This is a genomic window from Micromonospora rubida (assembly GCF_009908295.1).
Lineage (GTDB): Bacteria > Actinomycetota > Actinomycetes > Mycobacteriales > Micromonosporaceae > Micromonospora > Micromonospora rubida.
In genome coordinates, this window is record NZ_JAAALO010000004.1 from 1 (window position 1) to 56364 (window position 56364).

The following is a 56364-nucleotide window of genomic DNA, read 5'->3' on the forward strand; positions in this document are numbered from 1 at the left end:
GGAGCTGCGTCGCAGGAACAAGGTGTTGGAGCAGGAGAACGAGATCCTGCGTCGGGCGGCGGCGTACTTCGCCAAGGAGATTTCCCCAAAATGATGTACCCGCTGGTCGGTGACCTGGCCGCGGACGGGATCCCCGTCGCGGTGACCTGCCGGGTGCTGGGATTCAGCAAGCAGGCCTACTACGCGTGGAAGAAGACCCCGGTCACCCGCCGGGACCTCGACGACGCGCATCTGATCAACGCTGCCCTCGACATCCACGCTGACGATCCAGCGTTCGGGTACCGGTTCATCGCCGATGAACTGCCCGCCCACGGCATCACCGCCGGCCGCAACCGGGTGGCCAGGTTGTGCTCACAGCAGCGCATCTGGTCGGTGTTCGCCAAACGCAGAGGGCTCACGCGGCGGGCCGGGCCGCCGGTGCACGACGACCTGGTGCAACGCCGTTTCACCGCCGACGCCCCGGACCGGGTGTGGCTGACCGACATCACCGAACACCCCACCGCCGAGGGCAAGTTGTACCTGTGCGCGATCAAGGACGTGTACTCCGGCCGGATCGTCGGCTACTCCCTCGACACCCGCATGAAAGCGTCCCTGGCCGTCGCGGCGCTGTCGAACGCCACCCGGCTGCGGAACCCTGCCGCAGCGATCGTGCACTCCGACAGGGGCAGTCAATTTCGTTCCCGGAAATTCGTCAAAGCGTTGCATCGCAACGGGTTGGTCGGCTCGATGGGCCGGGTCGGTGCCTGCGGCGACAACGCGGCGATGGAGTCGTTCTTCGCCCTGCTGCAACGCAACGTCCTAGACCGGCAACGCTGGCACACCCGCCAGGAGCTGCGCCTGGCGATCGTGACCTGGATCGAACGGACCTACCACCGCCGACGCCGGCAACACCGCCTCGGCCGGCTCACCCCGATCGAGTTTGAGACAATCAACCAGCCCACACACGCGACCTGAACCACTCAACCCCGCGAGTCAACCAAACCCGGGGCAGTCCCGTACACGCCGAACTCGCCGCGCGAGAGCGCCTGCGGCACACCGCATCCACGGGCAGGAGCAGCGGCGACTTGATCCATCCACGCAATGGAGCGTCACTGACATCCCGGTCGCCCCAGGCGAACCCGGCAGCGGCATCCCTACACCGTCGCGCCGCCCGCCCGCTGCGGCGTGGGAACGCGGCTCGGCAGTGACGCCCTGATCTGACCGGCTCACAGGCCGACCCCGTCGGCGCTGCCAAGTTCGGGTGACGGCGGAAAGACCAAGCCAGTGCCAGTGGAAATCACGTCTTCCGGATCTGTAGTGATCTTGTTGCGCCGGCAACGCTCTCAGTGGGGCTGCGAGTGGGGCCTCCGCGAGACGCGCAGGTCGTGCCGGTCGCTCGACCATAGGCGATGATGGCGGACATGCGGCTGCTCATACTCGGTGGAACCTGGTTCCTCGGGCGCACTCTCAGTGAACTCGCGCTGCCCTCGGGCTGGTCGGTGACGACCTTCAACCGCGGCGTCTCCGCCGCCGACCTGCCCGGCGTGCAGGCCGTACACGGCGATCGGGAACGACGCGAGGACCTGGAGCGGCTCGCCCAACACGGCCCGTGGGACGCCGTCATCGACACGATCGGCTACGTCCCCAACCAGGTCCTCGCTGCCGCGAAGGCCCTCGCGCCGGTCGTCGGCCGCTACGTGTTCATGTCCTCGGTCAACGTCTACACCGGCTGGCCGAACGAACCCTTGGACGACGGCTCACCGGTCTTCGACTGCCCGCCGGACGCTGACGCGACCTTCGGCGCCGACCTCGGCTACGCCGGCCAGTACGGGGCGCTGAAGGCTGGCTGCGAGAACGCTGTCGTCCACGCCGTCGGGCAACAGCGAGCCGTGCTGCTGCGGCCCGGAGTAATCCTTGGACCTCACGAGTATGTAGGTCGGCTCACCTGGTGGCTGACGCGCGCCGCCCGAGGTGGCCAACTGCTGGCACCCGGGCCTGCGGAGCGGCCCATCCAACCGGTCGACGTACGCGACGCCGCCGCGTTCGCGTTGGCCCGTGCGGCAGGACCCGAGCATGGCTCGTTCAACGTCACCGCGCCGATCGGCCACGCGACGTTCGCGGAGCTTGTCGATGCCTGCGTCTCGGCGACGGGCGCCGGCACCCGGACGGTGTGGACCGACCCCGATTGGCTGATCCCGCAGGGCGTGCAGCAGTGGACGGAGCTCCCGCTGTGGCGCACCCACCCTGGGGTGTGGGCCGTCGACAGTTCCCGTGCCGCTGCAGCAGGACTAACGTGCAGATCTCTGCGGCAGACCGTCAACGAAACCTGGTCGTGGATGACCGCGGGCGGCAGCGCCATCACCGGCGAGGGCGAAGCAGGCCGGGCCGCCGACCACGGCATCCCGGCCGAGCGCGAACGCGAGCTACTGCAGACCTGGCACCAGCGCGGCTGACCCAGCGGTTCATACCGACGGCAAGGCGGGAGGTTCAGGCCGGGCCGTCGCGAAGGAACTCGCCAGCTCGGCGAGCTGACGCGCCTCGGGCACCTGACGCCACCGCAGCGCCGACAGCAGCTCCTGCACCCTGCCCAACCGTCCGAGCAGACCGGTGCGCCGCCACTCGGGCGGTATGGTCCACAGCGGTGCCAGCGTCTCCTGCGCGGCGTTGAGCCGTCCGCCGGCAAGGTGGCAGGTGGCCAGGTCGACTCGGGCCTCGCCCTCGATGGTCGACCACGGGGTGGCGTCCTGCGTCGCAGCCAACCGCAGCGCGGCGGTTGCCGCCTTCGTGGCCTCGTCCAGGTTGTCGACCTGCAGCCAGGCGGTGCTCGCGCAGCGCGCCTGCTGGGAGGCGGTGAAGCCGAACTCCCCGCCGATGGCGTCGTGCAGGACGTCGTCGCCATCGACGGCACGGGCGTCGTCGGCTGCGGCGAGTGCCTCGCGGACCTGGTCGACGGCGCTCCGATGCGCCCAGGCCCGGGCCAACACGCACTGGGCACGCACCTGACCGATGCCGGACGGGGCGGTGTCCACCGCTGCCAGCGCGTACCGCACGGCCTCCTCGTGGCGGCCGGTCCAGTACGCGACGGTGGCCTGCATCCCGCGCGCGTAGGCACGCACACCGGGATGGCCGATGATCTCGCCGTAGGTGTCGGCCGCACGGGCGTACTGCATTGCAGACGTCCACAGACCCAGATCCGCGCTCGCGCTGGCCAGCAACGCCGCCGCCTGCGCGGTGATCAGGTACAACTCGTGCTGCTGACTGGGCCGGTGGGTGCGCCCCAGAGCCTCGACGGCGAGTGCCCGCACCCGCAAGGTCTCGGTGATCGCCACCGTCGGCGTCAACTGCCCGTATCCCTGGGCCATTCGGATCGCGTCGTCGCGTAACTGCTCGACGGTGAGGTCTGACACGGCCCTCGCCCCCGCGTTCATCGCGTGTTCGCTGGTCTCCCGGGCGGCGACCCTGATCGCCTGCCGCATCCCAACGTACGCCCCGTCCACGGCCCCCACAAACGCCGCGTCCGCCGCCACGGCATCGGCCCGGGGCAGGAACGGCGTGTCGTGATGCTGCGCCGCCTCGGCGATCACCCGACGATCCAGCACCGCTCCCCAGCGGGCATGACGGGCCGCCTCGGCCTTCTCCTGCTGATGTCGGACCTCAAGGGACCGGTACTCGTCATAACCGGTGATCAACTCGCCGTCGGCCTGGAGAAGCGACTCGCACTGCGCCCAGAAGACACGGTCCACCACCTGCCGGCCGCTCTCGACGTTGGCGACCGTGCTCCGGGTGCTGTGCACCCGCCGTGCGACATCGTCCTGAGTCAGCCCACGCGTCCGACGCCACCTGCCGAGCCGTCGACCCAGCGCCCTCTTCACGTCACTGAGCTGTTGCGGATCCACGAGGATGCCCCTCCTCCATCACCGCCGTCTGGTCCACTTGGGTGCGCGAATCGTCCATTCCACCTACACCCCTGGGGTAGCGGTTCAACAATCGTCCGCGCTGAGAGATAACGTGTATGCGTGGACGAAGAAGGTTTCGACCTTCGCCCAATGCAGGTGACCAGCGAGCGCCATGTCACCTTCACGACCAAGGACAACGTGCACATGCACCTTGCCATCAACAATCTCGCCAGTACCGCTCAACTCGAATGGCTGGCTATACTCCGTAACGACATCCGACTTTGCGTCACTGGCCGGCATGTTGCTGATTGCGCATGCATCGATCGCGCCGACAAGAGAAATGATCGCGCCGTTGGTGATGCCCGCCTCGGCGGCACGCCTGCTTAGCGTTGCAATGACCTCTTCGCCGGGCTTTACGGCGAGCAGCTTCATTCGGACTCCTAGGTATTGAGAGGACTAGTTCCGGCAAGGACGGCGGCATATGCGCGCAGGTTTTCGCAGCACGCTTCACGCAATACGGCGTTCATGACCGCCTGACGGGTTGTGTCGAATAGAGCGCTGGGCAGTGTTGCGAGGAGGACCGCACTGCACCAACGTGCCGCAGCGTCGCGCGGGTTGATCAGCTCTGCTGTCAGGCGTTCGGTGGCCCACGTCTGACGCGCCGATGCCAGACCCATGGAGGCTCGGTTACCTGATTCGGCGGCCAAAGCGGCGACGCGTGCGGCTTCATCCCATGACATGTCCAGCACACGACACGTGACGGCGGTCAAGTACAGATGTCGGACGTCATCGTCGCCACGAATGGCGGAAATCGCTGCGTCGCCAACCTTGGGCGACCCGACTTTCGCAAGGATGCCAGCCGAGTTCACCCGCAAGACTGCCGTGGGTCCGTGTCGCATCCACGCGACCAACGCTCGTCGAGCGCTCTCGTCATCGGCGGTCAACGCGCCGATGGTCAGATCGGTTGCATGACTGGTCTGCGCGGCGGCAAGCAGGTGCCCGCTACCCCGCGTGATATCGCCGAAGACGCGGTGGGCTACGAACACATCCACAATCGCTGGATCAGTGAGCCGGTATGTGTCCTCTGCTGTCCGAATGATGTCGGGATGCCTGTCAAGCCGACGGCGTACGTGATCAGGAATCTGAGACGAGTGCAGTTCTTCGGCTCGGTGCTGCCAAAGGTGCCATGCGAACCACTCGACCTCTTCCCCGTCGTTGCTCAACGGCCTTGCAGGCGTTGCTTCCCCGAACACCCCGGTCGCCAGCGTCACCCCGGCTACCGCGATCAAGTTGCGCCGCTTCACCTTGTCCTCTTTCTCGGCCGGCCGTTCCGTGACGGCTGGTAGCGCGAACCACAGACGGTCGGCCGGAACCCGCAGCACCTCCGCCCACTGGGACAGCCGATCAAGGTGGGCGATCGCCGGGCCGTTCTCGATCCGACTTAGCTGAGCCTGCGTGAGCCCCACCCACGACGCCACGCGATCTTGGGAGATCGATCGCCGCCCGTGGTGGGGGTGCGTCCGCCAAGCCCGGATAACCCGGCCCATGTGCCGGCTCCGGAGCGCCTCACTGAGCACCACCTCGTCCCAAAAGTCGGCCGGAAGCTCGGGAGCCGCGTAGAGATGATCTCGTTCATGAGCGACGCACGGGGCACAGCGCGTGCCGGGGTTGTCACGGGCCAGACGGGCGCCGCAACGGCAGTACCGCGCCTTGTGAGTCGCAGTCATCGTGGCGTCCTTGTGTGACCACCAGTATTGGATCGTGCGAGGGCATGCTCCAAGGTTCCATATGCCGCCCGGTCGCCGTCATGCGCGAGACGCATATTGATACCCGCCCTCGGTCATGGCGCACCCTTCCTGACGTTGGGCATCGTGTTGGTAACGATAAGCGACAGGCAAGCGATTGACTCGATCGACTCCCTGGTCGTCCGCGACGAAGCCTCCGTCGGCCAGGTGACGGGATGAGGTACGCCTCGACCCGGCGCTGCATGCGGCGCGGGGCGTACCCCATCACGGCATGAGCGGTCGCTACAGGGAGGCGTTCCGACATGACATCTTATCTCGGCGGTGATCAAGTCGAGCATACGCAGACGGTGTTGGAGTCGGGACTTGGCCCGCAGGCAGCGAGGAGATCCAGCTTCCCGCCAACACCGCTGCCAGATAGAAGATGCGTCGTCGTCACGACCTCCTGGGCGTGACTCAGGGTGGAGCAGCAGGCGGACGCCCTGAACTCCGGCCAGATCGCAACTGCCCCTCACGTCCCGATCCGCGCCGAGGCGGACACAGCACACGCATTCCCGGGAGTTCGGCCTCACCCCCGAAGGAGACCTGGTGGTTACTACTCTTTCCGATCTGGAAATTGGTCACACGCTCCTACCCCCGACGGCACCCTCGATCGACCGGAACGCCGCTGAGCTGGCCGTCGGGCAGCTACTGACCGCACTCGGCGTCGATGCGAGCACTGAGGTCGGCGTCAACACCCCGCGCAGGGTCGCTGACGCCTATACACAGATGCTCACCCAAAAGCCCTGGGAGTTCACCAAGTTCCCGAACGAGGACGACCAGCATGACTTGGTCGTGACCGGTGGGATTGAGTTCACTTCGGTGTGCGGGCACCACCTTCTTCCGTTCTTCGGGACTGCGGCCGTCGGCTACCGCCCAGCAGCGTTCATTCCCGGCCTATCAAAGGTCGCGCGGTCCGTACGAATGTTCGCCGCACGCCTGCAGACACAGGAGGGCCTGGGGCAGCAGGTCGCCCGGTTCCTGCAGCAGCAGCTGGAATGCGCTGACGTGGGCGTGTTGCTGCGGGCCGAGCACACCTGCATGACATGTCGCGGTGTCCGGGCGCAAGGATCATTGACAATCACGGTCGCGACGACCGGGGCCCTCCAGACGGACGCCACTGCCCGCGCCGAGTTCCTCCAGCTGGCGTCGATGGCGGGACGTGCCGCATGAGCAACACCATGGCAGGGAGGACGCCGGCTGCCGCCAGGGGCGGGGAGTACCGCATAGGAAAATCCTTCAAGTTCGAGGCTGCGCACCGGCTTGGGGACCTGCCGGAGCACCACAAGTGCGCGCGAGTCCACGGCCACTCGTACGCCGTCGAGGTGACCCTCGTTGCGCAGGTTTTGAGCGGTCCCGGCTTCGTCGTCGACTTCGCGGAACTCGAGCCCGTAAAGCAGTACCTGGCCGATACGTTCGACCATCGGCTGATCAACGACGTTGTCACCGTCGAGCCGACCAGCGAGAACCTAGCCCGGCTGATCTTCGACTGGTGCGCCGAGAAGCTGCCGCTTCCCGACGGTGTGCACGTCGGGGCCGTGAAGGTCAGCGAAACGGCGACCAGCTGGGCGGAGTTCCGGATTCCAGTCTCGGCCGAAAGGAGATGGTCTCGTTGACTACTGCGGCTCACCCTATGGTCCGACGCAAGGCCGACACTGCGCAGGTCGCCGACCTCTTCTACTCGTTCCAAGGCGAAGGGCCCAGCTTCGGCCGCCGGGCACTGTTTGCCCGCCTCATGGCCTGCAACCTCACATGCGGCTACGCGGCGTTGCCGCGCACCAGTGACACGCCGACTGACGGCACGATGATCTGCGATACCGAATACACCTGGAACGTGGCCCGGCACGACCCGGGCACGGCGCGAACGATGACGTCGGCCGAGATTTGGGATGAGCTGCTACGGATCGATCCGGCCACCGCTGACCCGTCGCTGATGCCGGTCGACCTGGTCATCGTGACCGGCGGCGAGCCGTTGCTGCACCGGGATGTGGTCACTCACCTCGCGTGGTCCGCACGTGCGGACGGACGCGCGGTCGAGGTCGAGACGAACGCCACGGTCGCCCCCGGCAGCGACCTGATCGCCGCCGGCGTGTGCTTCAACGCCGGTCTCAAGCTGGAGAGTTCCGCGGTCCCGCGTGGAAGACGGATCAAGCCGCACGTCATCAGGCAGCTGCAGGACACCGGACAAGCCCGGTGGAAGTTCGTGGTGACCTGCCCTGCCGACATTCAGGAAATCGTCGCTCTGCAGCACGAGTTCGGGCTCACACAGGTGTGGCTGTCCCCAGAGGGCACCACCGCGGACGTGGTCGTCGAGCGGATGCGGTGGATGGCGGATGCCGCGCTGACGCACGGATGGAACGTGACCAGCCGCGCCCATGTCCTCATCTGGGGTGACGAACGTGGCCGGTGACCAGACCCCGATCGTCCTCACCTGGCCCGATGTCACCAAGACGGTCGACACGATCGCCGGCCAGGTCCGCGCCGATCGGCTGCCAGACGTGCTGGTGGGCGTGCTCCGCGGCGGCCTCGTCCCGGCCGTCCTGCTTTCGCACCAGCTCGGCGTCCGTGAGGTGCGATCGGTGGAGGTGGTCCATACCCTCGACGACACCGTCAACGCCGACAAGTCCGACACACCCCAGGTCGTGAACCCCGCTACCCTCGGCGACCTCAAGGGCATGGACGTGCTGCTGGTCGACGACATCGCGGGCAGCGGCGACACCCTCGTCTGCACCGTTGGCCTGTTGCACGCCGCCGGGGCCACGCGCGTACGTACCGCCGTGCTGACCGTCAACCGCGCGAACTGGCACAGGCCGCAGAGCCCTACCGACGTCGTGAGGTACCTCGGCCACCAGGTCGACAGCTGGGTGATCTTCCCGTGGGAGGCCCCAGCATGACGGCCGACCTGAGCCCGGTCACCCTGCTGTGGGCGCTACGGTCACCCTGCAACCTCGGCTGCCGGTACTGCTACTTCGGCACGATCGAAGAGCACCGCGAAGCCATGCCGCAGCAATCCGGAGCGATGTCACACCTGGCCCGCACCGACCTGGACCTCACTGCGATCACCGCCTTCGTGCACACCCTGCCCGGGTCCCGGGTGAAGCGAATCTTCATCGCCGGTGGCGAACCGCTCATCTGGCCGCCGGTGATGGAGGTGATCGCCGCGATCAAAGCCGCCGACGTGCAGGTGGTGTTGTGCACCAACGGGATCCCGCTGAACCGGCCCGAACTGGTGGACAGGATCATCACCTTGGGCGTCGACGCCGTGTCCGTGTCCGTCGACTCGCCGGACGCTGGCTACAACGACACGTGGCGTCCGGCCCGCAACGGCAAACACGGGCACCAGGATGTGATCAGCGGCATCCAGGCATTGATCGCCGCCCGGGGCAGCAGCCCATCACCGAAGGTCGGCCTGTACTCCGTGATCACCCGACTCAACATCGACGTCATCAGGGCCGGTGCCGTGCTGGCGTCCGAGCTCGGCTGTGACTACTTCGTGCCGCAGCCGATCGCGCTCGACCGCGGCCATGCCCTGCGCACACAGCTGTCGCTGACCGGCGGCGACGCAGACCCGATGTCGGAGGCATTCACGCAGCTCTACCGCTCCGGCATGCCAGTGCGACTGCCCGACCCGAGTTACCCCGGCAGAGTCGTCGACAGCATCACCCACGAGTCAGGCTTCGTGAGCGGCTGCTTCGGCGGCACGAACCTGTTCTTCATCGAACCGGACGGCAGCCTGTATGACTGCCCGTCGAGTCTGAAGATCACCGCCACCGCCACCGCACCGACCATCCGCGGCGCCGACGCCCGTACGCTGTTCACAGCGGCTGGGCCGTGCATCGACTGCGCGCTGTTCAGTCGCGACTGCGTCAACATGTGGCCACTGATGGGTTTCGACCGGTTCCTGACCGAGCAGGTGCCGACATGACCGCCGGGCCACTCACCGCACGCGGCGGCGCCGTCGAAGACCTGTCGCGGCTGCTAACGCAGATGCCCCGGCCGGCCGGCACCGAGTATGTCGCAGCCCTGGAAGACGAGCTCGCCGCCAGGTTCCAGGTCCGGCACGCCGTCGCGGTGTCGTCGGGCACTGCGGCCTTGCATACCGCCCTGCTCTGCCTCGGTGTCGGGTCTGGTGACGAAGTCTTGGTGCCAGCGCTGTCCGTGGTGATGTCGGTTGCGCCAATCATCTATGCCGGAGCCCGGCCCGTTTTCGTCGACTGCGATCGCCACGGCTGTGGTCTCGACCTGGACGATCTCACCGTTAAGGTGACCAGCGCTACCAAGGCGATCCTGCCTGTTCACCTGTGGGGCCGCCAAGGCGATCCGACACAGTTGGCGCGCGTCGCCGCCGCACACGGCCTGGTGGTGATCGAGGACGCGTGTCAGGCCCAGGGCAGCAGCACCGAGGGGCGAGTTGCCGGAACCAACGGCGACGTGGGCTGCTTCAGCCTCAAGGACGGCAAGATCCTCTGGTGCGGTGAAGGCGGCTACCTGCTAACCGACCGCGACGACATCGCCGGCCGGGCCCGCGCCCTGCGGGCGCACCACCTGCCGCCGTACGGCGGCCAGCCCGAAACGGTCGGCTACAACTACCGCCTCGCCGAACCGCTCGCAGTCCTCGCCCACGCGAATCTGGCCCGGTTCGACGAACTTCTCGACCGTCGTCGGCGGCAGGCCCGCCGGCTCGCCGTCCTGCTCACCGCAACGCCGGGGATCACGGCGACCCCCGCAGCGACCGGTGACAACGGCTACAGCGCTCTGATCAGGGTTGACCTGGACCATCCGCGGGCGTTCTGCGAACACCTCGCCCAGCTCGGGGTGCCCAACAGCGTCGGCACCTTCGGGTTGATGCCCGCCGACCGGCGGTCAGCCTTCGCCCGCTATGCCGGTTCGCCGTGCCGGCAGGCGGCGACGGTCATCGACCGCACCTTGGCCGTTGTCCTGACCGACCACGACACCGAGGAACGCATCAACGGCTACGCACAGACGATCTCGCGAGAGGCGAGCACATGGGCCACACACCGGTGATCTCCGGCGCCGGACACGCCCCCCGGCAAACAGCTGCACGACTGGCGCTGAACTGCACCGGCGTCCGCGCGGCCCTGCATAGCCCCGCGATCCCCCACGACGACGTTCGGCAAGGAGCACCCTGTGCGTGAAGTTCTGCTCTTCTCCGCCGGCTTGGACTCGTTCCCGGCTTGGCATTTCCTCGGCAAGCCACCGGCGCTGTACTTCGACAGCGGCCACTACGGCCGGCAGCAGGAGATCGATACCGTGCGGGCGCTCGCCGCGGCACACGGCATGGATCTGGAGATCAGCGCCGAGCTCGACCTGTCGGCCCGGGCCACGGTGCAGGGCGACCTGATCACGTTCCGCAACGTGCTGTTCGCGATGCTCGCGGCGTTCCGCGCGGACGTCATCTGGTGTATCGGGGTCAAGGGCGATCACACGGCGGACAAGAGCCCGGAGGCGTTCGCGCGGATGAGCGACGTGCTGACCGAGTTCGCCGGACGACCTGTCCGGGTCGACAGCCCGTTCTGGGACAAGACCAAGACCGAGATCGTCGCCTGGTACCTCGCCGCGGGGCTGCCGGTGGACACGCTGCTGCAGACATTCTCGTGCGCCACTCCCGGCGACGCCTTCGCGCACTGCGGGCAGTGCCCCAGCTGCCTGCGACGGTGGATCGCGTTGGTCAACAACGGCATCACCGGCACGTTCGCGCACGACCCATGGACGTGGGAACGAGTCGGCAGCTACTACGTGCCCGCGATGGCGGAAGGGCGCTACCCGCCGCACCGCGCCGAGGAGTTCCAACGGGCGATGTCCACCGTCGCCGCCTGAGCCACGTCGCGGCCCCCTCTGCTCACCGGGCCATCGAGCCCATGGCCGACTTTTGTGAGGAACGATGGATACGGATGGATTGCGGTTCGCCGCCAACATGTCCATGCTCTACGGGCACCTGCCGATGCTGGACAGGCCCGCCGCTGCCGCCGCCGACGGGTTCACCACCGTCGAAACCTGGTGGCCTTTCACCGGCCCCGAACCACACGTCACCGACGTCGACGCATTCACGGCCGCGCTCGCCGACGCCGGCGTACAGCTGGTCGCGATGAACCTCATTGAGGGCGACATGCGCGCCGGCGACCGTGGGCTGTTGTCGAGCCCCGCCCGGCACGGCGAGTTCCTCACCTGCCTGGACGTCGCGACCAGGTTCGCCGACCGGGTCGGCTGCCGCATCCTCATGGCGCTCTACGGCAACCGCGAACCTGGCGTCGACCCGCACCAGCAGGACCTGCTGGCCGTCGAGAACCTCGCCACCGCCGCAGCAGCCGCAGACACAATCGGCGCCTGCGTCGCGTTGGAGGCGATCAGCCTCATGGAGGCCCCGGATTACCCGATCAGCGACGCCGACACCGCCGCGGCGACCACCGACGCGGTCAACGACCTCACCAGGCTGACCAACACCGGGCTGCTGTGCGACCTCTACCACCACGGACGCTCCGGCGAGGACGTGCCCGGCCTGCTGCGTCGCCACGCCCAGCGGCTGCTGCACGTGCAGATCGCCGACGATCCCGGCCGGGGACGGCCCGGCTCCGGAGCACTGGACTACCCGGCGTACTTCGCCGCACTGCGCGACATCGGCTATGCCGGCTGGGTCGGACTGGAGTACGAACCGACCCACGATCCCCGGGTCGACTTCCACTGGCTGCCCACGCTGCGGCCGGCCAGCTAAGAGCAAGGGGATTACAGATGCAGTCGTTGGCGCCATCGCCACCGGCACCAGCCCTCCAGCGGAGCAACCCCGTCGACCCGATGCGCTGGCTGGCGCTGCCGCAAGGCCGCCTGGTCACCATGGAAGGCGTCTGGGGAGCGGGCAAGACCACCGCAGCCCGCCTGGTCAGCACCCGCCTACGGGAAGCCGGCTTCACCACCGCCGTCATCCACTACGGCAGCGAACCGGGCACCATCGGCCGCCTGTCGCAGTTCCTCGAAACTGCTCCTCTACGCTCCCGCACCGGACTCGGCGGATACCAAAGCGCCCACCACAGCACCGTCGACGTGCTGCTTCGGCTGTGCCGCGAAGCCCACCACCACCTCACCTGCTTCGGGCCAGCGCTGGCCACCAACGATGTCGTGCTCGTCGACCACGGTATCTACTCCAAGATCGCCTGGGCGTTGACCGTGCTGACCGAGACCGATCCGCAGGCAGACCCGGCCCAGACCTTGACCCGCATACGAGGCCTGTCTGCGCCTTGGTTCTGCACGCCCGACGTACCCGTCTTTCTCGACACCCCCTGGCCGCTGGCCCGGGAACGGGCGATCAGCAGGGGCCACGGCGGCGGCAATCCGGCAGCTATCGAACGGCTGCTGTTCCTGCCCCGGTACGCCGCGGCGTACCGCCAGGTCCTCACCGACCGGGTGCCCCCGGTGCTGCGCGTACGGGTCGGGCTACGCGACTCCGACGACGTCGCCGACGAGATCACCTCCGAGCTCCTCGGCGTACTGAGGGCCGCACCTCGGGCCGCGGACCAGACCACGGCAGCGCAACCGCACACGCCGGTGCCCCCACACGGGAGGAACTGATAGACCATGACGTCTTTCCTCGACACGCTGCCGACCGACCGGCTCCTGCTTGACGTATCCCTATGGTCCGCCGACCTGTCGGCACTGGGGGCCGAGGCCGCTCGGGTCAGCCCCTACGCCGATCTGCTGCACATCGACGCCTCCGACACCGTGTTCGTCCCGCAGCCGCTGTTCTTCCCCGACTTGGTGAGCGCCGTCCGGGCGCACACCAGCCTGCCGTTGCATGTGCACCTCATGGCGCACCATCCAGCCCAGCTCGCGCAGGCGTTCGTTGACGCCGACGCAGACCTGATCACCGTGCACGCAGAAGCCCGAGAGGCCACCGACGCCATCGACGTCATCCGCGCCGCCGGCCGAGCGGCCGGGGTCGCCCTGACCCTCGACACCCCGCCAAACGACGTGGCCGACATGCTCACGGCAGCGGACGCCGTCGTCCTGATCGGCACGCCGCTGGGCACCAAGGGCACCTCCATGGACCCGGCCGCCGTTGCCCGGATCGCCGACACCCGGCACCTGCTGCACGCGGCGGGCCGATGTGTCCCGATCTTCGCCGACGGCGGGATCCGCCGGGACACCGTGGCACCGCTGGCCGACGCCGGCGCGACGGGCGTGGTCCCCGGATCCTTGCTGTGGAGCAGTGGTGATCTTGCGCAGACCGCCGCGTGGATACGCAGCCAGCGTCCGGGACGGAGCCGATGATGACCGCCGAAGCCCTGCCGGGGTGGACCGTCAGTCTCGACCTGTGGGGAACGCTGATCGACCACACCGACAAAGGCGCGGTCGCCGACTGGCGGGTGGCGGAGTTCGCGCGAGTCTTCGACGCGTTCGGGCACCGCCGTACGCTCGATGAGGTTCGCGCTGCCGTCAGCGCCACAGACCGGGAGGTTCTGCGCCAGCAGCGGCGGCACGGCGTTCAGCCGGTCCTGGATGACATGCTCGCAGCGATCCGGGGGCCGCTCGGCATTCCCGACACGCCACAGATGGCCTCGGTGCTGCGCGTCGTGCACACCCATGCCGCCCTGCGTGGGTGCCCGCAACCACTGGAGGGCGCTGTCGAGGCACTCACCGCGCTGAGCATGAGCGGCGCCCGGCTCGTGCTGACCTCCAACACCCTCGCGACCTCGGCCGAGGTGCACCAGCAGCTCCTCGACGACCTCGGCCTGTCCGTGTACTTCGCAGACATTCTCTTCTCCGGAGAACTCGGTATCGCGAAACCGCACCCCGGCGTGTTCGCCGCGATCACCGCTCGGGCGCAGTGCCCGCCGGAGCGGGTGTGGCATGTCGGCGACGACCGCCTCACCGACGTCAACGGGGCGCTCATGGCCGGGTGCCGAGCCGTGCATTACCGGCCGGACGGCGAGGCCGCCCAAGGCGACGTTCCCGTCATCACCCATCTCGGTCAGCTCATCGACCTGCTGGCGACCGCATGCCAGACGGCTGGCGACGGCATCGTGGAGCCGTCATGACCCCCGCGATGTCCCGCACCGCTTCACTGCTGACGCCGCTGCGACCTGCCGGCCCCGGAACCGAATACCGGCTGTCGGACCTGCTGCAACGGCACCGGGCTGGCGACGCGGTGTTCGTCACCGACGATGTCGTCGGCTACTGCGGCGGCCACGACCCGCTCCTGTATACCGCGCACCGCGACGTGCTCCTACCGCGGACGGCCTGCGATACCGACTGGTTCGCGGACCTGGTCGAGTACCAGCCGGGCCAGCTGCCCGGAGGAGAGCTGATCCGCTCCACCGGGCACTGGAACACCCCGAAGCAGCTCGAAATCTTCCAGACGCTGACCGGGCGGGTCCTGATGCTGGCCGCATGGCGCACCAACTCGGGTGAGCCGGTCCTGACCTGTCAGACGTGTGATGCCGGGGAAATGGCAGTCATTCCCTTCGGTGGCTGGCACCTCACCCTTGTCCTCGACGGCCCCGCTGCGGTGTTCAACTTCTACACCGACCTCCCAGCTGAGACCGCACCACCGCACCAGGCACCGGCGGCCGGCGATCGAGGCAAGTATCGGCGAGCGGCACCGGTCGAGCTCACCGCGGTACGTGCCAGGGAGGGATTCGCAATCACCGGGTCCGCCGACAGTCTGGCCGTCTGGGGTGCCGCACAACCGGTCTCGGAGCCGGCCTGGCTGCGTGGCATCGTCGCCGGCACAAGTCTTCCGGACTTCTACCGCAACGCCGACAGCGCGACGCTCGCCGCCCTGGTCGCACACGCGCGCCACCAAGTACCTGTCTGCCACCGAACGGATCCTCGATGACCACACCGAATCCCACTGCAACGGCCGACACGGCGACGTTCCGGTGCGCTACCGCGTCGGTCACGCTCACCACCGACATCGCGGGCGTCCTGGAGGAGGCCCGGAAGATCCTCTACTCCTACGACGAACTTCCGGGCAGCGGCGGTACCTGGCAGGTACACCTGAACTACGACCCGGACGTCGTCAAGAATCCAGGTGCGCACACCGACGGGGACGAGTTCGACATCGGGCCGCAGACGTACGCGTACCGGCACCACGGTTCCCTCCAGAACGTGTTCTGGGTTCCGGCCCGGCGCACCCTCTTGCACGCTGACCCGGCCGCGAAGGTGATCTGCGCCTGGTGTGACGACGTTTCCGCTGCTCTTGACTGGGCACCGCGGCTGGTTCGGCAAGCCATGACCGCGCAACTGCTGGCAGCCGGAATGGTTTACGCCCACGCCGCCGCCTTCACCTATGCCGAGCGTGGCGTCCTGATTGCGGGCAACCGCGGTCGGGGCAAGACGACGACGCTGCTGGCGAGCCTGCACCATCTCGGCGGCGACTACTCGACCAACGACCGGCTCATGCTCCACGCCACCGGCGAGCGCCTGCACGGCTATCCATGGCCGATGCCGCTGCGGGCCGGGATCGGCACCCTCACCGCCCTGCCGCACCTGCGGCACCTGGTCCCGCCGCAGCAGCAGACGCTGCCGGCCGAGAAACGGTGGACGTTCCCTACCAAGATCGTCGTGGAGCCGCCTGCCTTCCCGGCACTGATGCAGCCCGGAGCGACCGTCGCCCGCGACCTGAGCGTCTCGATGATGCTCTGGCCGCAGCTCGACCCAGCCAGAAGCGAGGTCCAGGTCGAGCGGGTCGACCCGGACGAGGTCACCGACACCTTGAACAGAACCCGCATGTTCATGCACGACCTGCAGCGTGGCGCCAGCGCCCACACCAACCAGTGGCTCGCCGCAGCCCCCAAGGACGCCATCGTCTACCGGAATGTGGAGCAGGCAGCCGCAGTCCTGGCCGAACAGCCCTGTTTCCGCATCCGTGCCGGCGCCGACCCGGTCGCGCTGGCCGCCGCCGTCGGCCGGCTGCTCCACAACGAGGTAGCCGGATGAACGCCACAGAACTCGTCCAGAGCTTCTTTCCCGACACCACCGGCTGTCCGCGCGTGTACCGGCTGTTGCGGGCGGCGAGCGAACCGGCTCACTGGGAACTCGGCGAGATGCCCGGCCCGGACGATATCCATCCCTTGGGCGAGGTGCTGGAGTACGTCATCAACGCCAAGATGACCTGCCTGTTGGCGGACTGGCTCAGCCGACACCACCACACCCAGAGCTTTCCCCGGCCTATGCAGCAGTTCCTGCGTGGGCAACTGCGCCTCAACGCCCACCGATCGCGAAAGCATCACCAGGAAGCCGCAGCGATCATCATCGCGCTGCACGACCACGATGTGCCTGCCGCAGCGATCAACGGCATCGCCCATGCCGCCCTGCTCTACCCCGGCGCAGGCGTCCGGCAGTCCAGCGACGTCGACATCCTCATCCCCGCATCCGCGGCGGCCACCGCCGCGGACGTGCTCACCCGCCGCGGCTACTACAGCACTGGCCGCAGCCCCACGACCTTGCACCGCGACTTCGACGACCCCATCGTGCCTGGGCTCACCCTCGACCTGACCACCCGGCTGGCCCACACCGGCGACGACGCCACTATTCACACGATTCTCGATCGGCGCATACCCGCACCCAGCAGCGGTGAACACCAGGCGCCGCTGCCGGTCCTGCACCGAGACGACGGATTCCGGCACACCCTGGCCCGCGTCGCCTCCCAGCGCCGCTGGCCCGCGCTGGCCGATGCGCTGCACTACGCCCTCGACGACACCGACCCACAACCAGCCACCGCCCTCGACAAACCGTCGCGGGCGGGCTGGAAAGTCATCCGCTCCTGCTGGCCTCAACTCCCGCAGGACACGCCTCTGGCAGGGGGCCACTGATGATCGTGCAACTGACCGGTCTACCCGGCACTGGCAAGACCACGCTCGCCACCAGCCTCGGCCGGCACTTCGGCGGCCGCTGCCTGCTGCTGGACAAAGACCTCGTACGCGCTGCCCTGTACGGCCCGTCCGGGCAGGTCACCTACCAGCGGGAACAGGACGACTTCGTCGTGTCCCTGCTGCATCTGGCCGCCCGGGAACGGCTCACCCGCGACCCGGACGCCGTGGTCGTCCTCGAACGCACCGGCACCCGCGCGTACCAGCTCGCCGACGTCACCCACCTGGCCACCACGCTCGGCCAGCCCTTGGCCGTCATCTCCTGCTGGTGCCCCGACAACGTTGCCCGCGACCGGCTCGACGCCGACCGACGCGGCGGCACCCACCCCGCAGGCAACCGCACCTTCAGCCTGTACCAGCAGTTGCAGCAGTCCGCAGACCCGATCACCGGTCCCGCATTGCGGCTGCGGACCGACACCTCCGCCGATGAACTGCTCGACGCCGCGATCGGCTACCTCGACCAGCTGAACACCACCCGATCGGAGGCAGCCGCCCGATGACGCGCCAGCTCGCCGACCTGCTCGATATCGCCCGCGCTGCCGTGCAACTCGGGACACGAGTCCTAGAGACGGCCGCCGTCCGGAAGGTCACCTCCAAAGGGCCCAAGGACGTGGTTACCGACCTCGACCTGAGCATCGAGCAGCAGATCCTCGCCTTCTTGGAAGAGCGAACCCCCGACATCGACCGGTACAGCGAGGAGGCAGGCGGCGACCCGGCTCGGCCGCGACGACGATGGGTCCTTGACCCGATCGACGGCACCGTCAACCTCGTCCACGGCCTGCCGCTCTATGGTGTCTCCCTCGCCCTCACCGACGGTGTCCGGCCATTGCTCGGCGTGATCAGCCTTCCCACACTCCGCCGTACCTACTGGGGAGCCGCTGAACTCGGCGCTTGGTGCAACAACCAAGCCATCGCACCGTCCGCGACGAGGAACCTTGCCGAGGCCGTGATCGCCATCGGCGACTACGGCACAGGCGACGACGCCGACGAACGCAACGCCGTCGCCATCGCCCTGCACGCCGCCTTGGCCCCGGCCGCCGGGAAGGTCCGCATGCTGGGCTCCGCCGCCGTGGACCTCGCCTTCGTCGCCGACGGAACCCTCGACGCCAGCATCACCCTCGGCAACCGGGACTGGGACATGGCTGCCGGCGTCGCGATCGCCCTAGCAGCTGGCGCGAGCGTCACCGACACCGGCGGCACGCCCCACGACCTCGCCTCTCGCACCACGATCGTCACCGCACCCGGACTGAGCGTCGCGGTACTCGACACACTGCGCCAGGCAACCGCCGGCACCACGTACGCCTGAACAAGGAGATGCGGATGCTCATCGGATTCGAAGGGCTGCCCGGCGCCGGCAAGAGCACCCAGTCCGGCAAGCTCGCCGACTTCCTGACCCGACAGGGCCTGCCCGTCAACTACCTGCCAGACAACCTGACCCGTGACGCCGACCCGCTCGGCCGGGCGCTGCTGACGCTGTTCGACTCCGGTGATCCGTTCTCTCGACACGAGAACGTCGTCACCGACACCCTGCTCGGCGCAGCGATCCGCGCGGACACGTACGCCACCGACATCGCGGGTCCACTCATCGACGGCAGCACCGTCATCGAGGACCGCGGAATCCACACCCTCTACTCCTACAGCCTCGCCCGGCTCCTGCAGCAGCACCACATCGTCCCCACCGACGCGATCGCGTGGCTGCGCAACGTCGGGTCCTTCGCCGGCCCCGCTGCGGTCCGGTCTGTATGGCTATACCTGCCCGCCGACGATGCCATCGCCCGCGCGGAGCTCCGGCAAGGTCACCCGTACACCGCGGAGCAGCGCGCCTTCCTCCGGTTCGTCCACGATGCGTACACCGAACTTGCGCAAGCCGATCCCAGCTTGCATCGAGTCAACGTCACCGGACTCGACGCCCAACAGACACATCACGCGGTGCTCGCCGACCTGTCCACCGTGCCGACCTTCGCCGCGAAACTCGCCACCACGGCGTGACACGACCGGCGGCGTCGCGAGACCCACCGCGTAACCAGCTACTACGGTCGGTGCCGTCCATCAACCCTCGATCACCTTAGGAGCCGAAGACAGCATGACTGCCCGATCCCACGAGGCCCCCCAGGACTTGCTCGCTGCACTCCGGCAGGCACGTACGCGTGGAGGCGAAGCCCTCAGCGACTCCCTGGCCACGCTCGGCGTACGCCCCCTTACCGGAGGCATGCAGAACGATCTCTACCGCTGGACGTCGCCGGATGGCGACGACACCGTGATCAAGTTCTACACCAAGACGGACCGGCGCCGCGCCGAGCGCGAATGGGCAGCACTGAACCTCATCGAGCCGCAGCACCTCGGCACCGTCCCGGTCCCACTGTGGCTCGACCCGGCCGAGGTCGAACCCGCCCTCGGGATGACCGTACTGCACGGCACTCCGCTGCTCGAAGCACCCGACCAGCTCCATGCACTACGCGGCCTCGCCCGCACGACGACGCAACTACAAGCGGTACCGCTGTCCGGGCTGATGGCGGGGCTGCCCCGCATCGACAGCGGCGAACACTACCTGGTCCGGTTGACCCAGGCATGGCCCAAACTGCTCGAGGAACAGGCCGACGACCCACTCGCGCCCGCCATGCAGCAACTGCTTGCCGCCTGGCATAGCAGCGGCGACGCCGACGTGGTCATCGAGCAAGACGAGCCGGTCCTGTCCCGCGGCGACGCGAACCTGCTCAACTGGCTCCAGACCGGCGACGGTGCTGCCTGCGTCGACTTCGAATACGCCGGATTCAGCAACCAGGCGTTCGACGCCGCCGACCACATCGAGCACATCAGCGCGCGCGATGTACCCGACGAGGTGTGGGTGAAGGTACTACCCGATCTCGGCGTCACGGACGCCAACCACAAGCGATTCGCTGCGAATCAGCGCACGTGCGCTCTGCGGTGGCTCGCCGTCCTATGGAAGCAGCGGGTTCGCCGTCGCGACGAGTTCGCCCGGCAGCACGAACGCGTCGACATGCTTTTCGGTCCCTCCAACCCTTACGCCTAGCGACTGCTGGCCCAGCCCTTAACGCGCGAACCTGATTCGAACTCAGATAGGCGGTGACGGCTCCGCAATTCCTACAGAACTCGTCTTCGAATTTCGCGTTCAGGAGCCCCATGAAAATCGACATCGCGCACCCCGGATACCTGACCGTTCAGCCGTCCGACCTGACGACGAAAGGCGTGGGCGGAAATGAGACAGGCATGATCCTGTCTTCCCGCCGACTCGCCGCGCGAGGCCATGAAGTGCGGGTGTACGCCGACTGCCCGCGCGTCGAGGACTTCGGCGTGCAGTGGCTGCCACTCACGGAACTAGCCGAGGATGAGTACCGGGATGTGATTATTTTTTGGGTGCGAACCAAGAGGATCGAGCCGGGTCGATTCAATGCGCCAGTGCGAGCGGCGAAACTTGGACTGAAGACGCCCAACGGCAGCCTTATCAGCCAAGTCGTCGCTGGCGACGTCAACCTCCTGATCGCCTTCTCGGATTTTCAACGCAACCTTTATATCGACGATTTTGGTTACCCACCGGATGCAGAGTGGGTTGTCACAGCCGACGGCCTGAACACGTCGGACTACGCCGAACAGTCGCCCAAGGTAGCAGGCCGGTTTCTGCATGCCGCGAACCCGAGGCGCGGCCTGGAACCACTGCTGGACATGTGGCCCTCCATCCGCGAGGCGCATCGGGACGCCGAGCTGTTCATTGCATCGAGTCACCTACTGCGAGGCATAACAGCCGAGGAAGACCTGCGTCGTGCCGGAGCCCTGTACAAGCGCGCAGAGTCGATGGCATCCGAGGGCGTGCACTACCTGGGTCGCCTAGCCAAACCCGACCTCATCAAGCTCCAACTGACGGCTCAGTTCTACCTGTACCCCACGACGTACCCGGAGACCTGCTGCATTGCAGCCATGGAAGCAGCCGCTGCCGGAGCAGTGATCATCTGCTCGCCGGCCGGGGCCCTACCGGATCGAGTCATCGACGGCGTCACCGGCTGTCTGATCGAGGGGGATCCCGCAGATCCCATCGTGACCCAGGCCTTCGTAGACAGGGTCACCGCATTGCGATCGGACCCGACCCGGCTGACACATATGGCGCAGGCAGCGAGGGAGTTCGCCGCCACTAGCGACTACACGGAGGTGTTGCCCGTTTGGGAACGCGCTTTCAGTCGCATACTCAAGTCTTCCCCTCGCGGCTGACCCCGAGTCCGGCACGTATTCGGAGGGGGTGTGAGTGCACTTGAAGGTAATGATCCTGGATCTCGACGACACTCTGATCGACGACGTCCGGGCCGCGAGAGAAGCAGTCGTCCATACGCTTTCGACTGTCGCCTTGCCCAACGATGTCGAGACGACCGAACTGGCCCTGCGGTTCATACGGAAATTGTGGAAGGCGCACCCTCACCGGCACACCGGCCCGCTTGCCCACGTCAGCGGCTGGGAGGCTCTTTGGCTACCACGCGAGAACACCGGACTTCCTGAACCTGTCATCGAGTCGCTGCGCCAGCATGAGATCCGGGTCTGGCGCGCGATACTCGACTCGCGTCGGGGTGACCTGGACAAGGCGAGCACCGCAGTGCGCGCGTACCGGGTGTTTCGACACGAACACGTCCGTTCGCTGCCGGGCATCCATGCCACGCTGAACCTTCTCCGTCGAAACCATCGACTCTGGCTAGCCACCAACGGCTTGCCGGCCCACCAGCGCCGGAAGCTCTCCGGGGCGGCGCTCACGGGGTTCTTCGATCGGATCCTGGTCTCTGGCGAGGTAGGTGCCGCGAAGTCGAACCCCGTCTTCGCGTCCGTCACCGGGCGAGCTTTGGCCCAGGACGAGCTTGGTGTGTGCCTCGTGGTCGGTGACAGCGTCACTCAGGATCTTGGCCTGGCCAGTAACGGCGGTTGGGCGGCGGCCCACATCTGCCCGGCCGGATGGTGCGATGCCACGGTCGCAAGCCGCGAAGCCGCTGTCACGCATGTTCCTTCTCTGAGCCACGTCGTTTGTGAATGCCCGCCTCCAACGCTTCGCGAACCCTCGCTGTGAGGGCACGCCACACGGATTAGGGCTCGGGTGCCGCCGGTCGGGTTGATTCGGGGTCGATGCCATGGCGACGGGCCGGCAGGTGGCCGAGGTGCTTCGCCTGAGCCTCGCCACCGAGGCGCCGGATCGAACTGTGCGCGCGTTGGACGCCCGCCGTATATTGCGATCACGCCAGCGGGTTGACGGTACACGTGGTTCCCCGAACGCTCCGGCCGCCCACGTAGCAGGTCGGCGGTGCTCCGTGGGTGCTCGGACACTTCCTGTCCTCGCCCTGCTCAGATCCCAAAGTAGATCAGGTGTCTCACATCAGTGTCTGCGGCGTCCGATGACGCCCCGCCTGGGAGTCAGTGCGGGCTGATCGACCAGATCCCGATGGCGGTCACCTGCACCAGGGCTGGGGCCTGCAGCGGGAGGGTTCCGGCGTAACCCCCGATCTCGTTCACCAGCAGGTCATCCACTCCCGTGTCCAGGCTGTAGATCTTCACCACGAAGTTGCTCTGCCCCTTGGAGTGGGTGATCCGGGCGGCATCGGCGTCCCCACCCAGCAAGATCACGTCGTCGCCGCGCCCGGTGGCCTTGCCGAGGGTCGCTTTCGTCGCCATCTTCTCGATGGTGCCGATGGTCAGCGTCCAGTCGCCGCGCGCCTCCACCTCGAACTGGGTGGTCAGCGCGTCGTCCTCCAGGTTGATCCACATTTTGCCCGTGTACGAGCCGATCTCGTTCACCATCAGGGTTTCGGGGCCGTCCGACTTCAGGACGGTGTTGCGGGTGCAGCGTGGGCAACTGAACTTGACGACCAGCAGTTCGGTCAGCTCGCCGACCTTGACCACGTCGTCACCCCGCCCGCTGTAGACCTTCGGCTTCGGTGCGGGAGCCGCGCTGGTCGGTGCCGAGGCGCGGCTCGGACTCACGCTGAAACTCGGACTCACGCTGCCCACGGCAGGCTCGTCCGTATCGCCTATCAGGGTGGGGACGGCACAAATTCCACAGCAGAGCATGACCACGGCCGCGACCCCACCGATGATCCATGGCAGCCGCTTGCGGACGCGCACTTGCGGCGGCTGGTCGGGGAGAGGCGTGGTGGGACTGGTCAGGTCGGCGCCGGCCTGCGCTACCGCCGACGGCAGGCCGGCCGGGGCCGACACCGCCTCCGGCGCGACCAGCGCCTCCGCGGACACCACGGTGACGTGCTGGATGTTGGTCGCGTGGTCACCTGTGGACACGATCCCGGAGACGCTGCCCACCGTGATCGCCCTCCACCCGCCCGACGGGATGGGATCACCTGTCGGCGTCGCCGGCTCAGCGGGCCGGGGTGACCGACCGCGCCGTTTCCACCAGGTCACCGGTGCTGGATGTTCGTCCCGCTGTCGCCGGTCGAGACGATCCCGGTGACGTCACCCGCCACAACAACCGATCCCGAGCCGGCCGGTGGCGTGGGCACAGTCGACGGCGTAGGCGTGGGCGTCCACGCCGGAGACAGCACGACGGCGGTGACGGCAACCAGCAGGCTGGCGACGCCGGCCAACCAACTGGCCACCTCCACCCCTCGCAGACCGAACAGCACCGCAGCCACCACTAACCCGGCGGCGACTCCTCCACCCACTCCGACGATCACCCAGCGTCGCGAACCCATAACCACATCATCAACCACGCAGCCAGCACCACCTCACCCGGGTCGGGCAGGTGACCAGGGCTCCCGGCACGCCCGGCGGGAGCACCACCGCGTACGGGTCGTCGGGCAGCCAGCCCACCGCAAGTGATGCGCAGGGAAGCGCGGACAACCGGCGAACGTGGGCGCGGGTTAGTCAGGGCACCGTGTCGGAGTAGACCTCGACGTCGTAGAGCAGCCGTACTTACGGCGGCCGTTGGTGACGCCGACGAAGACCGGGTCACCGGCCGGGTCCGCCCCTGAGCTAGAGCGAGCGGGTCAGGCCGGCGACTGGCCCCAGGAAGGAGTACGTCGCCAGCCCGACGAGTGCCTGCGCTTCCCAGGCGAGCACGGCATGGGCCAGGGGCGGGTCACCGAAGAGCGCCTCGTTGATCTGACGGATCCGCACGGCGCGGGGCTCGACCTCGGTTCTACCGTAGAACGTGTCCAACTCTTCAAGAAGTGCGGCGATCGCATCGACATGGACGGGTTCGGCGGCCACGACCGTAGTCACGACTGTGTCCTTCCTGTCGGGTCTTCACCTTGAGCATTCGGGACGCTTCTGGTTTGCTACCGCTGCACGCCGCTGCTCACGAAGGTCGTCGCGGCGGCCACCCCGTCGGCGATCGCGTGGGAGAGCGGGAACTGGTGGGCGAGCCGCGCGGCGATAGTGCCGAGGAACGTGTCGCCCGCTCCGCTGGTGTTGATCACGTTGACGTGTGGTGCGGGCACGAGCGCGGTGTCGTAGGCGTCGCTGTAGGCGGCACCGCCCGGGCCGGCGGTCACCACAGCCGCGCCGGGGCCCAGTTCGCGGAGTTCGCGTGCGGCGACCGTCGGGTCGTCGTGGTGGCGACCGAGTATCGCCGCTGCCCCGGCTTCGTTCGCCACGAACAGGTCCAGTGGGGCCAACGCGGCCGCCCCGAGCGTGGAATGCGGTACCAGGTTGCCGATGAGCATCTGCGCACGGCGGTGTCGGAAGACGGCGTCGACGGCGTCGGGTGGGAGATCGAGTTGGGTCACCACGACCGAGACGTGCAGCCCTGCGAGTCTGCTGCTTACCTGCTCGCCGGTGAGTTCGGTGTCCGGGGTCCGCGCGAGGATGATGCGGTTCTCGCCGTCGGGATCGACCTCGATGAGCGCGATTCCGGTCGACGCCGACGGCACGAGGTGGAAGCAGAACACGTCAACGGCCGCGTTGGTGAGGGTTCGGTGCAGGAAGGTGCCCCAGTGGTCGTCGCCGACGTTGGCGATCAGGCTGGCGTGCGCGCCTGCCCGGCTGGCGGCCAAGGCCTGGTTGAGGCTCTTGCCGCCGGCGGTGGTCGTCGCTGGAGACGAGGCGAACGTCGTGCGGCCAGGAACCGGCGGTCCGGGGATCCGCACAGTGATGTCGATGTTGGCGCGGCCCACGACGGCGACATGCGGCACACCCGACACCTGCGCCGGTCCAGGCGAGTGGCTCATCCGGCCGTGGCCAGTTGGTCAAGCAGATGTCGTACATCCCGCTGACTGCGGAAGGGTTCGAGCTGCCGGGCCAGGGCGGCGACGTCGCGGCGGATCCGCGCCGAGCCCGTGGTGGTCGCCACCGTCAACGCTTCAGCGGCTACCGTGGCGGCGTGGCCGGGCTCCGAGGCCGCGAGGTACGCGTGCGCGGTGCGGGAGAGGTACACGCCCCGCTCGCGTCGGTAGCGCTCGGGCCACTCGTTGACGGCCGCCGTGAAACTGCCGATGGCCTTGTCGGGCTGCTGGAGACGCAGCCACCCCTCACCTTCCTGCGCCGCCAGGTAGGGGCGGGTGCAGAACGAGCCGAGAGAGTCATCGCCGCTGGTCGGCGAGGCGTCCGCGACGAGTGAGTGCGCGCGCTCGATCGCGGCCTGGAATGCACCAACGTCTCCCTGGACAACGCTGCCATGCGCCTGCTGGACCGCGGCGAAGGCGCGCACGAGCGCAGGCGTGTCAGACAGGCGGAACGCCGCCCGAGCCAGAGCGGCAACACGGTCCTCATCACTGGTGCGGACCATCCGCTGCGCCTTACGGGCCAGCACGTAAGCCCAGAACTCCTGATCATCGGCCTCCTGCGCCAGGCTTCCCGCACGGTCCAGCCACCGCTCGCCGGCCACACGATCTCCCAGGTCATCGGCGAGCCAACCCGCGAACTCGCTCCACCGCGCCTGTGTACTGACCAGCCGGTCCCGAAGCTCCCCGCGCGCCTGCCGACGCAGAGCGGCGATCAGCGCGATCTGCTGCTCGACGGTAGACAGGACCGTAAGGCCGCCGAGCCGGTCGTCGGCTCGCACGAGGAACGCGCGAAGCTGCGCGAAGTAGTCCACGACGGCGGGATCGACAGCCGACGAGCGAGGAACATCCATGGCGGTGACAGCCGGCAGCGTCATCACCCCGGCGGCGAGTTCCAGCAGAGCCCTTCGACTCACCCGCAACGACACCACCCGCCCATCGGACATGGCCGCAAGGTTAACGACGTCCTCATCACCGACGTCCTTACCGCCAGCCACCACGACGTCGGCGAGCTGCGCGGCTGTAGTCAGACCACTCGGACCGCCAGGCTCGCCCACGGCACCGACGTCGCCTGGCAGCCTCCCCGCCTCAACAGCCGGAACACCACGTACACCAGCCGGGGGCACGCGATCCTCGACTTCGCCCCACCGCGCACGCTGCGCCGCGTCAGCTCTCTCTTGATCAAGCTGCTGCTTGAGACGACGATAGCCGTCATAGCCCGCCAGCAACTCACCGCCAGCTCCCAGGGCCAACTCACAACGCTGCCAGAAGACCCGGTCCGGGCACTGCCGCCCAGTCTCCACGCCAGCGATCGTGGTCCGGGAAACCGGCACCCGCCCCGCCAACGCCAACTGGGTCAACCCACGCGCGTTACGCCACCCCGCGAGCCTCGCACCCAGCGCCCGTCTCGCATCGTCCACCCGCTGCGGATCGATCACCAAGCCCGCCCCTCCACAACGCCACATGGGCACGACAGCCACATTGACGGGAAGCGACGTCACCCTAACCGATCACGACAAACCCGGCCAGTGATCGCCGACAGCCACCACCGCATCCCAGCATTTGAACCCGGAAGCCGACAAGCCACACCATGATCAAAACCCAACCGCACAGGACAATCCTCGGCCGGACGGGCACGGACGCAAGGGATGCTCGTCGCACGAGCACCCACCGAGCACCCAACCGACCACAAGGGACAGAAAAACAAAGGGGCCTGCCTGCCATTCCGGCAGGTCAGACCCCTGGTGATCTTGTGCGCCCGAAGGGATTCGAACCCCTAACCTTCTGATCCGTAGTCAGATGCTCTATCCGTTGAGCTACGGGCGCTTGCTGCTCGACCAGTCTACACACCGGCTTTCGCGCGGAGACTCCGGGATTCGAACCCGGGAGGGGCTTTAAGACCCCAACCGCATTAGCAGTGCGGCGCCATAGACCAGACTAGGCGAAGTCTCCGTGGTGGCCCGTAAGCCACCGCGCCCGAGGATACAGCCCCGAAGCCGTCCGGAGCAAAGCGACTACCCGAGCGCCTCCCGCCCCCGCCCGCGCGGACGACCGGGGGCGGGGGCGACGACGCGTACCGTCCGGGACGCCTTCCCGCTGTGCGGAGTCGAAATCACCGCTACGCTCCATCGATATGGAGGAGCAGCCGCCGAGCGACCCGCCCCGTCCCACGCCTGCTGGGGGCACACCCCGCCGCCGTTCCCCACGCGCGACCTTCACACCGCCTACACCTGCGGAGCCCTCCCCGGTCCCGGCCGAGGAAGCACCCACGGGCGCCCTGAGGCCCCGGCCCCGCCGCACCAAGGCGGCTCCCACGGTGCTCTTCCGACCGCCCGACCCCGAACCGCCGGCGTCGTCGTTGCCGGGCCCGAGGTCCGCTGCGGATCGGCCGATCCCGGCCACCACCGACGCTGCCGAGGTGGCTCAGCCGGCCGGGGCCACGGCCGGAGAAGGTGACCAGTCGCACACCGGCGCCGCAGACGCCACCCAGGCGGCCCGGAAGGCGACCGCTCGGAAGGCGACCCGGCCGCCGGGGGCAGTCGGGACGGCCCCGGCCGAGGAGGTTCCGAGGGCGACGCCGACCAGGAAAGCCGTAGCCACGAGGGCGACGCCGACCAGGAGAGCCGTAGCCGCGAAGAAGGCCACGGGAGGCACCACCGGCACCGCAGCGGCGAAGAAGGCCACTCCCGCCCGGAGGAGGACCGCCGACCCGGCGCAGCCGGCCTCCCCGGAGCCGACCGCCACCGCCCACCCGCCCGCGGCGGGGACCAGCGCCGCGAAGGCCGCCGACACCGGGGCGGGGACGGCGGGGACGGCGGGGTTGGCGGGGTTGGCGGCTTCCGCGCGTACCCCGGAGGGTGGCCTGCGGGCGACGGCCGTGCGGGTGCTCGACCACCCGGGCTTCGCCCCGGAGCTGCTGGCCCTGACGGCGGTCCGGGCGCTGGGGCCGGGGGCGCGTGACTGGGCGGCGTCGCTCCGGGACGTCTACCCCGACGCGACGCCGGACGGGCTGGCCCGGCTCGCGACCCGACGGTTCGTCCGGCTGGCGGCGGCGGGCGGGGCGACGGCGGCGCTCGCGGGCCTGTTCGCGCCGGTCGCGGAGCTGGCGGCGGTGCTCTGGACGCAGGCCAGCCTGGTGCTGCACCTGGCGGCGGCGTACGACCGGGATCCGGCCGACCCGGAACGGGCGGTGGAGCTGCTGGTGCTGACCCGGGTGCATCCGGACGCGGAGAGCGCCCGGGTGGCGTTGGCGGCGGCGGAGGCTGCGGCGACCGACCCGGTCGAGCAGCCGTGGCCCCGGGTGGGTGAGGCCGCCTGGCGGTTGGCCGCGCCGCTGGCCGCGCAGGCCGGGGGGTGGCTGGGGCTGCGGGTGGCGTCCCGGCTGGTGCCGGGCGCGGCGGTGCTGGCCGCCGCGGTGGGCGGCTCGGCCGCCGCCGAGCGGCTGGCCGCCCGGGCGGTCGACGCCTACCGGCCACCGCGCGCCCGCTGACGGCAGCGCCCACCGGGTGGGCGGGGCGGAGCGGAATCGACGTGTGGCGCGGGCGTCGGGTTGCGGGGCGGCCCGTCAGAGCCAGTCGAACCAGGACCTCGGCAGGAGGGCGTAGCCGACGAAGGCGACCACGTCGAGCAGGGTGTGCGCGATGATCAGCGGCAGCACCCGCTTGGTGCGTAGGTAGAAGAAGGAGAACACGACGCCCATCACGGCGTTGCCGACGAACGCGCCGAAGCCCTGGTAGAGGTGGTAGGAGCCGCGCAGGACGGCGCTCGCGGCGATCACCGCGCCGAGCCGCCACCGGAGCTGGCGCAGCCGGGTGACCAGGTAGCCGACCACGATCACCTCCTCCAGCACGGCGTTCTGCACGGCGGCGAGGATCAGCACCGGGACCGCCCACCAGACCGCCGGCAGGCCGGCCGGGACGAGGGTGGCGTTGACGCCGAGCTGCGCGGCCACCCAGAACAGCGCCAGGCCGGGCAGGCCGATGAGCGCCGCGAGGCCCGCGCCCCGGGCCAGGTCGGAGCCGGGCCGGCGCAGGTCCACCCCGAGGGTACGGGCGGGGTCGCCGGGGTCGCGCGCCAGCAGGTGTACGGCGAGCAGCACCGGCAGCAGCGCGAAGACGATGCCGAGGAGCTGGTACGTCAGGTCGAGCCAGGGGCGGGCCGACTGGGAGGTGTTCAGCGCGGCGGTCTGCTTCGACAGCGGCCCGTCGGCGGTCAGCTTCGCGATGATCGACACGAGCGCGTAGACCGCCGACTGCCCGAGCGAGAGCCCGAGCACCAGCAGCGTCTCCGTGCCGAGGACCCGGCGGGACGCCGGCCGGTTGAGCTCTACGGTCACCGCACCACTGTGCCCGACTCCGACGGCCGGCGGGACAACGGGCCGAGGGGCGGTATGAGGGGATCGCACATTCTGTGCGACCGGCACGCACGCTCCGTGGACATTCTATGGGGGCCCGATCCGCCGTCAGGAGGAGGAGCGTCTTGGACAACGTCGCGCGGCTGCTGAAGGAGAGCTGGACCCTGGTCGAGGAGGACCGGGACCGGTTGAGCGGTCATTTCTACGCCCGGCTCTTCCTCCTCGACCCCGCGCTGCGCCCGCTCTTCCCGGCGGAGATGACCGGCCAGGGCGATCGCATCCTGGACGCGATCGTCACGGCGACCCAGGTGGTGGACGACCCGGAGAGCTTCGACGAGTACCTGCGCTCGCTGGGCCGGGACCACCGGAAGTACCACGTCGACTCGGCGCACTACGAGACCATGGGCGTCGCCCTGCTGGACGCGCTGCGCAGCACCGGCGGGGACGGCTGGAACCTGGAGTACGACCAGGCGTGGCGGGACGCGTACGCGGCGATCGTCGAGAAGATGCTGTCCGGAGCGGCGGCGGACGAGAACCCGCCGTACTGGCACGCCGAGGTGCTGACCCACGAGCGGCACGGCCCGGACACGGCGGTGCTGACCGTCCGCGCCCTCCAGCATCCGCTGCCCTGGCGGGCCGGCCAGTACGTCAGCGTCGAGGTCCCCCGGCACCTGCCCCGGGTGTGGCGGACGTACTCGGTGGCGAACGCCCCGAACGACGACAACGTCCTGGAGTTCCACGTCCGGACGCCGGCGGGGGCGGGCTGGGTGTCGGGGGCGCTGGTGCGCCGTACGAGGCCGGGGGACCTGCTCCGCGTCGCCGCGCCGATGGGGTCGATGACCCTGGACCGCTCCTCGGAACGGGACATTCTGTGTGTCGCCGGCGGAGTCGGGTTGGCCCCGATCAAGGCGCTGGTCGAGGAGTTGGCCGGCTGGAACCGGACCCGCTGGGTGCACGTCTTCTACGGTGCCCGGCACGCCGACGACCTGTACGCGCTGGACGGGCTGCGGCAACTGGTGACCACCCACCCCTGGCTCTCGGTAACCCCGGCGTGCAGCGCGGAGCCGGACTTCGACGGGGAGCGGGGCGACATCTCGGAGGTGGTGGCCCGGTACGGCCCGTGGACCGCCCACGACTGCTACGTCTCGGGCTCGGCCCGGATGGTCCGGGCGACCCTGCGGGCGCTCGCCGGGGACGACGTGCCGCCGCCGAACATCCGGTACGACACCTTCGGCGAGCTGTAGCGCAGCGACGTACGCATCCGGCGAGTACGCCGGGCCGCCGAATACGCCGGCCGCCCAATACTCCGGGCCGCCCGGACGAAGACTTTCCTCCCCCCGAAGAGGACCGGGTCGCGTGCCTCCGCCCCCTGGGGCACGCGACCCGGTCCGCCCCCTTACGCGTCTCTCAGTACCGCCAGGGGTTGCCGGTCTCGCGGTACTCCTCCACCGGCACCAGCGGCACGCCGGGCGTCATCCGGTCGACGTACAGCCGGCCCTCCAGGTGGTCGATCTCGTGTGCCACGAGCCGGGCCATGGCGAACTCGAACGAGGTGATGATCCGGCCACCGTCGTAGTGCGCGTGTTCCACGTCGATGTGTAGCGGCCGGGGCACCAGCCCTCGATGGTCGAAGAAGGAGAGGCAACCCTCGTACTGCTCGTCGGTGTCCGGGGACGAGTCGACCACCCGGGGGTTGAGCAGGATCACGGGCTCGGCACCCCGGTCGGGCGGGCGGACCACGGCGGCGGCCCAGGCGAGGCCGAGCTGGGGGGCGGCGATGCCGACGCCCTTGCTGAACGGGTGCAGCTCGTCGAGACGGACCAGCGCCGAGCTGAGCCGGTCGATCATGTCGCGGGCGGTCGCCTCGTCGGCCGGCAGGCCGAACTGGCGGCTGGGCTGGCGCAGCAGGTCCGCGCCGCGCTGCACGATACCGAGCCCTCGCATCCGATCGCTGGCCCGAACCAGGCCGCCGCCGGCCGGTCCTCCGGGGTCCGACTCGGGCGGGCGGCTGCGGAACCGCCACTGCAACCGGTACCGGGCGTTGAGTGGCGGGTCCTCGGTGGCCCAGTCGAAGATCGCCCGGCCGTCGCGCTCGTGCCGGCTGATCGGGCGGCGCAGCGGCCCTTCCTCGGACGAGAGCGAGGTTTCCACCCCCCAGACCTGGGGGTCCAGGTCAGTGGGCAGGTCGAGCCGGACCGCCAGGTGCCGGGTCGGCAGGCGTACGGCGCGTTGGAACCAGGGGCCCCACTTCTCCCGGCCCACGCGGTACGCGTACTCGATGGTGACCCGGTCGCCGGGGTAGAGCGGGAAGCGGCCCTCGTCGTTCTCGAAGAGCAGCCAGATCTCCTTGACCGCGTCCCGGTCGTGCTTGGCCCGCCAGTGCATCGGCTCGGGCTCCCCGCCGTCGTACCGGTAGGACAGCAGTTGCAGTTCGGCGAAGGTGAGCGGGTGTTCCCGGTGGTGCCGGTTCGACCGGCCGGGGTCGTTGGGGTACCGGTCGACGGCGACCCGGACCAGGTAGCGGTTCACCGGTTCGGTGCCGGCGTTGTAGAGCTCCCGGCGGATGACGCACCGGTAGCCCTCGTCGGTGTGGGTGAGGGTGGCCAGCTCGCGCTCCACGATCAGCCCGGTTCCGGGGGGCATCCACTGGCCGGGGGCGGGGTGGTCCCGGTGCGGCGGGGTGGTGCGGCCGTGCCGCAGTTCGTCGTACTCCCGGAAGCGCTGCCAGATCGCGCCGCTGGCCTCCAGGACGGCCTCGGCCCGGCGGGCGAAGTCCTCGGTCGGCCGGTGCCGGCGCCCCTCGACGTGGCTGACGTAGGACGGGTCGAAGCCCATCAGCGTGGCCAGTTGCTTCTTGGACAGCCCCCGCTCGGTCCGCTGCCGGGCGAGTTCGGCCGCGAACGAGCCAGCGGCCCGCTCGATGGGAGAGGTCGTCATCAGCTTCCTCAACGCAGGGGAGTATCAGTTTCACTTTCTGTACGTGAATGCGCACAGGAGTGGCACCTTGTCGACATTCGGCTTGACAATTCACGCATGAACGTCAATGCTTCTGCGATCTGACCCGTCCCGCCGTACCGGCGTTTCCCCCGCTCGTGGCCGGGTAGCTCCTCGACACGCCCCCGTGGTCGGAAGCCGCCGGGGGTGACGGGCGCCTCCCGGCCGCCACCGGTCGAGCACTTCCCTACCCCCGAACCGTTGGTTAGGCTAGCCTTAGTTGGCAGCTCGGAACGTAGGTCGGGAGGAGATGCGGTGACAGCGGTGATGCCCACGCGGGAGACCGCGATGCCCCTCGCCCCGGTGACCGCGACCCTGCGCGCCATGTTCGGCACCGACGACCTGCCCGGGCTCGCGCCGGGCCTGCTGGTGACCGACGACCGGTTCGGCTGGGCCCCGGCCACCACCCTGGTCGACGGGACCCGACTGCCCGAGCTGCTGCACGCTGCCACCCTGCGCTGGGGCGGCACCCCACACGCCTGCGCCGCGTTGGCCTGGAAGTCGTACAGCTACTGGGTCGCCCTGCCGGCCGTGCTCGGCTGGGCGGCGGCCCGCCGGGTGCCGCTGCTCGACCCGGCCGACGTGCTGATCCACTTCGAGGACCACCGCCCCCTGGTCACCCTCGGGCTGCGCCGGTCCACCACCGTCGCGGTGCTCCCCGGCGACCCGCTGGCCCTGGCGGGGCTGCCGGAGGTCCGGGTCGTCGCCGACGAGGCCGCGCTGCTGGCCGTGCTCCGCGCCTCGCTGCTCGACGCCCACCTCGCCCCGCTGGTCACCGCCATCCAGGCGGAGGTCCGCATCGGCACCCGTACGCTGCTCGGCTCCGTCGCCTCCGGCATCGCGCACGGCGTGCTGCGGGCCGCCGACGTGCTGCCCGGCCCCGCGACCCGGCACGTCGAGACGCTGCTGCACGCCCTCGACCTGGCGGATCTGGTCGAGCTGGTGCCCGGCCCTGCTGGCGAGCCGACGGTCCAGCGCCGCACCTGCTGCCTGGCCTTCACCCTGCCCAGGCCGAAGGTCTGCCAGGGCTGCTGCCTCCGCTGACGCCCTGAGCCGGCCGGCTGCGGGCTAGTCCGTCAGCGGGCGGACGTCCCAGACCCAGACCCCGCCCGTGTACGTGGGGCGGATGCCGGTCAGCTCGGTCATCCCTTGGCGTAGCGCGGCGGCGTGCTCGTGCGGGCCGAGCAGCACCACCCCCGCCCGCCAGTACCGCAGGTCCTCCAGCGCCGACGCCCGGGTCGGCGCCGTGACCGGCGGGACCTGGCCGGTGCGCCGGATGGTGATGAAGAAGCTGCTGGTGGGACGCGGCGGGGCGGTGAACAGGGCGATCCGCCCCTCCGGCGCCCGGGGCCGGGTGTCCGGCCCGAGGAAGTAGCCCCGGGCCAGCGGCAGGTCCAGGCGGGTCGCCGCCGACCAGCGCAGCGGATCCGGGTAGTCGGTGTCCGGCAGCGGCAGGGTCACCACGCTGCGCCCGCCGGCCACGTACGGACGCCAGGCGCCGGAGGTGACGAACTCGGGCACCGGGTCGAGGCGCACCGAGGGCAACGGGGTGGGGAACGCGGGGAGCAGCGCCATGGTCAGCATGGTGGCGGTGGCGAAGCGGATCTGCGGGCGGGCGGCCGGGTGCTCCCGGGCCAGCCGGCGGGCCCGCTCCGCGCCGAGCGCGAGCAGCACCCCGACGATCGGGACGGTCGCCAGCGCCCACCGGGTGGGCACCACCGAGTGCAGGATCGGCAGGTTCTCCAGGGCCGCCCAGGGCCCGGCGATCCCGGTCGCGCGGCCCTCGAACTGGATCTCCCGGCCGAGGGAGAGCACCGCGAAGAGCAGGCCGACCGCGGCGAGGCCGAGCACCACGGGGCTGCGCCGCAGCCACCACACCAGGGCGCCCACCAGGACGACCAGCGGCCAGCCGAAGAAGCCGTTCTCCTCGGTGGGGTTCTTGACCAGCCTGAGGTTGGTCTTCGGGTCGCCGGCGATCGACTCCCGGCCGAACGCGGTGAACGAGGCGAGGTCGGTGCGGTAGCCGCGGATCAGCTCGGACAGGCCCTCGTACGCGCCGGGGCCGAAGAACTGCACGTACAGCGGGTACGCCAGCAGCACTGCGGCCAGGGCGGCGGCGACCGCCAGCCCGGCGAGGAACGGCCGGGCCCGCCGGCGCAGCTCGGGCCGGCCCAGGGCCAGCGCGACGACCACCACGCCGAGCCCGATGGCGGTTATCAGCAGGATCTCCAGGTTGATGAAGGCCTGCCAGACGATCACAAGCCCGAGCAGCCCGCCGTTGCGCAGCCACCGCCCGCCGTCGGGCAGCCGCAGGGTGCGCCAGACGATCAGGGGCACCACGAACTGGCTGACGATGTTGGGGTGGGCGTTGGCGTGCGAGACCATCGCCGGGGCGAACGCGCAGAACCCGGCCCCGAGCCAGGCCGGCCCCCGGGAGCCGACCAGCACCCGGGAGAGGACGAAGTACCAGGCGGTCGCGGTGGCGATCATGCCGCCGGTGAGGAACACCAGGAAAGCGGTACGCGGCCCGAACAGGACGGTGACCGGCGTCATTGGCAGAGAAATGGATAATACGGACGTGTTGGCCATGAGATTGACGCTGTCCGGCACATTCATCTGAGCCGAGCCGAACGGGTATGCGAAATCGGTCAGCACCCGCGCGCCGTGCGCCATCATCCACTCGAAGAGCGCCTGGTCGGATCGGTTGTCCCGGACCCCGTGCGCCGGGTTCACCCAGAGCCGGAGAGTCACCCAGAAGGCGATCAGCGCGAAGCTAAGCACGGCGAGGGCGTCCGCCCAGCGCCCCCGCCTGGACGTCGCGCCCCTGTTCACCCCTTCGTCGGACGCGTCCGACACCGGGGGTTCGGCCTCGCCGCCCCCGGGCTCGCCGTCGGGGCGGTCCGATTGAGGAGTAGTCATGACAATTCATAGAGTAGTCAGGGTATGGCACTGACGTGACATGTTTCTGGGGACTGGCGTACTATGTGCCGGGTTCGCCGACCGCCGATCTCGTGCCCACCCCCGACCGCAATTCGGCCACCACGATGCCCCGATTTCCCCACCGTCCGCTTCGGATGGTTCACTCTGTCGGTCCCGGGGCAGGTCGAGTCACACCGTGAGGAATCGACGCATGGCAGAAATCACTGGGGATCAGCGTGTCCAGTCCGAGGTGCTCGAAGGCCTCGCGACGGCGGTCAACCACCGCAGGTGGTTCGTCGAGCTGGCCGTCCCACACCTCGGTGACAACCCGATCGAGATCGGCAGCGGGCTGGGCGACTACGCCCTGGCGTGGGCGGACCACTTCCCCCGGTTCACCGCCACCGAGGCCGACCCGGACCGGCTGGTCGCCCTGAAGGAGCGCCTCGCCGCGCAGCCGAACATCGAGGTCCGGCAGATGCTGCTGCCGCACTCCGAGCGCGGGGACTACAGCGCCGTCGTGTCGTACAACGTGCTGGAGCACATCGAGGACCACGTGGGCGCGCTGGCCAGCATGCGCGACCTGGTCCGGCCGGGCGGTGCCGTGGTGATCATCGTGCCGGCGTTCCAGTTCGCGATGGGCCCCGCCGACATCGCCACCGGCCACGTCCGCCGGTACACGAAGAAGACCCTGTCCGCCGCGATGACCGAGGCCGGCCTGACCGTGGAGAAGATCCACTACGCGAACGCGCTCGGCCTGATCGGCTACTTCATGGCGACCAAGGTCTTCCGGCTGATGCCGAAGGAGGGCCCAATGGTGAAGGTCTACGACACCCTGGTCCTCCCCGCCACCAAGGCAGCGGAACAACTGGTCCGCCCCCCGTTCGGCCAGTCCGTCTTCGCCGTAGCCCGCGTCCCCGCCTAACCCCCCACCCCACCCCCCACCCCACCGGCCCCGCGATCTTGCACTTTGGGCCCGGGCAATCCGGGCATGTGCCGCAAGACGCGGGCCGCAAGTGCAAGATCGCGGGTGGGTGGGTTAGTGCTTGAGCTGGTACGTGGGGCGGATGACCGCGCGGGCCAGGGTGTGGAAGGCGAGGTTGAAGCCGACGTACGCGGGGGTGGCGTCCGGGTCGACGTCGAGGCGCTCGACGTCGACGGCGTGCACGGCGAAGACGTACCGGTGCGGGCGGTCGCCGGCCGGCGGGGCCGCGCCGCCGAAACCGGCCGTGCCGTAGTCGTTGCGAACGCTGAACGCGTCGCCCAGGGCGGCCTCGTCGACGCCCCGGGGCAGCTCGGTCACCGAGGCGGGAAGGTTGACCAGCACCCAGTGCCAGAAGCCGCTGCCGGTCGGCGCGTCCGGGTCGAAACAGGTGACCACGAAGCTCTTCGTCTCGGCGGGAAAGTCCGACCAGGCGAGCTGCGGCGAGACGTTCCCCCCGCCGACGCTGTCGTGGGCGTGCCGGGCGTCCATCGGCTCGCCGTTGTGCACGTCGTCACTGGCCAGGGTGAACGCCGCAACGGTCGGCAGCAGCTCGTACGGGTCCGGGGCGATCGGTCGTTCCAGGGACATCGGGACGGTCCTTCCGGTGGGCGTGGTTTCCTGCCGCCCTTCTTACCCCGCCACGACCCGCAATCGACCACCGGCACATCGGATCAGCACGAGGATTCTCCTGACTCAGGATGCTCTGGCGTGGCCATGCCGACGGACACGGACGGTTCCATCAGCACGTGGTACTGCTCGGCCGTCGAGCGGGCGCGCTTCAGGATGCCGCGCGCGGTGATCACCGTGCCGCTGATCGCGCTCAGCACGGCTCAGGCTGGTGGGCATCGAGTTCCTCCGCGCGCGGCCGGAAGTTCGCAAGCACGGTCACGGATCTCGGAGTTCTGTGCCGCAGAAACCATGGCTGCGTTGCTGGCGTCGCGCCCGCCTGTCGCCACAGCGGCCAATGCCTCACGCGCCCCAGCGAGAACCGATCGCGTTGCGGCGGAGATCGGGTAGATCTTGGAAGATTTCGGCCCCTGGAAGGGCCGTTTGCTTCCAAGATCTCCCAGTTCCGGGGCCGGGCAGCCTCCTGGGGACCGCCGGCGGCCCGGCTGGGCCGGGCAAGATCCGCTCGGTTGTGGCCGCTACGCACGTAGGCAGGCCGCCACTGCTGGTTGCCGCTCGTTTGCCGCCGAGCCCGGCTGGCGGGGGCGATGGCCGTTGGTGCCGCCCCGGTACGGTGCCGCAGCATGGGCGCACTCAAGCCGTGGCACGTCGCCACAGTCTGCTGTCTCGTCACGTCGGTTGTGCTGCTCGCTGGCCTCGCCTGGTTCGTAGTAAGCCGGGCAAACCGCCGTCGCTAGTGCTCGTCACGCAGTCCTCAGCGGGTAATCCGGGTGACGGATCTCGGAGTTCCGGCGACAGGTACGCGAGAAGGCGCCTACTCCCGCTCGACACCGTTCTTGCTGGCACTGACCCTGTGAAACTCCAAGTAAAGTCAACCAGCCGGACCCGGTCGATAGCTACAAGCATGCCCCCTGACTGGCGTTTCCGCTGGTCAGGGGGCTTTTGCGCTGCTCGGGAGGCGGAGGGTGTGGGATTCGAACCCACGAAGACATCGCTGCCTTACCGGTTTTCAAGACCTCGAAGCTCACGGCGCTGACCTGCCGGTATGCCGTCCGCCGCTGACTTCGCGACACACATGCGGTACATCACTACTCAAGCCATGATCCAGCCTGCCGCCCCTCGGGGTATGCCGATGCGTGAACTCCCGGTGGCCGTCCCGGGTGAACGCGACAAGTTGGCAGCACGGACAGGTAACGTCACCGTCCGTAATTAAACCTTAGGGCGGGTAGGCCCAGCACGCTCTCGCGATCAGTCCAACCGCTGACTGTCTCTTCGGAGGGATCCACGCTTCTAGAGCAAGGCGGATGACACACCCCACGACACGCCGGGCGGCGGCAGGGTTTGCAACTCGGTGCGGCACACTGGTAACCATGACGCCAGCGCCGCTTACTCCCCGAAGGCTACCATCCCTTGATGCTGTGCCACATGCAATTCCCTACCAGGGCAGCAAGCGACAGTTGGCTCATGCCATCGTCCCTCTCCTCCCCCTAGACACTGCGCGATTGATAGAGCCCTTCGCCGGCTCGGCGGCTGTTTCGATCGCAGCAGCCTACCTGGCGATACCGAAGGCGACTGTAATCAGTGACGTCAACGAGCCACTTATGGCTCTATGGCAACGCATTATAACGGACCCGGCAACCTTGGCGGATGACTACGAAAGCCTATGGGAGGCGCAACTCTCAGACCCTCGAAGTTACTACGAAGAAATTCGTTCGAAGTTCAATGCAACAAGCGAGCCACACTTCCTTCTCTACCTTCTAGCTCGATGCGTCAAGGCGGCAGTTCGCTACAACCGTCAGGGAGAATTCAACCAGGGTGCCGATAATCGGCGACTTGGCGCAAAGCCGGCTACCATGAGGAAGCGCCTTCAGGCAACAGCAAAAGCCCTTGCTGGCTCAACAGCACTTGCGAGAGACTACACGGCCGCTCTGGAAGCAGCGGACGTCGAGGATGTCGTTTACATGGACCCACCTTATGAGGGGGTGTCGAACACCCGAGATCACCGTTACATGGCTGGCCTTCCTCGCGCAGATTTCGTTACAAACCTGAGAAGTGCAATAGATCGCGGTGTTTCTTTTATCATTTCATACGATGGCTCGACCGGCGTAAAGTCCTATGGAAGGCCATTGACTGAAACACTAGACCTGATGCATCTTCACCTTGACGCAGGAAAATCTTCGCAAGCTACCCTAAACGGGAATACCGCGCATACAGTGGAATCTTTGTATTTGTCTCCAGCGCTCATCACTAGGCTCGGCGGTGCCGAGCAGGTGATAGCCCACCTTCGTCCAGTTGCAGCAGAACCTGTACTACTTTGAGCGTGACCCGGGCTCGGGAAACCGCTAGAGTCTGCGTCCATGTCAAGCCCTTACCCAGAAGACTTCACGGCTTGGGTCCTGAGTCGGCCGTTTAGCTTAAGAGCAAGAAGAGCCGTTGAGCGAATGCTTGACCAAGGTTATGTAACGACAGCAGATCTTAACGAAATGGGTTACGACCACCCTCCACGCGCCATCGGCGACATCAAGGATGCTGGCGTCCAGATAGCAAAGACGATGGTAGTTGCAGACGGCCGCCGCATGGCCAGATACGAGCTAGTTCCGACAATCGGTGACGCAACCATGACTGGCCGTCGACTCCTTCCTAGGGCATTCAGGGAAAGCCTTTATGCACGGTGGAGCTATCGCTGCGCTGTCTGCAACGGCAAGTTCACTTCAAGGGAGCTTCAGACGGACCATCGAATTCCATATCGAGTTTCGGGTGAGTCCCTAGAACACATCTCCAATGACTTCATGCCCCTATGCCCATCCTGCAATAGGGCCAAGTCATGGTCGTGCGAAAACTGCCCAAACTGGGAAAACCGTGTCCCCTCGGAATGCGAAACGTGCCTCTGGGGATCACCTGAAAACTACTCCCATATCGCAACCATTCCGGAAAGGCGATTGCATTTAAGTTGGTCAGGAAATACTGAGGTTGGACATTTTGACCGACTGTCAGACCGCGCCAGAATGGCGGAGGTCACGGTGTCTGAACTTGCAAAGAGAATCATCTCGAAGATACCGACGAGCGAGTAGGGGAAAGCGGCTTGTCTTCCCTTTGCTTCGCAAGTGCCATGTATGCACCGCGGGCTTCCGACAGCGATGTGGCTTCTCGCGCGAGTCTCTTTCGGATAACCTCTTTGTCGTGCTCATCAAGAGGGATGAACCCGGCCCGAAGCCGGAGATGCCAGGCCCCATGAAAGGCGTGCAAATCTGGAACAAGCGGCCCTAGGTTTACCATTTGCGATGGGCGTAGCAGGTGGATCACTTCTATGCTGCACCCCATACCGAAACTATTGCCACCAAAAGCAATAGACTCGTCAAGCTGACTAACAAGGCTCGTTACAGTAACCTCGCCAATGAGGCCGGATTTTTCGCCGTATGGCAGGCCACGAAAACAGCGGCTGGTTACGTAGAGAAAGAGCGGGGAACCCGGGCTCAGATTCGCCAGTGCCCTCCTTCGAAGGTTAGAGAACGCCATACGGCCCTCGCCTAGCACCCAGGCGAGGGCTCGGGCGTCGCTGAGGACGGCAAGATGTGCGGCAGGTGGAGTCGGCACCTCGATAGTCTACGAGGCGGGACTCCGGTTCCCTGCTGCAACTCTGGGTCGACGGCCCGCACACTCCGCGCCACGTCCCCACCACGGGCGGCGGTTTACTCACGTACCGGCACCGTGGCGCTGCGGCTGGAGTGCGTTTCAGCCACTGGTGCACTCGATCAGTACGCCGGCTACCTCGCCCATGCTCGTAATCACCATGTCTGCTCCGGCGGCCTGGAACATCCCGACCTTGGCCGGCCGGTTCGCGTAGCCGATCACCTTCGCTCCAGCCGCCCGTGCTCCGTCGATGTCCGAGAGCGAGTCCCCCACTAGCACGCACCGGCTCGGCGGCTCGCCGACGGTCCGCATGGCCTGCAGGATCGGTTCCGGGTTGGGCTTCATGCGGTCCGGAAGTGCGTATGCCCTGCCGACCACTAGTGAGACATACGCAGCAAGCCGGTGCGCTGTCAGGTACGCGCTCACCGCGCCGGCCGAGTTGTTGCTGACTACTGCTACCGGCATTTCGGCTTGCCGGGCCGCCACGATGACCTCTCGGCCGTACGGGGTTGGTTCGGCAGTCTCGACGGCTCGGCGCTCGGCCGCGCAGAGCGCATCCTCTACCGCTCGTGTGTTGCCCTGGTCGCCGGCCGCGCCGGTACGGCGCAGCACCTCAAGCGGGTCCGGCTCGCTGGCGAGGTCGGGCGGCACGTCGACGCCTCGCCGCCTCAGTACGTCGACCAGCTCGGCGGCAACCTGCGGTGCCGGGTAGCCGGCGAAGATGCTGCATACCGGCCCGTCGAAGTCGAGTAGCACCGCGCCGACCCCGGCGAGCAGCCGGCCAAGGTCGGCGCTCATCCGTCGTACCGGTAGGCGATGGTCGACCACACCGAGTCGAACCACTGGCGGGACGCCTCCACGAACTGCGTGCCGTGCGAAGCGTCGTCGTCGGTCACCGCGTAGTGGAACAGCGGCACGTCCTTGCCCATCAGGTCGTAGATCGCCATCGGCTCACCCTTGATCGAGACGGTGCGCTCAACTACCGGGTAGAAGCCGTAGAAGACCTCTTCGCTGTTCAGGATGTAGAGCTTGAACAGCGGGGACGCCCGGTGCATCCGTACTTCGACGGTGGTTGACCGGATGAGGCCGAGGTCGCCCAGCTCGGTGACCTGATCGATGATGCCGTCCGCCGCCCGGCGGGTGATTCTTGCCGCGCGTTCGCGTACGGCCGGGTCGTCGGCCTGTGTCTCGGCCCGTGCCGGCAGCGCCATCGGCACAGTCATGTCGGAGATCAGGACCCGCACGGCGATCGTCTCCGGCGCAAGCCGGCCGACGCGCACTTTGTCGAGCGCTTCGGCGAGCGCGTCGCGCAGCGTCTCGCCAGAGAACCCGGCGAAGTCGATGGTGACGTGAGGTCGGTCGAACGAGGCTTCAATGTGCGGGCGCAGTTCGACTGCCCGCTGTGTCTGCGCGCGAACGAACGCGCCGCTGCCCTGCCGGGACACGATCAGCCGCTCTGCCCGGAGCAGGTCCAAGGCTCGCTTGACCGTCTCTCGTGCGACGCCGTAGCGGGTGGCTAGCTCGGGCTGCGACGGCAGCTTCTCGCCGGGCGTGAGTCGGCGCGTGAGGATGGCTGCCCGCAGCTTGTTCGCGATCTGCTGCGAGGCCTGTTTGGGGTCGTCGGGATCTAGCTGACCGAGGAAGTCAAGGTTCTCGCTCACCTGCCCACGGTAGCGCTGACTAGCCAAGTTGAGAAAGTTCGCCACGCCCCCTTGACCTGACTAGCCAAGGCGACCTACGTTCATCCCGTCGAACCTGGCTAGCCAGGCACGACAAGCCGAGCGGAAGCCGGGGAAGGTGGCGCTTTGCGCTGCGCGCTCACGGGCCGGTCGTGTGGTCGTTCATTGAGAACTTCACAGCAGAAGCGCCGCGTAGATCCGTCTGCGGCATCCCCGCCTTGAGCCACACGGTGGCCGACCCCGGTAGATCCCGGGCGAGCAGGGCGAGCGGGCCGGATCTTGGCACGCGGTTTGGGCTTCTGCCTCCTGTTCCTGTCTGCCCCAGGGTGCGGCCGATCCGGTCGCACCCCGGACTTTCCCCACTTCATCGACTCCCCCGGAGGTTTCCCGTGCGGAACCGACTTGCCCTCGTCACCGCCGAGCCCACCGCCGCCGACCTGGCCGCGATCCACATGGAGTGGCCGCTGATCGCCGCCGAGCTGGACGTACTCGACGCCGAAATCACCCTGATCTACGCCGAGGACCACGGCGGCCCGACCGACCTGGACTGGCGGCGGCTGCGCCGGGCCGAGGCTCGTGTCACCCGCGCAGCCGCCGAACTGGCCGCCGGCACCCTCGCCGACCCGCACCGCGCGGCCTAATGTCACGCATCCGGGCCGCCTACTGGGACCCGGACGGGACCCGGTACGGCATCCCCACCTACTGGTGGCGGGGTGCCCCGGCCGGCTACGCCACCCGTCGTCAACTGCGGGCCGCCGGCCTGCGCCCCGCCGGGCAGCCGGTCGCCGCGCAGGTGCTCTGGCGCGGCGTCGGCGGCACCCGCGCCGCGCACCTGTACCGGGTCGACCTGGCCCGACCGAAGCGCACCGCCACTCCCGCCCAGCTCCGCGCGGTTCGCGCCGCCCTGACCGCCCGCCGCACCTGCCCCACCTGCGGCGTAACCCGCTCCTACTACATCCCGCGCTCGCTCGGCGAGTGCCTGACCTGCTCCGATGGAGGACATCAGTCATGACCGCCCCGACCATCAACGGCACGAAGTTCCCGCAGCCGGTCGACGTGCTACTTCCAGCCGCCCGCGCCCTGGACCTGCCCGCCGGCCAGCAGCTCCCCTCCCGTAACCGGCTCATGCGAGAGTTCCGCATCGGCGCGGCCAAGGCGGACGACATCCTCGCCCGCCTCAAGGCCGAACACGCCAGCCGCGACCGCGCCGAGACGCTGCGCAAGGCTTTGATCCTGCGCGGATCGCTGGTGACCCCTGAGGCGGACACCGCCGACCCGGCCGCGCCCCGGCTGGACTACCCCGAGCCGATCGGCCCTGACCTGGCCCCGGCCCCGGACGTACCCGAGTCCGCCCCGGTGCTCGACCCGATCCCAGCCGCCCCGGCGAAGATCACGCCCGGCGAGCAGGTCGAGCAGGTCACGCCGGTCAGTCACCCGGACACGCCCACCCCAACCACCCCCAACCCCGTACCGGCCGCGCCGGTCCGCTCGGCGGTCGCCTGGCCGGTGGTGCTGCTCGCCCTACCCGCGTTCGTCGCCATCTGGTCCGGGTGGGTCGGACTCGGCGGACTCACCGGATTCGGGGTGGTCCACCCACTGCCCGGCATCGCCGACGGATTCAGCCTCAACACCGCGATCACCCTCCCGATCGGCGTCGAAACGTACGGCGCTTACGCCCTGTACGTGTGGCTGTCCGGGCGAGTGCCGCCCCGGGCGCTCCGGTTCGCCAAGTGGTCCGCCATCGCGTCCCTGCTGGTCGGCGCGCTCGGCCAGGTCGCCTATCACCTGCTGGTCGCCCCGGCCACGGGTGCCCCGTGGTGGATCACCACCGCCGTATCCGTCCTGCCGGTCGCCGTGCTCGGCATGGGCGCCGCCCTGGCACACCTCGTCCGCGCCCACGACTAGTTCCGCCCGGCAGCGCGGCCAACCGGCTACCAACCTGCGCCGCGCTGCCGGTCCCCACCTCCCGAGGAACATCCCCGAGCTTGGAGGAACCCCCATCATGACGTCCCCCGACGACAACAACCGCTTCGACTGGCAGGCGGCAGAACACGATCTGACCGACCCCAACGGCCCGGATGCCGAGGTGGTCGACCTGGACGCCGCCCGGTCCCGCCGGGGCGCGTCGGTCACCCCCGACGGTGACGGAAGTGACCTGGCCGACGAGCCCGCCGCCCGGCGGTTGGTGGACTCGCTGGCCGCGCAGCGTTCCCCTCGTTTCACGGTGGCGGGGTTGCAGGCCGGGAAGCGCCGGCCGATCGTTCCGGCGTGGCTGCGGTCGCGTGCCGAGCTGCGCGACGCCGCCCGGTGGACGGTCGGGCACCTGTTCCACGCCGGGGCGTATCACCTGACCCGGGTGCCGAAGTACGCCGGGAAGTTGGCGTGGCGGGCGCCGCGCGGGACGGGTCGGGTGCTGACCGGCTGGGGCCGGTGGCTGTTCGACCTGCAAGGCGAGCACGTCCGCCAGATGGTGGCCGACAAGGGCGACGCCGAGTTGTACCTGAAGGTGTCGCGGTTGCGTGACCAGCGCGTCCGGTGGCGGGGGTTCGTCACCGCCGCGGTGGTCCTCGGGGTGCTGCCCGCGTTGGGCATCGCCTACGCCCTCGCGCCGGCCGGTGCCCGTTACGCCACCCTCGCGGGTCTGCTGGTCGCGTTGGGGGTGCTGGGCCGTCCGGCGGATAAGCCGCTGCTCGATACCGCCGTGGTCGTGCCCCGGGTGCAGAAGCTGACCTCGGATGTGGTGGTGCGCGCGTTGGGCAACCTCAGCATCACCGGCATCAACCAGGCGCTGTCCAAGGGTGACCGGGGCAGGGACTGGTTCCCCGCCCCGATCACCCGCGACGGCCCCGGCTGGCGCGCCGACGTGGAGCTGCCCAACGGTGTCACCGCGACGGAGGTCATCGAGAAGCGGGAGAAGTTGGCCGCTGGCCTGTCTCGCCCGCTCGGGTGCGTGTGGCCCGAGGGACAGCCCGAGGTGCACCCCGGCAGGCTCGTGCTGTGGGTCGGCGACCAGGACATGTCCAAGGCCAAAAAGCCGACGTGGCCGCTACTCAAGGCCGGCACGGTGGACCTGTTCCGGCCGCAGCCGTTCGGCACCGACCCGCGCGGCCGGTGGGTTGACCTGACGTTGATGTTCATGGCGATGGTCATCGGTTCCATCCCGCGTATGGGTAAGACGTTCGCGTTGCGGGAGGTGCTGCTGATCGCCGCGCTCGATCCGCGTGCGGAGATCCACGCCTACGACCTCAAGGGCACCGGTGACCTGTCGGCGTTGGAGCAGGTCGCGCACCGCTACCGCGCCGGTGAGGAAGACGAAGACATCGAGTATGCGGTGGCGTCGATGCGGGAGCTGCGCGAGGAGCTGCGGCGCCGGGCGAAGGTGATCCGTGAGCTGCCCCGGGACCTGTGCCCGGAGAACAAGGTCACCCCGGAACTGGCGTCGAAAAAGGTGCTCGGCCTGCACCCCCTGGTCGTCGGGGTGGATGAGTGTCAGAAGTGGTTCGAGCACCCCGAGTTCGGCAAGGAACTGGAAGCGATCAGCACCGACCTCGTGAAGCGCGGGCCGGCGCTCGGGATCATCCCGGTGTTCGCGACTCAGCGGCCGGATGCCAAGAGCTTGCCGACGGGGATCAGCGCGAACGCGTCCACCCGGTTCTGCCTGAAGGTCATGGGGCAGACCGAGAACGACATGGTGCTGGGCACGTCGCAGTACAAGCAGGGCGTCCGGGCGACCATGTTCGCCTGGACCGATAAGGGCACCGGCTACTTCGTCGGTGAGGGAGCCGATGCCCGGATCACCACCACCGTCAACATCGACGGGCCGATGGCCGAGCGGATCGCCGCCCGCGCCCGCACCGCCCGCGAGGCCGCCGGGCGGATCACCGGCCACGCCCTCGGCGAACAGCCCGCCAAGGCTCAAGCCCTGTCGTTCCACCTGCTCGACGACATCACGGTCGTGGTGCCCGCCAGTGAGACCAAGGTGTGGTGCCGCACCGTGGCCGCCCGGCTGATCGAGCTGCGACCCGACGTCTACACGGGGTGGGACGGGGAGCGGGTCACCGTCGCGCTCAAGCCCTTCGGGGTGAAGGTCGGGCAGACGTGGGGCACCGACCCGGACACCGGCAAGGGCGCCAACCGGGGCGGCTTCGAACGCGCCACGATCATCGCCGCAATAGCGGAGCGTAACCGGAAGCGGGACGCGAGCTAACCGCAGATTGGTCCTAGGTCTAGGACCGACGGGTTCCTAGACCTAGGACCGCCCCTAGGACGCCATCCGAACCTTGATCAGGACGCTAGGAATCTAGCGGCCTTCCCCGAACACACCCCGAAACCGGCTCTGGAGGCTGAAATGACCCCCCGCGACCTGCTAGCCGCCGCCCCCTGCCTCACCCTCACCCTGGTCACGCTCGGTTACCTGGCCTTGTGCGTGATCGACCCGTTCGGCCGCTGCCGCACCTGCCACGGCACCGGCCGCAAACGCTCCCCGCTCACCCGTATGCGGCGGGAGTGCCGCCGCTGCGCCGGCACCGGCCTCCGGCTACGCCTCGGCCGGCACGCCATCAACCACATCAAGGACGAGTACAAGGCGGCGAAGTAATGCGCCGCCGCAACAGCCAGCACGGTCACACCGACTGGTGCGGCCGGGACCACCGCTGCAACCTCGGCGAACACCGCTCGGCGGAAATCGTGGTCGACCTGCCCGGCCACGGCCGCGCCGTGTTGGTACGGGTGCGGACCGCCGCCGGCCGCGACCACGCCGAGATTCGGCTACGGGTCGCCCTGGCCCCCGCCGAGCCGGCCGCCCGCCGGCAACTCGCCGGCCTCCTCGCCGACCTGCGCCACGTCGTCACCCGCGCCGCCCTCGCCGCACGGCCCGCACCCCGCCGGGCCGCGTAGTGGAGGCGTGGTTGACCGGCACCCCCGCCGAACTCGACACCGCCATTGCGGCGCTGACCGCCGTCGCCTACGTCGCCCAGGTCAGCGACCGGCACCCGCTCACCGGCACCGACGCCGGCCGGCACCGGGTGTTCCTGCGCCTGGCCCTCACCACCACCGCCGACACCCCGCCCCGCCGGCCCGGCCCGGCCCCCGCCCAGGGCGGGGCGCTGATCGACCTCGACACCGCCCGCGCCACCCGCCGGCCCGCCTGAACAGGAGACACCCATGCCCGACCTGCTCACCGCCGCGCTCGCTCACGCCGAACGAGGCTGGCTCGTCTTCCCGCTGCGTCCCGACGACAAGCGGCCCGCGTTCCCCGACCACCCCGCCGACGACTGCACCGGCCGCGACCCGCGCTGCCGCACCGCCGGCCACCACCTCGGATGGGAACCCCGCGCCACCACCAACCCCGACCGCATCCGCCGCGCGTGGTCGGCCCGCCCCTACGGCATCGGCCTCGCGTGCGGGCCGTCCCGCCTGGTCGTGGTCGACCTGGACACCCCGAAGAACCCCGCCGAGGCGGGCGGGCGTGACGGCCTGGCCGTGCTCGCCGACCTGGCTGCCGCGCACGCCGCCAACATCGAACCGACCTACACCGTCCACACCGGGCGGGGTGGCACCCACCTCTACTACCGGCACCCCGACAACGGGCCGGCGCTGCGCAACACCGCCGGCACCCTCGGCCCACTGGTCGACACCCGCGCCAACGGCGGTTACGTCGTCGCCGCCGGCTCCACCGTCGCCGGCCGCCCCTATGGCGTCGACCTGGACACCGACCCGGCAACGCTGCCCGCATGGCTCGGCGGGCTGCTCGCCCCGGCCCCGCTGCCACCGCAACGGCCGGTGCTGGTGGACCTGCCCACCGACCGCGCCGGGGCGTACGTGCGGGCCGCCGTCACCCGCGAGGTCCAACGGGTGACGGGTGCCGCGCCGGGCGAACGCAACCGGTCGCTGCACATCGCCGCCATCGCCCTCGGCCAGCTCGTAGCCGGCGGCGCGCTGACCGCCGACGACGTGCAAAGCGTGCTGGAACAAGCGGGCGTGACGGCCGGGCTGCCCACCGCCGAGGTGTACCGCACCGTCCGATCCGGGCTCACCGCCGGCTCCCACCGTCCCCGAAAGGTGGCCGCATGACCGCCGCCCGTCTCCACCTCGTCACCGACCCGGCCGACACCACCGGGCAGCCGACCGCGGGCGGCCCGCTGTGGGATGTTCCAGTGCCCTTGACCGGCCCCAACACCGCACCGCCACCATTCCCCGCCGACGTGTTCCCCCGCTGGCTCGGCGACATGGTCACCGGAGTCGCCCGGTTCACCCAAACCGACCCGGCCATGGCCGGCACCCTCGCCGTCGCCGTGCTGTCCGCGTGCGCCGGTGGCCGCCTGGAGGTAGAACCGGTCGCCGGGTGGCGGGAGCCGGTCAACGTGTTCGCCGCCGTCATCGCCGGCCCCGGCGAACGCAAGAGCCCGGTGCATCGGGCCATGACCGCACCGCTGTTCGCCGCACAGTCCACGCTCGGCGACGCGATGCGCCCCAGGATCGCCGAGGCAGCCGCGCTACGGGACATCGCCGACCGGCAGGCCGAGCAAGCCAAAACCCAGGCCGCGAAGGCCACCGACCCGGGCAAGCGCGATGAGGCATCGGCCGAGGCGGTCGCCGCCGCCATCGCCGCCGAGGCCATCACCGTTCCCACCCTGCCGAAACTCATCGTGGACGACGCCACCCCCGAAGCCCTCATCGGGCTGATGGCCGCCAACGGCGGACGGATGGCGATCATCAGCGATGAAGGCGGCATCTTCGACACCCTCGCCGGCCGGTACTCCGGTGCCCCGAACCTTGACCCGTACTTGAAGGGCCACGCGGGGCAGCCGATGAGCAACGAACGGCAGACCCGCGAAGGTGCCAGCGTCGACAAGCCGGCGCTGACAGTGTGCGTGATGGCGCAACCGACCGTGCTGCGCAAGTTCGGCGGAAACGCCAACCTCGCCGGCCGAGGACTACCGGCCCGGTTCCTGTTCGCCCTGCCCCGGTCGCTGGCCGGATATCGGTCCGTGGACACCGACCCGGTGCCCGAGCAGGTCACCGCCGGCTACACCCACCGCGTTCACGACCTGGCCGCCGCGCTCGCCGACTGGACCGACCCGGCCGTGGTCACCCTCACCGACGACGCCGGCCAAGTGCGGCGGGCCGCCGCCGAACAGGTCGAGACCGAACTACGCCCCGGCGGCACCCTCTACGACATGCGCGAATGGGGAAACAAGCTCTCCGGCGCGACACTGCGCCTCGCCGGGCTACTGCACGTCGCCCACCACCCCGCCGACGCGTGGCGCCGCCCCATCGACGCCGACCGGATGGCCGACGCCGTCCGGCTCGCGGAGTTCTTCGCCGCCCACTACCGGGCGGCGCTGACCACGATCGGCAGTGACACCGCGATTGAGAACGCCCGCTACGTGCTCGGCGTGCTCACCACCAAGGGCATGACCACCTTCACCCGCCGAGAGCTACACCGCCGCGTCTCCCGCCGGCTCCCGAAGTCCGAAGAGGTGTCGGCGGTGCTCACCGAACTGGCCGCCCTCGGATGGGTCCGCCACGCGCCGGACGGCCGCTACGAACTGCACCCCCGCGCCGTCGCCGAGGTATCCGAAAGCGTTGACACGCTGACAACCGCCCCATCCGGCGACGTTTCCGCAGCTCAGCTCACCCGCGAGGGTGTCAACGGGCCGCGTTAACAGCCGTTGACAGGCGTTGACAATCCAGCCGCCGGCCCTCCGGTGTCAACGGGTGTCAACGCCTGTCAACGGAGGGCGTTGACACCTCCACACCGGTCCTCACCTGCGAAAACAACCGCTCGCCGGCCGATTGTCAACGTGTCAACGCCTCCCGGCCCCTTCCCGACGCTCGCGGCCACCGGCCGACCGCTCGACGCCCCGGAACCGGCCCGCTGAGAGCCACGGAGACGGTTCCGCCTTACGGCCTATCCCGACCCATCCCGAATCTTGCGCCTACGGCGCTCTCGGCGGGTCGCTCTACGCCCTTCTGCATCGATGCCTCTCTGCTCTTCCGCCAAGAGCCCGCGCCGACCGAAAGGCACTCACCGTACGACTCAGGCTGCTTGGCACACCCCCTGAAACAGCCGCAGCGCTCAACCTCATCGCCCGAGCGCTGTCCATCCGCTCCGGCTCCCGGCCCTACCCCGCCCACCGATCCCCGGTGTTCCAGCACATCTACCTCGACGCCGCCCCGAGGAAGGACACCCGCCCATGACCACCCGCCGCACCCCGACCGGCAACCTGCTCACCCTCGCCGAAGTCCTGGACGAACTGCGCGTACCCCGATCGACCTTCTTCCGCTGGAAGGCCACCGGCCGCGCACCCCGAACCATCAAGTACCCGAACGGCAGCCTCTACGTGCGCCGCCGCGACCTCGACAACTGGCTAAACGATCACGAAGAGGGGGCAGCCGCTTGAGTAGCTACAACGTGCGCATTCACGCCATCCTGACCAACGAACTGTCCGGCAAGAAGAAGTCATATACGGTCCGATGGAGGGTTGCCGATAAGCCGTTCCGGAACACGTTCGCTACTCGGGCGCTAGCCGAGAGCTTCCGGTCGAAACTGGTTGTGGCACAGCGCGAAGGAACGGCGTTCGACGAAAAGACCGGGCTGTCCGAGCCGATGGCCCGCGAATTGAATAACCGGAATTGGTACGACCTGGCCGTTGCTTTCGTCGACATGAAATGGCCGCGCGCCGCAGCGACCCAGCGCAAGAGCATCGCTGACGCACTCACCACGGTTACGCCCGCGCTGCTCGCCACGTCGCGCGGCGCACCGGATCATGCGGAGATCCGTCACGCTCTCTACGCGTGGACCTTCAACAGGTCGCAGCGCGAGCGTGACAACGGCATGCCGCCGGCGCAGCTCGGCCCGGTCGTCCGTTGGCTCAGCGCGAACACGCTCCCGCTGGCCGAGGTGGCGAATCCGGCCACCATCCGGAAGGCGCTCGACCTGCTGACGACTCGGCTTGACGGCCGACCGGCCGCAGCAAACACCGTCGCAAGGAAGCGTGCCGTCTTTTACGGTGCCTTGAAGTACGCCGTAGAGCTTCGCTACCTCGACGCTCATCCGATGGACTTCGTCCAGTGGCGAGCGCCGAAAAACACTGATCAGATCGACCGGAAGGTGGTGGTCAACCCCAACCAGGCCGGGTCACTTCTCATGGCGGTCCGGAAACGCGATCCGCACTTGGAAGGCTTCTTTGCCTGCATGTACTTCGCCGCACTCCGACCCTCCGAGGTGATGCATCTACGCGCCGACGAATGCGAGCTTCCCGAGAACGGATGGGGCTGGCTTCACCTCAGCGGATCCACGCAGCAGGTCGGCGAGGATTGGAGCGACAGCGGCGAATCGTTGGAAGACCGGGAACTCAAGCACCGGGCAAAGAAGGCAACCCGCGACGTGCCGGCCTGCCCTGAATTGGTTCGCATCCTGCGGCGCCACCTACGGGAGCATTGCCGTAGCGCCAACGGCCGGATGTTCAACGCCGCCGGCGCTCGGCCGGCCCCGGTCTCCAAGAGCACCTACCTGCGCGTCTGGCGGCAGGCACGCGAGAACGCGCTGACGCCCGCCCAGCAGCGGTCATCGCTGGCGCACCGGCCGTACGACCTGCGGCACGCCGCCGTGTCGCTCTGGCTCAACGCCGGAGTGCCGGCTACCCAGGTCGCCGAATGGGCCGGGCACAGCGTGCATGTACTGCTGAAGGTCTACGCCTCGTGCATCGACGGCCAGGACGAGGCCGCGCGAAAGCGAATCGAGGGAGCGTTGAGCACCGACGAGCCAGGCACGGCCGAGAGCGAGCCAGGGAACGCCGACACGTAGACGACACGACCAGTGAGACACGACGGCCCCGAGCGAGACGAAGCGAGACCGACTCACGATTCACAGACACACCCCCTGGCCGGCGTTCGCGCTGGTCAGGGGGTGTTTTTGCTGTTCCGAGGGCGGAGGGTGTGGGATTCGAACCCACGAAGACATCGCTGCCTTACCGGTTTTCAAGACCAGCGCCATCGGCCACTAGGCGAACCCTCCCGGACCGCGCCCCGCAGGACGCGACCGCTGCCTAGTCTGCCAGAAGCCGGCCGGGGGGTGAGCCGCTGTCCCACCGTGGCTGAACCGGCGACCGGACGCGGGACACCACCGCCGTCGTGCTGACCAGCGAATCATGGCCGCCATCGGGTCCACAGTGGCCCAACTGCCGGCTCCCCCGCCCGGTGCACCCGCACACCCCGGCGTCGGCGATCACGCCGTGCTCGTGCCACAGCCGCTTGGCGACCTGTTCCGCCGGACGATCGTCGACGAGAGGGACCGAGGCTGGCACCCCGGACCGACGGCGACACCCCGGACCGACGACGACACCCCGGACCGAGGTCGGCACCCCGGACCGACGACGACACCCCGGACCCCCGAGGCGTCCCGGATCAGGCTCCGGCCGGTCGCCCCGGAGCCCGCCCCGCAGGAGACGGTGGACGAGATCCGGTCCGGGGGTGGACGGAGAGCAGGATCGGGTAAGACTGGGCCATGCACGCGATCACGATCCCGGAGCCCGGCGGACCCGACGCACTCGTCTGGGCGGAGGTGCCCGATCCGGAGCCCGGCCCCGGCGAGGTGGTCGTGCACGTGCGGGCCAGCGCGGTGAACCGGGCCGACCTGCTGCAACGGCAGGGGCACTACCCGCCGCCGCCGGGCGCGCCCGCGTACCCCGGGTTGGAATGCTCGGGGGTGATCGGCGCGGTCGGCCCGGACGTTACCGGGTGGGCGGTCGGCCAGGAGGTCTGCGCGCTGCTGGCCGGCGGCGGGTACGCCGAGCGGGTGGTCGTGCCCGCCGGGCAGCTCCTGCCGGTGCCGGCCGGCGTAGGCCTGGTCGACGCGGCGGCGCTGCCGGAGGTGGCCTGCACGGTCTGGTCGAACGTGGTCCGGCTCGCCGGGCTGGCGAAGGGCGAGACGCTGCTGGTGCACGGCGGCGGAAGTGGGATCGGCACCTTCGCCGTCCAGCTCGGTACGGCGCTCGGCGCGACGGTCGTGGTGACCGCCCGGGCTGCCAAGCACGAGCGGCTGCGCGAGTTGGGCGCCACACACACGATCGACTACCGGGAGCAGGACTTCGTCGAGGAGGTCCGGCGGGTCACCGACGGCCGGGGCGCGGACGTCATCCTCGACATCATGGGCGCTTCCTACCTGGCCCGGAACGTGGCCGCGCTGGCCACCGGGGGCCGGCTCGTGGTGATCGGCATGCAGGGCGGCCGGAAGGCGGAGCTGGACCTGGGCGCGCTGCTGGCGAAGCGGGCCTCGGTGGCGGCCACCGCGCTGCGGTCCCGGCCGCTGGCGGAGAAGGCGGCGATCGTCGCGGGCGTGCGGGATCAGGTCTGGCCGCTGGTGGCCACCGGGGCGGTCCGGCCGGTCGTCGACCGGCGGCTGCCGATGCCCGAGGCGGCCGAGGCGCACCGGCTGGTCGAGTCCAACGACCACGTCGGCAAGGTGCTGCTCACCCTCGGGTGACCCCGGGTCAGCAGTCGGCGCAGGCGGGCTGGTCGGCGGGGGGCAGCATGAGCCGGGCGCCGGGGCCCTCGCCCGACAGCTTGTCCTCCAGGTTGGAGAGGGTGCAGCGCTGCAACGACAGGCAGCCGCAGCCGATGCAGCCGTCCAGGTCGTCGCGGAGCTTGGTCATCAGCCGGATCTTCTCGCTCAGCCGGGCCCGCCACGCGGTCGACAGCTCCGCCCAGTCGGCGGCCGTCGGGGTGCGGGAGGCGGGCAGCGAGTCCAGCGCGTCGCGGATCTCCTCCAGCGAGATGCCGACCTGCTGGGAGATCCGGACGAACGCCACCCGGCGCAGCTCGGTGCGGGCGTACCTGCGCTGGTTGCCGCTGGTGCGCTCGGCCCGAACCAGGCCGAGGCGCTCGTAGTAGCGAAGCGCAGACTGCGCGACGCCGCTGCGCGACGCGAGCTGGCCGATGGTCAGGGATTCCTTCATCACGTCGCCTTGAGTTGAAGGGGACTTCAACTTGCAGGCTAGCGGCATGACTGTCATGAGCGCCACCACACGGGCCGCCGAAGGTGGCCCACCCGCACCGCTCGGGCCCCTGCTGGAGCGAATCCGCGCAGGTCGGGAGTTCGGCCCGAACGTGTACTCGACCCTCGACGTCCTCCAGGTGCTCTACGACCGGGTACTGCGGATCACCCCGGCGACCGTCGACGACCCGGACCGGGACCGGTTCCTGCTCTCCAAGGGGCACGCCGTCGCCGGCTACTACGCCGTGCTGGCCGCGAAGGGCTTCGTGCCCGTCGACTGGCTCGACGACCAGGACGGCCCGGACAGCCTGCTCGGCGAGCACCCGGACCGGCTGCTGGTCCCCGGGGTGGAGATCGGCTCCGGCTCGCTCGGCCACGGCCTCGGCCTGGGCGCGGGCACCGCGCTCGGGCTGCGGGCCCAGGGCCTGACGACCCCCCGGGTGTACGTCCTGCTCGGCGACGCCGAACTGGACGAGGGGTCCAACCACGAGGCGATCGCGTACGCGGGCGCGGTCCGGCTGGCGAACCTGACCGCCGTGGTGATCGACAACGACTCGGCCAGCCATGGCTGGGACGGCGGAATCGCGGCCCGGTTCACCGTCAACGGGTGGACCGCCGCGACCGTGGACGGGCGCGACCACGACGCCCTCTACGACGCCCTCACCGGGCAGGACGGGAGCCGGCCGCACGTGGTCGTCGCGGTCGTCCGGGAGGGAAAGTGACCATGATGATGCGGGACGCCTTCGTCGACACGACCACGGCGCTGCTGGCCGAGCAGCCACGCACCGCGCTGGTGCTCGCCGACATCTCGGCCGCGTTGTTCGCCCCGGCCGCCGGGCGGCACCCCGACCGGGTGCTCAACGTAGGCATCCGGGAGCAGTTGATGGTGGGGGTGGCCGGCGGGCTCGCGCTGACCGGGCTGCGGCCGATCGTGCACAGCTACGCCCCGTTCCTCGTCGAGCGGGCGTACGAGCAGATCAAGCTGGACCTGGACCATCAGGGCGTGAGCGCGGTGCTGGTCGGCATCGGCGGGTCGTACGACCGGGCCGCCGCCGGGCAGACCCACCGGTCCCCGGCCGACGTCGCGTTGATCGACACCCTGGCCGGCTGGACCGTGCACGTGCCCGGGCACGCCGGCGAGGTGCCCGCCCTGCTGCGCGCGGCGGTGGCCGGGGACGGTCCGGCGTACCTGCGGCTGTCGACGCTGGGCAACGACCGGCCGCGCGGCACGGACGGGTCGCTCGCGGTGGTGCGGGACGCGGGGCCGGGTGCGCCGCTGCTGGTGGCGGTCGGGCCCATGCTGGACGCGGCGCTGGCGGCGGTGGCCGACCTGAAGGTGACGGTGGCGTACACCCACCGGCCGCGACCGTTCGACGCGGCCGGGCTGCGGGCCCTCGCGGGGGCCGAGGTGATCCTGGTGGAGCCCT

General features: G+C 69.1%; 59 protein-coding genes, 3 tRNA genes and 1 pseudogene (1 of these 63 only partly in view). 42 read left to right on the plus strand and 21 right to left on the minus strand.

Annotated elements, in window-relative coordinates; genetic code table 11:
• Positions 1-954 (plus strand): annotated as a pseudogene (locus GVV04_RS14275) (IS3 family transposase); the annotation flags it as partial.
• Positions 955-1400: 446 nt separating this feature from the next.
• Positions 1401-2432 carry an NAD-dependent epimerase/dehydratase family protein gene (locus GVV04_RS14280; RefSeq protein WP_161688443.1) on the plus strand — a complete coding sequence of 344 codons (1032 nt, stop codon included), beginning with the start codon at positions 1401-1403 and terminating at the stop codon, positions 2430-2432.
• A gap of 9 nt (positions 2433-2441) precedes the next feature.
• On the opposite strand, the gene GVV04_RS14285 is transcribed toward GVV04_RS14280, so the two are convergent.
• The 3 genes from GVV04_RS14285 to GVV04_RS14295 all read right to left on the minus strand — a co-directional run bounded on the left by GVV04_RS14285 (position 2442) and on the right by GVV04_RS14295 (position 5602).
• A complete protein-coding gene (locus GVV04_RS14285; RefSeq protein ID WP_161688445.1) occupies positions 2442-3875 on the minus strand; it encodes a helix-turn-helix domain-containing protein in 1434 nt (477 codons plus the stop codon).
• Positions 3876-3959: 84 nt separating this feature from the next.
• Positions 3960-4307 (minus strand): PPC domain-containing DNA-binding protein, encoded by a 348-nt coding sequence (locus GVV04_RS14290; protein ID WP_161688446.1) that lies wholly within the window; start codon positions 4305-4307, stop codon positions 3960-3962.
• Between the two features lie 8 nt (positions 4308-4315).
• A complete protein-coding gene (locus tag GVV04_RS14295; protein WP_201753552.1) occupies positions 4316-5602 on the minus strand; it encodes a helix-turn-helix domain-containing protein in 1287 nt (428 codons plus the stop codon).
• A 603-nt stretch (positions 5603-6205) separates the two neighbouring features.
• On the opposite strand from GVV04_RS14295, the gene folE reads away from it, so the two are divergent.
• The 20 genes from folE (at position 6206) to GVV04_RS14395 (ending at position 22597) form a co-directional block, all read left to right on the plus strand.
• Entirely contained in the window at positions 6206-6829 is a 624-nt protein-coding gene (folE, locus tag GVV04_RS14300; protein ID WP_161688447.1) for a GTP cyclohydrolase I, read from the plus strand.
• Positions 6826-7272: a 6-carboxytetrahydropterin synthase QueD gene (queD, locus tag GVV04_RS14305; protein WP_235966212.1), complete on the plus strand. Its 447-nt coding sequence runs from the start codon at positions 6826-6828 to the stop codon at positions 7270-7272. Before folE ends, queD begins: the two co-directional genes overlap by 4 nt.
• Positions 7273-7289: 17 nt before the next feature.
• On the plus strand, positions 7290-8066 hold the full coding sequence (locus tag GVV04_RS14310) for a 7-carboxy-7-deazaguanine synthase QueE (RefSeq protein WP_235966214.1): 777 nt from the start codon (positions 7290-7292) through the stop codon (positions 8064-8066).
• Positions 8056-8550: a phosphoribosyltransferase gene (locus GVV04_RS14315; RefSeq protein ID WP_328822386.1), complete on the plus strand. Its 495-nt coding sequence runs from the start codon at positions 8056-8058 to the stop codon at positions 8548-8550. Before GVV04_RS14310 ends, GVV04_RS14315 begins: the two co-directional genes overlap by 11 nt.
• Positions 8547-9581 carry a radical SAM protein gene (locus tag GVV04_RS14320; RefSeq protein WP_161688450.1) on the plus strand — a complete coding sequence of 345 codons (1035 nt, stop codon included), beginning with the start codon at positions 8547-8549 and terminating at the stop codon, positions 9579-9581. The genes GVV04_RS14315 and GVV04_RS14320 overlap by 4 nt, the downstream gene beginning before the upstream one ends.
• On the plus strand, positions 9578-10681 hold the full coding sequence (locus GVV04_RS14325; RefSeq protein WP_161688451.1) for a DegT/DnrJ/EryC1/StrS family aminotransferase: 1104 nt from the start codon (positions 9578-9580) through the stop codon (positions 10679-10681). The genes GVV04_RS14320 and GVV04_RS14325 overlap by 4 nt, the downstream gene beginning before the upstream one ends.
• A gap of 123 nt (positions 10682-10804) precedes the next feature.
• On the plus strand, positions 10805-11494 hold the full coding sequence (locus tag GVV04_RS14330; RefSeq protein WP_161688453.1) for a 7-cyano-7-deazaguanine synthase: 690 nt from the start codon (positions 10805-10807) through the stop codon (positions 11492-11494).
• Positions 11495-11558: 64 nt separating this feature from the next.
• Positions 11559-12386: a hydroxypyruvate isomerase family protein gene (locus tag GVV04_RS14335; RefSeq protein WP_161688455.1), complete on the plus strand. Its 828-nt coding sequence runs from the start codon at positions 11559-11561 to the stop codon at positions 12384-12386.
• Between the two features lie 17 nt (positions 12387-12403).
• On the plus strand, positions 12404-13237 hold the full coding sequence (locus tag GVV04_RS14340) for a dTMP kinase (RefSeq protein ID WP_161688456.1): 834 nt from the start codon (positions 12404-12406) through the stop codon (positions 13235-13237).
• A 6-nt stretch (positions 13238-13243) separates the two neighbouring features.
• Entirely contained in the window at positions 13244-13936 is a 693-nt protein-coding gene (locus tag GVV04_RS14345; RefSeq protein ID WP_161688457.1) for a beta/alpha barrel domain-containing protein, read from the plus strand.
• Entirely contained in the window at positions 13936-14703 is a 768-nt protein-coding gene (locus tag GVV04_RS14350) for an HAD family hydrolase (protein WP_161688458.1), read from the plus strand. Before GVV04_RS14345 ends, GVV04_RS14350 begins: the two co-directional genes overlap by 1 nt.
• On the plus strand, positions 14700-15503 hold the full coding sequence (locus GVV04_RS14355; RefSeq protein WP_161688459.1) for a hypothetical protein: 804 nt from the start codon (positions 14700-14702) through the stop codon (positions 15501-15503). The genes GVV04_RS14350 and GVV04_RS14355 overlap by 4 nt, the downstream gene beginning before the upstream one ends.
• On the plus strand, positions 15500-16606 hold the full coding sequence (locus GVV04_RS14360; protein ID WP_161688460.1) for a hypothetical protein: 1107 nt from the start codon (positions 15500-15502) through the stop codon (positions 16604-16606). Before GVV04_RS14355 ends, GVV04_RS14360 begins: the two co-directional genes overlap by 4 nt.
• On the plus strand, positions 16603-17481 hold the full coding sequence (locus tag GVV04_RS14365) for a nucleotidyltransferase family protein (protein WP_161688461.1): 879 nt from the start codon (positions 16603-16605) through the stop codon (positions 17479-17481). Before GVV04_RS14360 ends, GVV04_RS14365 begins: the two co-directional genes overlap by 4 nt.
• Positions 17481-18038 (plus strand): AAA family ATPase, encoded by a 558-nt coding sequence (locus tag GVV04_RS14370; protein WP_161688462.1) that lies wholly within the window; start codon positions 17481-17483, stop codon positions 18036-18038. The genes GVV04_RS14365 and GVV04_RS14370 overlap by 1 nt, the downstream gene beginning before the upstream one ends.
• Entirely contained in the window at positions 18035-18844 is an 810-nt protein-coding gene (locus tag GVV04_RS14375) for an inositol monophosphatase family protein (protein ID WP_161688464.1), read from the plus strand. Before GVV04_RS14370 ends, GVV04_RS14375 begins: the two co-directional genes overlap by 4 nt.
• A gap of 14 nt (positions 18845-18858) precedes the next feature.
• Positions 18859-19527, plus strand: coding sequence for a dTMP kinase (locus GVV04_RS14380; RefSeq protein ID WP_161688466.1), 669 nt, complete (start codon positions 18859-18861; stop codon positions 19525-19527).
• 94 nt (positions 19528-19621) lie between these two features.
• Entirely contained in the window at positions 19622-20569 is a 948-nt protein-coding gene (locus GVV04_RS14385; protein WP_268926280.1) for a phosphotransferase family protein, read from the plus strand.
• A 110-nt stretch (positions 20570-20679) separates the two neighbouring features.
• Positions 20680-21759, plus strand: coding sequence for a glycosyltransferase (locus tag GVV04_RS14390; RefSeq protein WP_161688468.1), 1080 nt, complete (start codon positions 20680-20682; stop codon positions 21757-21759).
• A gap of 49 nt (positions 21760-21808) precedes the next feature.
• Entirely contained in the window at positions 21809-22597 is a 789-nt protein-coding gene (locus GVV04_RS14395; protein WP_161688470.1) for an HAD family hydrolase, read from the plus strand.
• Between the two features lie 341 nt (positions 22598-22938).
• Here the strand turns inward: GVV04_RS14395 and GVV04_RS14400 are convergent, their stop codons facing one another.
• The 9 genes from GVV04_RS14400 to GVV04_RS14440 all read right to left on the minus strand — a co-directional run bounded on the left by GVV04_RS14400 (position 22939) and on the right by GVV04_RS14440 (position 28547).
• Positions 22939-23775, minus strand: a complete 837-nt coding sequence (locus tag GVV04_RS14400) for a hypothetical protein (RefSeq protein WP_161688472.1) — start codon at positions 23773-23775, stop codon at positions 22939-22941.
• Positions 23776-23933: 158 nt separating this feature from the next.
• A complete protein-coding gene (locus GVV04_RS14405) occupies positions 23934-24245 on the minus strand; it encodes a hypothetical protein (RefSeq protein WP_328822387.1) in 312 nt (103 codons plus the stop codon).
• Entirely contained in the window at positions 24238-24375 is a 138-nt protein-coding gene (locus GVV04_RS14410) for a hypothetical protein (protein ID WP_161688474.1), read from the minus strand. Before GVV04_RS14410 ends, GVV04_RS14405 begins: the two co-directional genes overlap by 8 nt.
• A 132-nt stretch (positions 24376-24507) precedes the next feature.
• Entirely contained in the window at positions 24508-24756 is a 249-nt protein-coding gene (locus tag GVV04_RS14415; RefSeq protein WP_235966218.1) for a hypothetical protein, read from the minus strand.
• Between the two features lie 56 nt (positions 24757-24812).
• A complete protein-coding gene (locus GVV04_RS14420) occupies positions 24813-25667 on the minus strand; it encodes a PfkB family carbohydrate kinase (protein ID WP_161688476.1) in 855 nt (284 codons plus the stop codon).
• A gap of 32 nt (positions 25668-25699) precedes the next feature.
• On the minus strand, positions 25700-27193 hold the full coding sequence (locus GVV04_RS33110) for a helix-turn-helix transcriptional regulator (RefSeq protein WP_328822388.1): 1494 nt from the start codon (positions 27191-27193) through the stop codon (positions 25700-25702).
• A gap of 315 nt (positions 27194-27508) precedes the next feature.
• Positions 27509-27581: transfer RNA gene (locus GVV04_RS14430), tRNA-Arg, on the minus strand.
• Positions 27582-27616: 35 nt separating this feature from the next.
• A tRNA-Ser gene (locus GVV04_RS14435) sits at positions 27617-27707 on the minus strand.
• Positions 27708-28178: 471 nt separating this feature from the next.
• Complete coding sequence (locus tag GVV04_RS14440; protein WP_161688478.1) at positions 28179-28547, minus strand: hypothetical protein; 369 nt, start codon at positions 28545-28547, stop codon at positions 28179-28181.
• 37 nt (positions 28548-28584) lie between these two features.
• Between GVV04_RS14440 and GVV04_RS14445 the strand changes: the two genes are divergently transcribed.
• Complete coding sequence (locus GVV04_RS14445; protein WP_201753554.1) at positions 28585-29244, plus strand: hypothetical protein; 660 nt, start codon at positions 28585-28587, stop codon at positions 29242-29244.
• A 75-nt stretch (positions 29245-29319) separates the two neighbouring features.
• Here the strand turns inward: GVV04_RS14445 and GVV04_RS14450 are convergent, their stop codons facing one another.
• Entirely contained in the window at positions 29320-30090 is a 771-nt protein-coding gene (locus GVV04_RS14450) for a CPBP family intramembrane glutamic endopeptidase (protein ID WP_161688480.1), read from the minus strand.
• A gap of 143 nt (positions 30091-30233) precedes the next feature.
• Between GVV04_RS14450 and GVV04_RS14455 the strand changes: the two genes are divergently transcribed.
• Positions 30234-31352, plus strand: a complete 1119-nt coding sequence (locus tag GVV04_RS14455) for a globin domain-containing protein (RefSeq protein WP_161688481.1) — start codon at positions 30234-30236, stop codon at positions 31350-31352.
• 163 nt (positions 31353-31515) lie between these two features.
• Here GVV04_RS14455 and GVV04_RS14460 read toward each other — a convergent pair whose 3' ends face one another.
• A complete protein-coding gene (locus GVV04_RS14460; protein WP_161688483.1) occupies positions 31516-33045 on the minus strand; it encodes a peptide deformylase in 1530 nt (509 codons plus the stop codon).
• Positions 33046-33369: 324 nt separating this feature from the next.
• Here GVV04_RS14460 and GVV04_RS14465 point away from each other — a divergent pair, with 324 nt between their 5' ends.
• A complete protein-coding gene (locus GVV04_RS14465) occupies positions 33370-34146 on the plus strand; it encodes a ferric iron reductase (RefSeq protein ID WP_161689376.1) in 777 nt (258 codons plus the stop codon).
• A 24-nt stretch (positions 34147-34170) separates the two neighbouring features.
• Here GVV04_RS14465 and GVV04_RS14470 read toward each other — a convergent pair whose 3' ends face one another.
• On the minus strand, positions 34171-36021 hold the full coding sequence (locus GVV04_RS14470) for a hypothetical protein (protein WP_235966222.1): 1851 nt from the start codon (positions 36019-36021) through the stop codon (positions 34171-34173).
• Positions 36022-36232: 211 nt separating this feature from the next.
• On the opposite strand from GVV04_RS14470, the gene GVV04_RS14475 reads away from it, so the two are divergent.
• Entirely contained in the window at positions 36233-36943 is a 711-nt protein-coding gene (locus tag GVV04_RS14475; protein ID WP_161688485.1) for a class I SAM-dependent methyltransferase, read from the plus strand.
• 114 nt (positions 36944-37057) lie between these two features.
• On the opposite strand, the gene GVV04_RS14480 is transcribed toward GVV04_RS14475, so the two are convergent.
• Together GVV04_RS14480 and GVV04_RS14485 are read right to left on the minus strand one after the other, a co-directional pair.
• Positions 37058-37591 (minus strand): YbhB/YbcL family Raf kinase inhibitor-like protein, encoded by a 534-nt coding sequence (locus GVV04_RS14480; RefSeq protein ID WP_161688487.1) that lies wholly within the window; start codon positions 37589-37591, stop codon positions 37058-37060.
• A gap of 83 nt (positions 37592-37674) precedes the next feature.
• A complete protein-coding gene (locus tag GVV04_RS14485) occupies positions 37675-37830 on the minus strand; it encodes a hypothetical protein (RefSeq protein ID WP_161688488.1) in 156 nt (51 codons plus the stop codon).
• A gap of 1170 nt (positions 37831-39000) precedes the next feature.
• Between GVV04_RS14485 and GVV04_RS14490 the strand changes: the two genes are divergently transcribed.
• Positions 39001-39948, plus strand: a complete 948-nt coding sequence (locus tag GVV04_RS14490) for a DNA adenine methylase (RefSeq protein ID WP_161688490.1) — start codon at positions 39001-39003, stop codon at positions 39946-39948.
• 300 nt (positions 39949-40248) lie between these two features.
• Positions 40249-40701 carry an HNH endonuclease gene (locus GVV04_RS34790; RefSeq protein ID WP_407938813.1) on the plus strand — a complete coding sequence of 151 codons (453 nt, stop codon included), beginning with the start codon at positions 40249-40251 and terminating at the stop codon, positions 40699-40701.
• A gap of 661 nt (positions 40702-41362) precedes the next feature.
• Here the strand turns inward: GVV04_RS34790 and GVV04_RS14500 are convergent.
• Positions 41363-42058 carry an HAD family hydrolase gene (locus GVV04_RS14500; protein ID WP_161688494.1) on the minus strand — a complete coding sequence of 232 codons (696 nt, stop codon included), beginning with the start codon at positions 42056-42058 and terminating at the stop codon, positions 41363-41365.
• Positions 42055-42921, minus strand: a complete 867-nt coding sequence (locus tag GVV04_RS14505) for a GntR family transcriptional regulator (protein WP_161688495.1) — start codon at positions 42919-42921, stop codon at positions 42055-42057. Before GVV04_RS14505 ends, GVV04_RS14500 begins: the two co-directional genes overlap by 4 nt.
• Positions 42922-43328: 407 nt before the next feature.
• Here GVV04_RS14505 and GVV04_RS14510 point away from each other — a divergent pair, with 407 nt between their 5' ends.
• The 11 genes from GVV04_RS14510 to GVV04_RS14560 all read left to right on the plus strand — a co-directional run bounded on the left by GVV04_RS14510 (position 43329) and on the right by GVV04_RS14560 (position 52750).
• Entirely contained in the window at positions 43329-43580 is a 252-nt protein-coding gene (locus GVV04_RS14510) for a DUF6284 family protein (RefSeq protein WP_161688497.1), read from the plus strand.
• Positions 43580-43951, plus strand: coding sequence for an RRQRL motif-containing zinc-binding protein (locus tag GVV04_RS14515; RefSeq protein WP_161688499.1), 372 nt, complete (start codon positions 43580-43582; stop codon positions 43949-43951). Before GVV04_RS14510 ends, GVV04_RS14515 begins: the two co-directional genes overlap by 1 nt.
• Positions 43948-44844 carry an ABC transporter permease gene (locus GVV04_RS14520; RefSeq protein WP_161688501.1) on the plus strand — a complete coding sequence of 299 codons (897 nt, stop codon included), beginning with the start codon at positions 43948-43950 and terminating at the stop codon, positions 44842-44844. The genes GVV04_RS14515 and GVV04_RS14520 overlap by 4 nt, the downstream gene beginning before the upstream one ends.
• 97 nt (positions 44845-44941) lie before the next feature.
• Positions 44942-47146 carry a cell division protein FtsK gene (locus tag GVV04_RS14525; protein WP_161688503.1) on the plus strand — a complete coding sequence of 735 codons (2205 nt, stop codon included), beginning with the start codon at positions 44942-44944 and terminating at the stop codon, positions 47144-47146.
• 141 nt (positions 47147-47287) lie between these two features.
• Positions 47288-47536, plus strand: a complete 249-nt coding sequence (locus tag GVV04_RS14530; protein ID WP_161688506.1) for a zinc finger-like domain-containing protein — start codon at positions 47288-47290, stop codon at positions 47534-47536.
• A complete protein-coding gene (locus tag GVV04_RS14535) occupies positions 47536-47835 on the plus strand; it encodes a hypothetical protein (protein WP_161688508.1) in 300 nt (99 codons plus the stop codon). The genes GVV04_RS14530 and GVV04_RS14535 overlap by 1 nt, the downstream gene beginning before the upstream one ends.
• Before the next feature lie 11 nt (positions 47836-47846).
• Entirely contained in the window at positions 47847-48089 is a 243-nt protein-coding gene (locus GVV04_RS14540; protein ID WP_201753555.1) for a hypothetical protein, read from the plus strand.
• 13 nt (positions 48090-48102) lie between these two features.
• On the plus strand, positions 48103-49011 hold the full coding sequence (locus GVV04_RS14545; protein WP_161688512.1) for a bifunctional DNA primase/polymerase: 909 nt from the start codon (positions 48103-48105) through the stop codon (positions 49009-49011).
• Complete coding sequence (locus GVV04_RS14550) at positions 49008-50606, plus strand: YfjI family protein (protein WP_161688514.1); 1599 nt, start codon at positions 49008-49010, stop codon at positions 50604-50606. Before GVV04_RS14545 ends, GVV04_RS14550 begins: the two co-directional genes overlap by 4 nt.
• A 531-nt stretch (positions 50607-51137) precedes the next feature.
• Positions 51138-51344: a helix-turn-helix transcriptional regulator gene (locus GVV04_RS14555; RefSeq protein ID WP_161688516.1), complete on the plus strand. Its 207-nt coding sequence runs from the start codon at positions 51138-51140 to the stop codon at positions 51342-51344.
• Complete coding sequence (locus GVV04_RS14560) at positions 51341-52750, plus strand: tyrosine-type recombinase/integrase (protein WP_161688518.1); 1410 nt, start codon at positions 51341-51343, stop codon at positions 52748-52750. The genes GVV04_RS14555 and GVV04_RS14560 overlap by 4 nt, the downstream gene beginning before the upstream one ends.
• Positions 52751-52873: 123 nt before the next feature.
• On the opposite strand, the gene GVV04_RS14565 is transcribed toward GVV04_RS14560, so the two are convergent.
• A tRNA-Ser gene (locus GVV04_RS14565) sits at positions 52874-52960 on the minus strand.
• Between the two features lie 489 nt (positions 52961-53449).
• Between GVV04_RS14565 and GVV04_RS14570 the strand changes: the two genes are divergently transcribed.
• On the plus strand, positions 53450-54427 hold the full coding sequence (locus tag GVV04_RS14570) for an NAD(P)H-quinone oxidoreductase (RefSeq protein ID WP_161688520.1): 978 nt from the start codon (positions 53450-53452) through the stop codon (positions 54425-54427).
• A 7-nt stretch (positions 54428-54434) separates the two neighbouring features.
• Here the strand turns inward: GVV04_RS14570 and soxR are convergent, their stop codons facing one another.
• Positions 54435-54899, minus strand: coding sequence for a redox-sensitive transcriptional activator SoxR (soxR, locus tag GVV04_RS14575; protein WP_161688522.1), 465 nt, complete (start codon positions 54897-54899; stop codon positions 54435-54437).
• Between the two features lie 46 nt (positions 54900-54945).
• Between soxR and GVV04_RS14580 the strand changes: the two genes are divergently transcribed.
• Both GVV04_RS14580 and GVV04_RS14585 read left to right on the plus strand, forming a co-directional pair.
• Positions 54946-55659, plus strand: a complete 714-nt coding sequence (locus GVV04_RS14580; protein ID WP_161688524.1) for a transketolase — start codon at positions 54946-54948, stop codon at positions 55657-55659.
• 8 nt (positions 55660-55667) lie between these two features.
• Positions 55668-56364 carry the 5' portion of a transketolase family protein gene (locus GVV04_RS14585; protein ID WP_161689378.1) on the plus strand. The gene runs 191 nt beyond the window's last position, so 697 of the gene's 888 nt are visible here — the first part of the coding sequence; its start codon is at positions 55668-55670; the stop codon falls past the right edge of the window.

Bases quoted from the DNA above. Each gene is read 5' to 3' on its own strand.
- GVV04_RS14280 (WP_161688443.1), top strand. From the start codon at position 1,401: ATGCGGCTGCTCATACTCGGTGGAACCTGGTTCCTCGGGCGCACTCTC.
- GVV04_RS14290 (WP_161688446.1), bottom strand. From the start codon at position 4,307: ATGAAGCTGCTCGCCGTAAAGCCCGGCGAAGAGGTCATTGCAACGCTA.
- GVV04_RS14295 (WP_201753552.1), bottom strand. From the start codon at position 5,602: ATGACTGCGACTCACAAGGCGCGGTACTGCCGTTGCGGCGCCCGTCTG.
- queD (WP_235966212.1), top strand. From the start codon at position 6,826: ATGAGCAACACCATGGCAGGGAGGACGCCGGCTGCCGCCAGGGGCGGG.
- GVV04_RS14310 (WP_235966214.1), top strand. From the start codon at position 7,290: ATGGTCCGACGCAAGGCCGACACTGCGCAGGTCGCCGACCTCTTCTAC.
- GVV04_RS14320 (WP_161688450.1), top strand. From the start codon at position 8,547: ATGACGGCCGACCTGAGCCCGGTCACCCTGCTGTGGGCGCTACGGTCA.
- GVV04_RS14325 (WP_161688451.1), top strand. From the start codon at position 9,578: ATGACCGCCGGGCCACTCACCGCACGCGGCGGCGCCGTCGAAGACCTG.
- GVV04_RS14335 (WP_161688455.1), top strand. From the start codon at position 11,559: ATGGATACGGATGGATTGCGGTTCGCCGCCAACATGTCCATGCTCTAC.
- GVV04_RS14340 (WP_161688456.1), top strand. From the start codon at position 12,404: ATGCAGTCGTTGGCGCCATCGCCACCGGCACCAGCCCTCCAGCGGAGC.
- GVV04_RS14345 (WP_161688457.1), top strand. From the start codon at position 13,244: ATGACGTCTTTCCTCGACACGCTGCCGACCGACCGGCTCCTGCTTGAC.
- GVV04_RS14350 (WP_161688458.1), top strand. From the start codon at position 13,936: ATGACCGCCGAAGCCCTGCCGGGGTGGACCGTCAGTCTCGACCTGTGG.
- GVV04_RS14355 (WP_161688459.1), top strand. From the start codon at position 14,700: ATGACCCCCGCGATGTCCCGCACCGCTTCACTGCTGACGCCGCTGCGA.
- GVV04_RS14360 (WP_161688460.1), top strand. From the start codon at position 15,500: ATGACCACACCGAATCCCACTGCAACGGCCGACACGGCGACGTTCCGG.
- GVV04_RS14365 (WP_161688461.1), top strand. From the start codon at position 16,603: ATGAACGCCACAGAACTCGTCCAGAGCTTCTTTCCCGACACCACCGGC.
- GVV04_RS14370 (WP_161688462.1), top strand. From the start codon at position 17,481: ATGATCGTGCAACTGACCGGTCTACCCGGCACTGGCAAGACCACGCTC.
- GVV04_RS14375 (WP_161688464.1), top strand. From the start codon at position 18,035: ATGACGCGCCAGCTCGCCGACCTGCTCGATATCGCCCGCGCTGCCGTG.
- GVV04_RS14380 (WP_161688466.1), top strand. From the start codon at position 18,859: ATGCTCATCGGATTCGAAGGGCTGCCCGGCGCCGGCAAGAGCACCCAG.
- GVV04_RS14385 (WP_268926280.1), top strand. From the start codon at position 19,622: ATGACTGCCCGATCCCACGAGGCCCCCCAGGACTTGCTCGCTGCACTC.
- GVV04_RS14390 (WP_161688468.1), top strand. From the start codon at position 20,680: ATGAAAATCGACATCGCGCACCCCGGATACCTGACCGTTCAGCCGTCC.
- GVV04_RS14395 (WP_161688470.1), top strand. From the start codon at position 21,809: ATGATCCTGGATCTCGACGACACTCTGATCGACGACGTCCGGGCCGCG.
- GVV04_RS14460 (WP_161688483.1), bottom strand. From the start codon at position 33,045: ATGACGACCTCTCCCATCGAGCGGGCCGCTGGCTCGTTCGCGGCCGAA.
- GVV04_RS14465 (WP_161689376.1), top strand. From the start codon at position 33,370: ATGCCCACGCGGGAGACCGCGATGCCCCTCGCCCCGGTGACCGCGACC.
- GVV04_RS14470 (WP_235966222.1), bottom strand. From the start codon at position 36,021: ATGACTACTCCTCAATCGGACCGCCCCGACGGCGAGCCCGGGGGCGGC.
- GVV04_RS14475 (WP_161688485.1), top strand. From the start codon at position 36,233: ATGGCAGAAATCACTGGGGATCAGCGTGTCCAGTCCGAGGTGCTCGAA.
- GVV04_RS14480 (WP_161688487.1), bottom strand. From the start codon at position 37,591: ATGTCCCTGGAACGACCGATCGCCCCGGACCCGTACGAGCTGCTGCCG.
- GVV04_RS14490 (WP_161688490.1), top strand. From the start codon at position 39,001: ATGACGCCAGCGCCGCTTACTCCCCGAAGGCTACCATCCCTTGATGCT.
- GVV04_RS34790 (WP_407938813.1), top strand. From the start codon at position 40,249: ATGACTGGCCGTCGACTCCTTCCTAGGGCATTCAGGGAAAGCCTTTAT.
- GVV04_RS14500 (WP_161688494.1), bottom strand. From the start codon at position 42,058: ATGAGCGCCGACCTTGGCCGGCTGCTCGCCGGGGTCGGCGCGGTGCTA.
- GVV04_RS14515 (WP_161688499.1), top strand. From the start codon at position 43,580: ATGTCACGCATCCGGGCCGCCTACTGGGACCCGGACGGGACCCGGTAC.
- GVV04_RS14520 (WP_161688501.1), top strand. From the start codon at position 43,948: ATGACCGCCCCGACCATCAACGGCACGAAGTTCCCGCAGCCGGTCGAC.
- GVV04_RS14525 (WP_161688503.1), top strand. From the start codon at position 44,942: ATGACGTCCCCCGACGACAACAACCGCTTCGACTGGCAGGCGGCAGAA.
- GVV04_RS14530 (WP_161688506.1), top strand. From the start codon at position 47,288: ATGACCCCCCGCGACCTGCTAGCCGCCGCCCCCTGCCTCACCCTCACC.
- GVV04_RS14535 (WP_161688508.1), top strand. From the start codon at position 47,536: ATGCGCCGCCGCAACAGCCAGCACGGTCACACCGACTGGTGCGGCCGG.
- GVV04_RS14545 (WP_161688512.1), top strand. From the start codon at position 48,103: ATGCCCGACCTGCTCACCGCCGCGCTCGCTCACGCCGAACGAGGCTGG.
- GVV04_RS14550 (WP_161688514.1), top strand. From the start codon at position 49,008: ATGACCGCCGCCCGTCTCCACCTCGTCACCGACCCGGCCGACACCACC.
- GVV04_RS14555 (WP_161688516.1), top strand. From the start codon at position 51,138: ATGACCACCCGCCGCACCCCGACCGGCAACCTGCTCACCCTCGCCGAA.
- GVV04_RS14570 (WP_161688520.1), top strand. From the start codon at position 53,450: ATGCACGCGATCACGATCCCGGAGCCCGGCGGACCCGACGCACTCGTC.
- soxR (WP_161688522.1), bottom strand. From the start codon at position 54,899: ATGAAGGAATCCCTGACCATCGGCCAGCTCGCGTCGCGCAGCGGCGTC.
- GVV04_RS14580 (WP_161688524.1), top strand. From the start codon at position 54,946: ATGACTGTCATGAGCGCCACCACACGGGCCGCCGAAGGTGGCCCACCC.